Here is a 54,266-nt window from a genome sequence, read left to right on the forward strand (position 1 = left end):
TGTTGTGCGGCATCTTGCTGTCGGGCATGTTGCGCAGGTGGAACTCCACCGTGTCGCCTTGGCGCACGCGGATGAAGCTGCCGGGCACGGTGCCGCCGAAGGTCCAGAAGGTGTAGGTCACGCCTTCGGAAATCTCCATCTCCTTCTCGATCACGTCCAGCTCGACGATCACCTTGGCCGGCGCGGTACGGCCGGTGGCCGGTGGCACTTCGGGCGGGCTGGTGAGGATGGCCTTGACCGGCTCGCCTTGCGGAGGGCCGAAGTCGCCACTGGCCGAGCCGCTCTTGCCGGCATTGCCGCTGGTGGCGGGGTCATTGCCCTTGCAGGCGGTGAGCGCAAGGGCTGCGGCAATCAGGAGACACAGGGTCTGGCGTTTCATGGCTGGATCCCGGAAGAAGAAGGTGTGGGCATACAGCATGCGCGCGCCGTGGCTCCAGTGTCGCTGACGCAGGTCAAGGAGGCGTGACGCCTGTCCGTCGCGCAGGCGATGCACTTCACGCCTGCACCTCGGTCGCGGCGGGTGCAGGCTGAACGGGTTGTGCGCCGTACCGCAGCGCATGGCGAAGCGAGCGCCTACACTGGACAACGCTTTGTCCGCCGGAACCCCATCCCGATGACCCGACTCCATGCCTTCGACCGTGAAGCGCTGCTGGCCTGCGCGCGTGGCGAAATGTTCGGCCCCGGCAATGCGCGCCTGCCGGCGCCGCCGATGCTGATGTTCGACCGCATCACCGATATCCGCGAAGACGGCGGAGCGCACGGCAAGGGACTGATCCATGCCGAGCTCGATGTGCGCCCCGATCTGTGGTTCTTCGACTGCCACTTCATCGGCGATCCGGTGATGCCTGGTTGCCTCGGCGTGGACGCGATGTGGCAACTGGCCGGCTTCTATCTGCCGTGGCTGGGTGAAACCGGTCGCGGGCGCGCACTGGGCGCGGGCGAGATCAAGTTCACCGGCCAGATCCTGCCCGATTCCACGCTGGTGCGTTACGAGATCGACATCCGCCGCGTGCTGCGCGGCAAGCTGCGCATGGTGATCGCCGATGGCCGCACGCTGGTCGATGGCCGCGAGATCTACACCGCGAAGGACATGCGCGTGGCGTTGTTCCAGTCCACGGAGGCGTTCTGATGGCGGCTTCCGCGCTGCGCCGGGTGGTGGTGACCGGCATCGGCATCGTCTCGCCGCTGGGCAATGACCTGGCCAGCGTCGGCACGGCGCTGCGCGAGGGCCGCAGCGGCATCCGTTTCATTCCCGAATACGCGCAGATGGGCATGCGCTCGCAGGTCGCGGGGGTGTGCGACATCGACCTGGATGCACGCATCGATCGCAAGCAGAAGCGCTTCATGGGCGATGCCGCGGCCTTTGCCGCGGTGGCGATGGAGGATGCGATCGCCGATGCCGGCCTCGATCGCGAGGCGATCAGCGATCCGCGCATCGGCCTGATCGCCGGCTCCGGCGGTGCCTCGGCGCAGTGGCAGATCGCCACCGGCGACCTGATGCGCGAGCGTGGCGTGCGCAAGGTCGGCCCGTACATGGTGCCGCGCACGATGTGCTCCACGGTGTCCGCCACGCTGGCCACCGCGTTCGCGATCAAGGGCGTGAGTTATTCCCTGTCGGCGGCCTGCGCCACCTCGGCGCATTGCATCGGTGCCGCCGCCGATCTGATCCGGCATGGCGCGCAGGACGTGGTGTTCGCCGGCGGCGGCGAGGAACTGCACTGGGGCATGACCTGCATGTTCGATGCGATGGGTGCGCTCTCGACCCGTTTCAATGACCGCGCCGAAGTCGCGTCACGGCCCTATGACGCGGCACGCGACGGCTTCGTGATCGGCTCCGGCGGCGGCATGCTGGTGCTGGAAGAGCGCGAGCACGCGCTGCGTCGCGGTGCGCGCATCCATGCCGAACTGCTTGGCTACGGCGTCACCAGCGACGGCGCGGACATGGTCGCGCCCAGCGGCGAAGGCGCGGTGCGCTGCATGCAGATGGCGATGGCGGGCGTGGATCGACCGATCGATTACCTCAACACGCACGGCACCTCGACGCCGCTCGGCGATGTCACCGAACTGGAAGCGCTGCGCGCCACCTTCGGTGACGACGTGCCGCCGCTGTCCTCGACCAAGGCGCTGTCCGGACATGCGCTGGGCGCGGCCAGCGTGCACGAGGCGATTTACTGCCTGGTGATGATGCAGCAAGGCTTCATCGCCGCCTCGCACCATATCGAGGAGCTCGATCCACGCTGCGCGGATTACCCGATCGTGCGCGAGACCCGTGAGATGCAGGTGGATACGGTGATGTCCAACAGCTTCGGTTTCGGCGGCACCAATGCCGCGCTGGTGTTCGGTCGCGGCTGAAGCCTGTCGCCGCTGGCAAGCGAGCATGCGATGCAATGAAAAAGCGCCCCGCGGGGCGCTTGTTCGTTTCGCAGCGCGCGTGCTGTTCAGCCGCGTTGGTCGCGCTTGCCTTGCGAGCGCCGTGCATGCGAGCTGATATGGCTCTGGATCGGGGTCAGTCGCGCTTCGGCGAAATGCAGTGATTGCGCCTTGCCCGCGGCGCCGGGTTGGTAGCCCTTGCCGACATTGCCGCGACCGGCCGCATCCAGCTCGCGCCAGTTGGCGGTGCGCTTGCCGGCGGTATCGCCGCCGACCTTGCGCGTCGCCTTCTTTGCCGGAGACTTCTTCGCACCCGTCTTGCTTGCCGGGATCTTGCGTGCGCCGGTCGCGGTTTTCTTCGCCGCGGCCTTCTTTGCCGCGGTCTTGCGCGCCGGGGCTGCTGCGGCTTTTTTCACCGCCGCGGATTTGCTGGCCGCCGCTTTCCCTGCAGTGGTCTTGCCTGCGGTCTTTTTCGAAGCAGCCTTCTTCGCCAACTTCTTGCCGGCAGCGACCTTCTTCACCGCGGCCTTCTTCGTCGCCGTCTTCGGGGTCGCGGTTTTCTTGGTGGCCGCCTTCTTCGCGGTGCTGCGCGCGCTCATCACCTCGCCGGCTTCGTCCGCCGCGCGCTGGCGGTTGCGCATGCGCGAGGCGGTGAAGTCCTTGTTCGGTGCACGCTGGCGTGACACCGCGGCCTGCGGCGTCACCCGGCGCTTGGGTGCGGCCTTGGGCACCAGGCCGGCTTTTTCATTGCGCCGCGCCACTTTCAACTGACCCTCGAAGCGCTTGAGGATGTCGGCCAGCAGATCCGCCTTGTCCTTGCTGCGCTGCTGGTCGGCATCGCCGCTGCTGCCGCGCTTGCTGCCGCTGCGCGCGCGTTGCGCCAGGCGCTGCCGCTGCAACTGGTCGCGCGCCTTGTCGCGCCGCGCACGCGTGCGTTCGACACGGCGATCAAGCTGGCTGGCGGAAAACTTGCGCAGTGCATTGATGCGGCTTTCTTCGTACAGCTTCATCTCGGCCACGGTCAGCAGTTTGCTGGCCTGGGTCTTGGTGAAGGTCTTGGGCATGACGTTTCCTTGCGTATGGAAAGCGGGGTTCAACCCCACTTTATCGCGCTTTGCATGGCGTGCGTGTCACGATAGCGCGCGGAAACAAGCCGAATGGGGATGCGATGTCATTCGATCTGCTGGTCACATTGCTGGTGTTGGCGGCGGCCGCGGTGCTGTTTGTCACCGAGAAGCTGCCGGTGGACGTGGTCGCGCTGGGTGTGCTGTGTGCACTGCTGGCGACCGGCGTGGTCACGCCGGGCGAAGCGCTGTCGGGTTTCGCCAGCCAGGCCACGATCACCGTGGCCGCGATGTTCGTGCTCAGCGCCGCGTTGCAGAAGAGTGGCGTGGTGGATGCGTTCGGCCGCCTCATCGGCGGCATCCGCTGGCCCTGGTTGTTGATGTTGGCGACGATGCTGGTCAGCGCCGGGCTGTCGGCGTTCGTCAACAACACGGCCATCGTGGCGATCCTGCTGCCGGTGATCGCCGCCGCCGCGGTACGCAACAAGCAGCGGCCGTCGAAGTACCTGATCCCGCTGTCGTTTGCCGCGCAGATGGGCGGGGTGTGCACCCTGATCGGCACATCGACCAACCTGCTGGTGGATTCGCTGGCACGCGATGCCGGCCACGCGGGCTTCTCGATCTTCGAGTTCGCACCGCTCGGCATCTGGTTCGTGGTCGCCGGCGTGATCTACATGATGCTGGTTGGCCGCTTCCTGCTGCCCAACCGTACCCATGCCGCCGAGGACGAAGCCGGGCCACGCGGCCGCTACGGCGCGGAGTTGCAGGTCAATGCGCACAGCAAGGGGATCGGCGAGCCCGGCGCGCAGTTCATTGCGCCCGATTACGGCGATGTGGTGCTGCGCGAAATCCGTCGCGAAGGCCGCTTGTTGCCCAACCCGCGGCAGAGCGAGGTCAAGGTCGGTGACCGCGTGCTGGTGTACGGCGACTGGAGCGAGATCAGCAAGCTGGTGGAGGAATACCAGCTCGGCTTCGATGATGTCGCGCCTGACCTCGCCGGTGACGCCACCGCCAAGCGCGAGCTGGCCGAGGTGATGATTTCGCCGCGCTCGAGCCTGATCGGCAAGACCCTGAAGCAGACACGTTTCGGCCATGCGTTCCGCGTGCGCGTGCTCGGCCTGCACAAGGCCGATGGCTACCTGCGGCAACCGCCACAGCATGCGGTGCTCGGCGTCGGCGACATCCTGATGGTGGACGGCAGCCAGAGCGCGATCAGCCTGCTCGACAGTGATCCGGGCATGGTCGTGCTTTCACGTCGCGAGCGTCCACGCCTGGACCTGCAGCGCACGGCGATCGCGGTCGCGGTGATGATCGCGGTGATCGGCGTGGCGGCATTGGGCTGGCTGCCGATCGTGGCCACCGCGCTGATCGGCTGCGGCGCGCTGGTGATCCTGGGTTGCCTGTCGCCGGAGGAGGCCTATGCCGCGGTCGACTGGCGCGTGGTGGTGCTGCTGGCCGGGGTGCTGCCGCTGGGCATCGCGTTGCAGAAGACCGGCAGTGCCGACTGGCTGACGCAGAACACGTTGGGACGCATGGGCGACTTCGGGCCGCTGGTGATCCTGACGCTGGTCTATCTCATCACCGGCGTGCTGACCGAACTGATGAGCAACAACGCTGCCGCGGTACTGGTGGTGCCGATCGCGCTGGCGACCGCCGAGAGCATGGGCATCAATGCCAAGCCGCTGCTGGTGGCGGTGGCGTTCGCCGCCTCCACCGCCTTCATTACCCCGGTCGGCTACCAGACCAACACCATGGCCTATACCGCCGGCGGCTATCGCTTCAGCGATTTCCCCAAGGTCGGATTGCCATTGAACGTGGTATTCGCGGTGATGGCGATCTGGCTGATACCGCGCTATTTCCCGTTCTGATCCGGTGCCTCAGTGTGGCGCGGCCAGCGTGCCGTCGTTCAAGGTCGCGCGCAGCGCTTCCATCCACGGCACCGGGTCGACGCCCTTGTCGGCGCGCCACTGCGGGTCGTACAGGGTTTCCCGGTAGCGCGCGCCACGGTCGCACAGCAGGGTGACGATGCTGCCTTCCTTGCCCGCTTCGCGCATGCGCTGTGCCAGTTGCAGGCAGGCGACGAAGTTGGTGCCGGAGGAGCCGCCGTAGCGGAAGCCGACCAGTTCCTCGATCAGCAGCATCGCCGCGATCGAAGCCACATCGGACACTTCGATCACTTCGTCGACCACGCCGAACTGGAAGCTCGGCTCCACGTTCTGCCGACCGATGCCCTCGATCAGGCTGAGGCACTCGACCTGCGCGCTGCGGTCATGTTTCGGCCATGCCTTGGCATAGACCATGCCTTCGGGCTCGGCCACCGCCAGCCGTGTGGCCATGCCGCGGTAGCGCAGGAAGCGGCCGATGGTGGCGGAGGTGCCGCCGGTGCCGACGCCGCACACCACCCATTCCGGCTCCGCATGCGGTTCCATGCACATCTGGCCGATGATCGATTCGGCGATGTTGTTGTTGCCGCGCCAGTCGGTGGCGCGCTCGGCGAGGCCGAACTGGTCGAGGAAGCAGGCGCCATCGGCGGCGATCTCGCGTGCGCGCTCCTGGGTGCACTTGCCCGGCGGGGTGAGGTCGCAATGCCCGCCCAGTGCGCGCACCGCCTCGATCTTGCCCGGCGCGGTGGTATCGGGCATCACCGCGGTGAAGTGCAGGCCGAGCAGGCGCGCGAACCAGGCTTCGGAAATCGCGGTGCTGCCGGAGGAGGCATCGACCACCGCCTGCCCGGATTTGAGGCGGCCGTTGCACAGCGCATACAGGAACAGTGAACGCGCCAGACGGTGCTTGAGGCTGCCGGTCGGGTGCGCGGCCTCGTCCTTGAAGTAGAAGTCGATGCCGGGAAACCCCGGGAAGGTCATGTGCAGCAGATGGGTATCCGCCGAGCGCGCCGCCTCGCGTTGCAGGCAGTCGATGGCGGAGGAAACCCATTGGCGTTCGACGATGGCGGACATGGCGCACTCCACGAAGGCGGTTGCCGCATTATCGCCCGTGCGTGGAGGCGCTTCAGGCCAGCCAGCGCGCCAGCCAGCCCCACGGATGGTGCATGCGTGCGATGCCGAACATGGCGAAGAACGCCAGCAGCGCCAAGGCGAAGAACACCGCGCGCCGCGAGCGCGGGAAACGCACACGCATCGCCAGCACGCCAAGCACGATGTAGGCCACCAGCAGCAGCATCTTGGCAGTGAGCCAGCCGTTGGCGAACATCGCCCCGGGCAGGATCGTCAGCAGCATCGCGGCGCTGGTCAGCAGGCAGGTGTCGATGGTGTAGCTGGCATAGCGCGCCACGGCATGCCGCGGCCACTTCGCACCGATGAGTGAAAACCCGCCGCGCAGGGCGAACAGGCCGACCGACAGCAACACCAGATGGATGTGCGCGGCCTTGATCTGCGGATAGAACTCGATCATCGCGGGTGTCCGTCAGCTTCGCTCAGTCATTGGCGACATCACCCCGGCTTGCCGTCGACGCGCGGGCGCAGCCAGATCGCGCCGTTGCGCAGCACCCAGGGCAGGAACGCCAGCAGCCAGCCCAGCGCGGCGATGGCTTGCCACAAGCCGGGATCGGGCAGCACGTCGGCCAGCACGCGCAGCAACGCCACCAGTTGCAGCAGGGCGAAGGCGAACCAGCCCACGCGTGGCATGTGCAGCAGGCGCCCGGAATGGCCCTGGGTCACCCGCGTCACCATCGCCACCAGCAGCGAGCCGAACAGGCCGATGTAAAGCGCATGCGCGGGGCCGCGCCCGAGCATGTCCACGCCGTTGCTCGCCAGCAGCAGGCTCTGCAACGCGTACAGGGCGAAGGTCAACGGCAACCAGGCCAGGCCAATGAACAGCACCCACAGCAGGCCCGGCGCCTTGGCACGCGGCCACCAGCGCCACAGCACCCAGGCCGAGCCGGCGGCCAGCGGCAGGTCGACCAGCCACAGCCAGTCGCGTGCCCCGATCAGCTCCAGCACCAGGTGGCCGAGCAGCAGCAGCCACATCACCGCCAGCAGCCACAGCGGTCGCCATGCGCGATACCCGGCCACCACGTTGCCGGCGAAGAACGGGAACATGCGATGTGCCACGCTGAGGTAAACCGGCAGCAGCAGGCCGAAGCTGCCGAGCTTGATCACCAGCGGCATCCACTGCGGCGCACCATGCAGCACGCCGACCATGGCGAGGTTGCCGATCAGGCCCGCACTCATGCCGGCAAAGCACGACCAGGCATGCCAGGTCGGCCCACGCCGCGCGGAGCGCTCCTGCAGCAACAGGCGCAGCAGCCACCACAGGCCGCAGGCCCAGCCCAGGGTGGTCAGCACCACGCCCAGGTGCAGCAACGGCGCAAGCCCGCTGCACAGGCCGGCGAGCAACAGCAGTTGGCCGCCGAGCAGTCCCAACCCGACCGGCAGGTAATGCCGGCGTGTCAGTTCGGGCAGGCCCATCCAGCGCGGGAACACGGTCAGCAGGAAGCCGAACATGAAGGCCGGCAACATCTGGTACTGCATCATCCAGGCATGCGCCCAGCCGGGGAACAGTGCCGAGGCCGGCAACCAGCCCAGCCGCCAGCGCGCATCGATCAGCCACAGTGCCCACCAGGCCATCGCCAGCAACACGTTGAGCGCACCGACGAAGAACAGCAGCCGGTGCGGGGCGTGGGCAAGCAGGCGCGGCGAAAGCGATGCGGAGGCGGGCATGGCGACAGTATCCCCGCCGCCATGCCCGTGCCGCATTGATGCAGGTCACTCAGTAGCTGAACTTGACCGCCGCGTAGTAGCTGCGGCCCGCTCCCGGTACCGCGATGCCCCACGGGATCGCATTGATGCCCATGGTGCGGCCCTGTGCGAGGTAGGTGCCGCCGGTGGGCAGCGCGTACAGGCGGTCGAACAGGTTGTCGATGCCGGCATCGATGCGCCAGGGACCGTGGCCGTAGCCGGCGCGCAGGTTGAGCAGGCCGTAGCCATGCGTGGGGATTTCGTTGCGCACCGGCGAGACGCGCTCCTTGGCCGCGACCAGCACCCATTCGATCGCGTTGTCCCAGCCACCGTGTTGATGGCCCAGGCTCAGGCGCGCATTCGGCGGCATGGTGTTGTACAGCGGCTGCCCGGTGTCGCGGTTCTCGCCACGCTGCCAGTTGGCCACCGCCTTCAGCCCGAAGTCGCCGACCGCGGTTTTCGCCAGCGGCACTTCGGCGAGCAGGTCGATGCCGTACAGGCGCGCGGACTGGTTGGCATGGCGCAGCACATTGAAGGCTTCGGGCGTGTGCGTGCCCAGCGGCACGGCATCGATGTAGTCGTGCACGCGGGTATGCCACGGGGTCAGCCGCAGGCGCCAGTCGGGCTGGCTGCCGCTGGCATGCCAATCCAGGGTCAGCGCCACGGTATGCGCGGTTTCCGGACGCAGATCCGGATCGCCGACGTAGCCGTTGCCGTCGCCGGCGGTGTTGTTCATGATCGCCGCCATCGCCCAGCTGGACCAGGCGTAGCGCTCGTACAGGTTGGGCGAGCGCGTTTTCAGCGCGTAGCCCAGCTCCACGTCCAGTTGCCGGCTGGGCGAATAGCGCAGCAGCGCCACCGCGTCGAGATGGGTGTTGCGGCGCTGGCGCGCGCGCGCGTTGAACGCGGCGGCATCGGCCTGGGTCATGCCCCAGGAGCCAGGCGGCGCGGGATCGACGTCATAGCCGCGCACTTCGCCGGCATTGGTCGAGACGCGGTCGTGGCGCAGGCCGAACAGCGCCATCCACTGCGTGGACAGCCGGCCCTCCCATTCGGCGAACAGCGAAGCACGCTTGCGCTGGCCGTGGTTGATGTTCCAGAACTCGCCCGGCGCCATGCCGCCGCCGGACGGCGGCCACCAGTCGTCCAGGCGGTAGTCATGCCATTCTGCGCCCACGCGCAGCTGGTCACCCGGGCGCAGGTCGAGGCTGAGCATGGCCGAGGCCGACTGCGTGCGGCTGGCGCTTTCCATCGGCATGTCGGCGGCGCAGGTCGGCCCGATCGGCGCGCAGGGCACGCTGTATCCGCCGCCGCCAGGCGGCATCGATGCCATTCCGTACCAGTATTGGCGGTCGGGGCCGAAGCCCATGCTGTGGCGCAGCTGCTCGCGCCAGGCGCGGGCCTCGAACGCACCCCATTCGTGGCGGCCCTGATAGGACAGTTGCCAGCGGTTCTGGGTATTGGCGGTCATGTCCATGCGCTGATTCGGATACAGCTGCAGGGGGATTTCCTGACGTCCGTAACTGGCCTGCCACAGGTGGTCGCCGTGGCGCAGTGCAGCACCGAGTGCATGGTTGCGCACCAGGTAGGCGCTGGAGGCGACTTCATCGCGCGCGATGTCATGGCCCTCGCGGCCGCTGGCGGTGAAATCGCGGAACTCGCCGCCGGCGCGGTAATTGTCGGCACGCGACAGCGAGCCGTCATAGCCGAGGCTGAAGACCTCGTTGGCCAGGGTGGCCGAGACATTGGCGGCGCGGGCATTGCCGTTGCTGCGCCAGCGCGCGCCCAGCTCGCCGGACATGTCCCAGCCGGCGCCGGGTTCGGCGAAGCGCGGCGGTGCCGACTGCACCTGGATGCTGCCGCCGATGCTGTCGCCGCCGGCACTGACCGGGCTGATCCCGGCATACACCTTGATCGTGCCGACCCGCGACGGGTCGATGTAGGACAGCGGCGGGTTCATGTGGTTGGGGCAGGAGGCGACGATGTCCATGCCGTCCACCTGCACCCGGTTGCGGTCGCCGCCGAGGCCGTGGATCGCCGGCATGCCGGACACGCCGCCGGCGCCCTGCACGTTGAGGCCGGGCACCGCACGCAGCAGTTGCGCGGTATCCGAGGTGTTGGGACGCAACGGCTCGAGATCCTCGTCACGCGCTTCGCCGCTGTTGGCGGGCATCGGGGTCTGCGGCACGCCGATCACCACCACGTTGTCGAGGCGGCGTGGTGCGTCCTGTTCGGGCGGTTCAGGGGTCTGGGCACCGGCGTCGGGTGCCAGTGCAAGGGCGGTCGCAATCGCGGCCGCCATGAGGGAGATGTTCATGGAAACTCCGGGAACGGATGGAGGTACGGCACAAGGCCGCGTGGGTCAGTTCCGGGAGAGGCGAGGCGGCCCGCGTGAACCCAGGCCGGAGGGGTGGCGCATGCCGACGCGCGGTGCATCGCGCAATGGCAGCAAACCGGTGAATGCGCTCGGCAGCCATGCCGCCGGATCGAGCGGCTGCACGCCGAGCAGGCCGGCCAGCAGCGGGCAGTAATCGCAATCGTGCGCGCTGCGCGGGACATCGGGCGTGTCCGCCTCCGCCGCCGGGTCGGCCACCGCCCATGCCGGCAGCGCAACCTCGCGCATGCCGTCCATGGTGCACATGGCCATGGTCGGCATGGCCGCATCCGCGGTGGCGAATGCCTGGTGCAGACGGCCGATGCTGGGCACCAGCGCCAGCAGCAGGGCTGCCAGCAGGGCCGGTGCGTGCATCCAGTGGTGGCGGAAAATCGATCGCATGTGCAGGCGGGGCCGGGACGCAATGTCCCGGCCCCGATTATCCACCAGGCGTGATCATCCGGACGACATCGGCAGGATGGATCACGGCCACGGCGTGCTCAGGAGGTTTCCCGTGCCGCCACCGGGGTGCTCGCGAACGCCGGGTCGGCCTTGGGGAATACCCAGTGGCGCAGCACGAACCAGGCCAGCAGGGCCGCACCGACACTGAACACCACATCGCCCGGCATGCGCATCCATACCAGCACGTCGATGATCGGCTTGCCCATGAACTCGGCCGAACGCGCATACCAGTAGCCGTTCTCCAGTGCCGCCTGCAACTGCAGCGTGCCCATCGGCAACAGGGTGATCAGCGCCATCAGCGTCAGCCCGATGTTGAGGCTCCAGAAGCTGCCGCGCAGCAGGCCCGGGTGCCACAGTGCCTCCGGCTTGAGGCCACGCAGGCAGAACAGCATCAGGCCGATGCCGAGCATGCCGTACACCCCGAACAGCGCGGTGTGCCCATGCAGCGGCGTGAGGTTCAGGCCCTGCATGTAGTACAGCGCGATCGGCGTGTTGATCAGGAAGCCGAACAGGCCGGCGCCGATCAGGTTCCAGAAACTCACCGCGAGGAAGAACATGATCGGCCAGCGGTAACGCTCCATCCACGGCGTGGCGCGGCTGTGGCTCCAGGTTTCGTAGGCTTCCAGCCCGATCAGCGCCAGCGGCACCACTTCCAGCGCCGAGAAGCTGGCGCCCAGCGCGACACCGGCGGTGGTGGTGCCGGCGAAGTACAGGTGGTGGAACATGCCGAGCACGCCACCGGCCAGATACACGATGGTGGCGAACAGCACGTTGATGGTGGCCGACTTGCCGCGCAACAGGCCCAGCTTGACGAACAGGAAGCTGATCACCGCGACCGCGAACACCTCGAAGAAGCCTTCCACCCACAGGTGCACCACCCACCAGCGCCAGTATTCGACCATCGACAGGTGGGTGTGTTCGCCCCACATCAGGCCGGCGCCATAGAACAGGCCGATGGCGATGGTGGACAGGAACAGCAGGCCGACGATGGAGGACATTTCGTCGCGCCGCTTGAGCGCCGGCCACAGTGCGCGACCGACCAGCGTCAGCCACAGCAGCAGGCCGATGAACAGGAATGCCTGCCAGAAACGCCCGATGTCGACGTATTCCCAGCCCTGGTGACCGAACCAGAAGTTCTTCGACAGGTCCATCTTCTGCATCACCGCGAACCACTGCCCGGCGAATGCGCCGATCACGATCACCAGCAGACAGACGAACAGGAAGTTGACGCCGAAGCGCTGGTACTTCGGCTCATGCCCGGAAATCGCCGGGGCGATGTACAGGCCGGTGCCAAGCCAAGCGGTGGCGATCCACAGCACCGCCAGCTGGGTATGCCAGCTGCGGGTCAGCGAGTAGGGCAGGATCTCGGCGATGGCGAAGCCGTAGGCTTCCTGGCCTTCCACCTGGTAGTGAGCGGTGGTCGCGCCGAGCAGGATCTGCACCAGGAACAGCGCGATCACCACCCAGAAATACTTGGCGGTGGCCTTCATCGAGGGTGTCGGCACCAGACCCTTCAGCGGATCCTCGGCCGGCGGCGCGGGCAGCGGCTCCTTGCCGTGCCAGGCGGCGTAGTGCCAGGCCAGCAGCGCGATGCCGCCGATCATGAACAGGATCGAGAACATCGACCACATGAAGATGCCGCTGGTCGGCGTGTTGCCCACCATCGGCTCGTACGGCCAGTTGTTGGTATAGCTGCGCGACTCGCCGGGGCGCTCGGTGACCGCCGCCCACGAGGTCCAGAAGAAGAACGCGGTCAGCGCGCGGCGCGGTCTTCGTCCGGCACCGTGTCGTTCTTCATCGCATAGGTTTCGCGCAACTCGGCGGTGGCCGGATCGTTCGAGAACAGGCTCATGTAATGCGCCGCGACCTGCGAGATCGCCTGCGCGCGCTGATTGCTGATGACCAGGTCGCCCGTGGCCGGGTCGTGGGTATTGCGCCGCATCTTCGGCTTGAGCAGGGCCTGGATGCGGGCCTGCTCGGCTTCGTCCAGCTGTCCCCAGGGCAGGCCGCTCAGGGAGCGGGTTTCCAGCTCGGCCATCGCCAGCGCTTCGCGGTGCAGCCAGTCGGCCGACCAGTCCGGTGCGATCAGCGCGCCATGGCCCCAGATCGAGCCCAATTGCTGGCCGCCGATGCTTTGCCACACCTGGCGGCCACGCTCGATGTCGGCGCGGGTGAAGACGGTGTCGCCGGTATCGGTGACCACCCGTTCGGGCATCGGGGGTGCGGTCTGGTGCAAGTCGGCACCGAGCCACAGCATGACGGCGAAGCTGGCGGCCAACAGCGCGGCCAGGCCAGTCCAGAGTTTCCGGGTCGTGGACATCTCGAGTCTCCTTTGCGTCCGACCATGGTCGGCGTCAGCTCGCGTTCATGTCCCTGACCCAGGTCAAGTGGAGGCCAGCCTGCGCAGCGGGCGTGGCGCGGCTTATTCGCGCAGGGCGTCGCGCGCCAGCTCGCTCAGCCGTTCGAGATCGAGGATTTCCAGGTCGCGGCGCTCGACCACCAGCAGCCCGTCGGCCTGGAAGCGCTTGAGCACCCGGCTCACGGTTTCCGCCGCCAGGCCGAGGTAATTGGCCATGTCCACGCGCGACATGGTGAGCTGGAAGCGCTGCGGCGAATAGCCGCGCTGGGCATAGCGCCGCGACAGGGTGACGAGGAACGCGGCCATGCGCTCGTCGGCGCTGAAATCGCCCGCCATCTGCTCGGCCTTGCCGATGTCGGCCGAGAGCAGGCGGAACAACTGCTGCTGCAATCCCGGCATGCGCGTGGCCAGCAGGGCCATCTGCGGGAACGAGAAGCGGCACAGCATGACCGTGTCCAGTGCCACCGCGTTGCACGGATAGCGCTCGCCATGGATGGCATTGAGGCCGATCACCTCGCCCGGCAAGTGGAAACCCAGCACCTGCTCGCGGCCGTGGCTGTCGATGACGAAGGTCTTGACCATGCCCGCGCGCACCGCGGCGATCGCATTGAACGGCTCGCCTTCGCGGAACAGCAGCTCGCCCTCGGCGAACGGGCCGACATGCTCCACCAGCACATGCAGTTCCCTGAGATCGGCCTTGCTGTAGCCCTGCGACAGGCAGGCGCCGGAAAACGCGCAGGTGGTGCAGAAGTTCAGCGGATCGCCGTCGTCGGCCAGCTGGGGGCCGGTGCGTGGCGCGCGCAGCGCATGGTTCATCCTCGCCACCTGCGGTCGGGCGCTGTCAGATGGCCTTGGAGTAGCGGGGCCGTTCCTGGCTGGTGGGGTTGAGATGAGCGTCGAAGCACATGGCGATGATACGCAGCAGCCAGCGTCCGTGCGAGGTGACCCGGATCGCCTGCGGCGAGAGCGTGACCAGACCATCGGCGGCGAGCACCTCCAGCCCTTGCAGTGCGTCGGCGAAATAGGTGTCGAAGTCGATGCCGTGGCGGTGCTCGAAGCGCGCCTTCACGATCTCGCCCTGGCACATCAACTGCTGGATCGCGTCCTCGCGCAGCACGTCGTCCTCGCTCATCGCCAGGCCGCGCCAGATCGGCAGGCGGCCGGCATCGATCGCGGCCTCCCATTCCGGCAGGGTGCGCGGGTTCTGGCTGAAGCTGGTGCCGATGTGGCTGATCGAGGACACGCCCAGGCCGAGCAGGTCGCTCTGCGCGTGCGTGGTATAGCCCATGAAATTGCGGTGCAGGCCGCCCGTGCGCTGCGCCTGCGCCAGCTCGTCATCGGGCAGCGCGAAATGGTCCATGCCGATGTAGACGTAGCCGGCGGCGGTCAGGCGCTCGATCGCCAGCCGCAACAGGGCCAGCTTGCCCTCGGCGTCAGGCAATTCCTCGGCGTTGAGCTGGCGCTGCGGCCGGAACAGTTCGGGCAAGTGGGCATAGCTGTATACCGCCAGGCGGTCGGGGCGGATGTCGATCACCGTGTCCAGCGTGCGCGCGAAGCCCTCCACGGTTTGCCGCGGCAGGCCGTAGATCAGATCGATGTTGACCGAGCGGAAGCCATGTTCGCGGCAGGCGTCGACCACCGCGCGGGTGTCTTCCACGCTTTGCACCCGGTTGACCGCGGCCTGCACGTCCGGATCGAAATCCTGAACCCCGAGGCTGGCGCGGTTGAAGCCGATCGCCGCCAGTTCGCCGATGTCCTGCGGGCTGACGAAGCGCGGATCGAGCTCGATCGAGATGTCGCGATCCTCGGCTTCGGAAAAACGGAAGCGCCGTCGCAGGCTGTCCAGCACTTCGCGCAGCTGCGCGGGGGTGAAGAAGTTGGGCGTGCCGCCGCCGAAGTGCAGCTGGATCACCTCGCGGTCGCGGTCGAACAGCGGTGCGAGCATGTCGATCTCGCGCTTGAGCCGGTCGATGTAGGGCCGGCTGCGGGTGCGGTCGCGGGTGATGATGCGGTTGCAGCCACAGTAGAAGCAGGGGCTGACGCAGTACGGCACGTGCACGTACAGCGACAGCCGGCGCGGGATCGGGTCGCCATTGCTCTCGGCAATGACCTGGCGCAACGCCGACTCGTCGAACGCGGTGGAGAACAGCGGTGCGGTCGGGTACGAGGTATAGCGTGGACCGGGACGGTCATAGCGGCGCAGCAAGGCGGCGGAGATCGGCGCAGGGGTACTCATGGTTGCGCAGATTGCACCAGCCGCCCGTGCGCCACCTTGACGCGGGTCAATCCGTTCGCAGTCCGCGACGGCGCATCAGCCGCAGGTGACCTTGATCGCCACGCGCTCCGGGTTGACGTAGATGTTGAGTCGATCCATGCGGTAGTCCATGGTCATGGCATCGTCCGGGCCGAGCACGCGCAGCCGTACCGCGCCGGCGGCGATGCGCGCCTGCTCGCCGACTTCGGGCGTGATGGTCTTGCCGAGGAAGCTGCGCACGGCTTCGCTGTTGCATTGGCCGACCGGTTCGGGCGCAGGTTCCGTGGCGGTGGGCGGGGTCGCATTGCAGGCCGAAAGGGTGGCCGCAGCAAGCGCGGCGGAAAGGACATGCAGTTTGTTCATCGGGACCTCGGAGGATGTTTGGTGAAGCGCAAGTGTGGCGCGTGGGGTGTTGCCTTGGCATCAATATGCCGAACAGGACCGAATGCGCAGGTGGTCCCATTCATGCAAATCAAGAACTTGTGCAGGCATCATGGCGCCATGAACCGTCTTCACGCCGCCTTCATCGTGCTGGTTGCGTCCAGTCTGCTGAGCTGCACCACCACGCCGACCCGGCCGGAAATGGCCATCACACACGAGCTTCCACCCCCCGCGCCCGCCATGCCGCTGCCGAGCGAGCCGGTGGCGCCGCCGCTGCTCGAGCGGCTCAAGGCGCTGGCGCCGGATGCCGACCCCGGCGTGCTGGCCCTGGCGCTGGCCGCACGCGAATGCGCGATCGATGCCGGGCACAGCAGCGAGGCCAGCCGTCTGGCGGTGATCGATTATTCGCTGCCGTCCACGTCCAGGCGCCTGTGGCTGTTCGACCTGGCCGAAGAGCGCCTGCTGCAGCACGAGCATGTCACCCATGGCCAGGGCAGTGGCGGCAACTTCGCCAGCCGCTTCTCCAATGTGGAAGGCAGCCACCAGACCAGCCTCGGCCTGTACCGCACCGCGGAAACCTATATCGGGGCGAACGGCTATTCGCTGCGCATGGACGGCCTGGATCCGGGCTTCAACGACAATGCGCGCATGCGTGCCATCGTCATCCACGGGGCCTGGTATGCCGAGCCCTCGATGATCGACAGGCAAGGCCGCCTGGGCCGCAGCCAGGGCTGTCCGGCGCTGCGCCAGGGCATCGCGCGGCAGGTGATCGACGAGCTCAAGGGCGACCAGCTGCTGTTCGCCTATGCCGACGATGCGCGCTGGCTGCAGGGTTCGCGGCAGTTCGCCTGTGGCGGGCGTGATGCGCGCCGCATCATTGCCGATGCGCGCAATGCCGTGCAGGGCGGCATGAGCCCGGTGGTCACCGCCGCACCCTGAGTCACGCCACTGCGCCACGACCATGAACAACGACGCCCCGCTGTGCGGGGCGTCGTCGCATGGGCCCGCGGTTCGGACTCAGGCCGCCTGCACCACCACCCGCAACGGGTTGGCCCACTCCGCGAGCAGTTCGGCTTCGCGCGCCTTGGCCTTGGCCAGGTGCGCCTCCTTGACGTGGCCGAAGCCGCGGATGTGCTCCGGGATCGAGGCGATTTCCGCGGCCAGCGCGACGTTGCCGGCATCCAGCGCAGGCAGCAGGCTGTCCACGGTGGTTTCGTAGTCGCGGATCAGCTGGCGCTCCATGCGCCGCTCGGCGGTGCGGCCGAACGGGTCGAAGGCGGTACCGCGCAGGCGCTTCATCTTCGCCAGCAGCGCGAATGCCTTGAGCATCCACGGGCCGTATTCCTTCTTCACCAGTTCACCCTTGGCGTTGCGCTTGGCGAACAGCGGCGGCGCGAGGTGGAAGCGCAGGCGGTAATCGCCTTCGAACTGCTGTTCCAGCCGGCGGCGGAACTCCGGTGCGGTGTACAGGCGCGCGACCTCGTACTCGTCCTTGTACGCCATCAGCTTGAACAGGTAACGCGCGACGGCTTCGGACAGGTCGGTCGAGCCCGGTGCGCGCGTGCTCTCGGCCTCGCGCACGCGGGCGACGAAGTCGGCATAGCGGCGCGCGTAGGCAGCGTCCTGGTAGTCGCCGAGGAAGGCGATGCGGCGTTCGATCAGTTCATCCAGCGAGCGCGACAGACGCGCATCGTCCAGCGGCAGCGAAACCACGCCATCGCCATGCGCCGGCACGTGGCGCAGTTCGCGTTCCTCGCGCGTCGCGCCCTGCGGCGAGAGGCCGGATTCATGGCCCTCGTTGGCGGTGGCGGCCAGCAGCGGCAGTTCGTGCGCCTGCTGTTCGGCGGCGGTCGGCGCGTTGTGCACCACGCCGGCGGCCTTGATCACCGCGGGCAGGTCGATCGCGGCCAGTCGGCCCCAGGCGAACGCGGTCTTGTTCATCTCCACCGCCGCGCCGTTGAGTTCGATCGCGCGCATCAGCGCATCGAAGGACAGCGGCACCAGGCCCTGCTGCCAGGCGTAGCCGAGCATGAACAGGTTGCTGGCGATGGCATCGCCGAGCAGTGCGGTGGCCAGGCGCGTGGCATCGACCTGCATCGGCGCCTCGCCCTCCAGTGCCTTGCGCACCGCGGCGACGATGTCGGCGGCGGGGAACTGCATGTCGGGGCGGGTGGTGAAGCTGCCCGGCATCGCTTCCCAGGTATTGAGCACCACCTTGCTGCGCCCGGCGCGCAGCTTGGACAGCGCCCAGTAGTCGTTGACCACCACCATGTCGCAGCCCAGCACCAGATCGGCTTCGCCGGCGGCGATGCGCACCGCGTGGATGTCGTCGGGTGTGCGCGCGATGCGGATGTGGGTGGTGACCGCACCGCCCTTCTGCGCCAGTCCGGTCTGGTCGAGCACGGTGGAGCCCTTGCCCTCGAGATGCCCGGCCATGCCCAGCAACGCACCGATGGTGACCACGCCGGTGCCGCCGACGCCGGTGATCAGGATGTTCCACGGTTGCGTCAGGTCGCTGGCGATGACCGGCTCGGGCAGGTGATCGAGCCTTGCCGCGGCATCGCCGCCGCGGCGCGAGGTGGTGCCGCGGCGCAGCTGGCCGCCATGCACGGTGACGAAGCTCGGGCAGAAGCCCTCGACGCAGGAATAATCCTTGTTGCAGTTGGACTGGTCGATCTCGCGCTTGCGCCCGAACTCGGTGTCCTTGGGCAGCACCGAGACGCAGAACGACTTCTTGCCGCAGTCGCCGCAGCCCTCGCAGACCAGCGAGTTGATCAGCACCCGCTTGGCCGGATCCGGCAGCTTGCCGCGCTTGCGCCGACGCCGCTTCTCGGTGGCGCAGGTCTGGTCGTAGATCAGCACCGACACGCCCTTGACCTTGCGCAGGCGCTGCTGCACCTCGTCCAGCTCGCGGCGGTCGTGGAATTCGACTTCCTTTGGGAACAGGTAGCGCTGCCGGGTCCACTTGCCGATGTCGTCGGACAGCAGCACGATGGTGTGCACGCCTTCGCTCAGCACCTGGTGCGCGATCTGCGGCACGCTCAGCACGCCGTCCACCGGCTGGCCGCCGGTCATCGCCACCGCGTCGTTGTACAGGATCTTGTAGGTGATGTTGACCCCGGCCGCGACCGATTGCCGGATCGCCAGCGAGCCGCTGTGGAAATAGGTGCCGTCGCCGAGGTTCTGGAACACGTGTTCGGTTTCGGTGAACGCCGCCTGCCCGGCCCAGGTCACGCCTTCGCCGCCCATGTGGGTGAAGGTGTCGGTGTCGCGGTTCATCCACGTCACCATGTAGTGGCAGCCGATGCCGGCCATCGCACGGCTGCCTTCCGGTACCGTGGTCGAGGTGTTGTGCGGGCAGCCGGAGCAGTAATGCGGCACGCGCGGGAAGTTGGCGCGCGGCAGCGCCAGCTCGCCCTCCTTGCGATCCATCCACGCCAGCACCTGGCGGATCTGCTCGCCGGGTTCGGCGTGCTCGGGCAGGAAGCGCTGCAGGCGGCGGGCGATGACGCCGGCGATGGTGGCCGGGGTCAGTTCGTTGGTCGAAGGCAGGATCCATTCGCCGGACTCGTCGTGCTTGCCGACGATCGACGGGCGCTGGCCGTCGAAGTTGTAGAACAGCTCCTTCATCTGGCTCTCGATGAAGCTGTGCTTTTCCTCGACCACCACGATGTCCTGCAGCCCCTGTGCGAAGCGGCGGATGCCGCGCGGCTCCAGCGGCCAGGTCATGCCCACCTTGTACACGCGGATGCCCAGCTCGGCGCAGGCGCGCGCATCCAGGCCGAGGTATTCCAGCGCCTGCAGCACGTCGAGGTAGCTCTTGCCGGTGGTGACGATGCCCAGCCGCGCGTTGGGCGAATCGATCACCACGCGGTCGATGCGATTGGCGCGGGCGAATGCCTGCGCGGCCTTGACCGCGTAGCGGTGCAGGCGCATTTCCTGATCCAGCGGCGGATCCGGCCAGCGGATGTTGAGCCCGCCCGCGGGCATCTCGAACTCGTCGTCGCCGGGCAGGATGATGTCCTGCGCCAGCGGATTGACGTCCACCGAGGCCGAGGACTCGACCGTCTCGGCGATGGTCTTGAAGCCGACCCAGCGCCCGGTGAAGCGGCTCATGGCGAAGCCGAGCAGGCCCATCTCGAGAATGTCCTGCACCCCGGCGGGGTTGAGGATCGGCATCATCGCGCTGACGAATTCGTGCTCGCTGCCATGCGGCAGGGTGGACGAGCGGCAGGCATGGTCGTCCGCGGCCAGCGCCAGCACGCCGCCATGCGGCGAAGTGCCGGCGGCATTGGCATGCTTGAACACGTCGCCGCAGCGGTCCACGCCGGGGCCCTTGCCGTACCACATGCCGAACACGCCATCGACCTTGGCGCCGGGGAACAGGTTGGTCTGCTGCGTGCCCCACACCATGGTCGCACCGAGGTCCTCGTTGAGGCCGGGGGTGAACTTGATGCGCTGTTCCTCGAGGAAGCGCCGCGCGCGCCACAGCTCGAGGTCGAAGCCGCCCAGCGGCGAGCCGCGATAGCCGGAAATGAAGCCCGCGGTATCCAGCCCGGTGGCGACGTCGCGCAGGCGCTGCATCATCGGCAGCCGTACCAGCGCCTGCACCCCGGACAGGTAGATGCGGCCCTCGCGGCGCCGGTACTTGTCATCGAGGCTGTAATCGGGATCCTGAATGCCGCGGGTCAGGCCCTCGCGCGCGGATGCCGGGGAGGAAAGTTCGGCGGTACTGGTCATCTGGCAAACGCCCGGAGCTGCGGGCCGCGCATTATATAAGGCCGGCCCGATCGCAGCCGGCCGCGGCGGTGTTGCGCCGCAGCATGCATGGGTTTGGCATGGTGTGCGCCACGGCACGCTTGCAGTGTGCCGAGCATCAACGGATGCCATGTTGCGATGCCGCAGCGGAGCCGATTTGCGGTAGCGTACGCGTGCTCCTGATTCCGCTTGGGTTGTCGATGTCCGTCTTGCGTATGCCGTCCCGGGTGCTGGTTCTCATGCTCGGCCTGCTTCCCGTTTTCGCCGCCGCGCAGAGCCTGCCGCGCCCGGCCGAGTTCTACTTCGACGAGGACCGCGGGGTGACGCGTGCGATCCAGGCCGAGCGCGGCGAGGGCGATGCGCTGGTCAATCGCCTGCTGCGCCGCGTCGAGCGCGATCCGCGCGCATGGGACGCAATGGCCCAGCTGGGCTCGCTGGCATTGGCCGGCGGGCGCCCCGAGGTCGGCAAGTCGCTGTACCAGCGCGCCATCACCGGCATGGGCGAGCGCCATTCGCTGAGCCGCGCGGTGCGCTGGAACTACGGTTGGGACCTGTATCGCAGCGGTGAGCCCGAGGCGGCGCTGGCGCAATGGGCGAGCCTGGTCGAAACCGGCTCGGTGCGTGGCGAATGGATGCCGCCGACGCTGGCGCTGGTGCTGTGGCGACTGCAGCGTCATGACGAGGCGCGGCAGTGGTATGCGGCGGCCGTGCGCACCCACCCCGAACGCTGGAGTTCGCCGACCGACCTGTCCGCCTTGCTGCCAGAGTGGACCACGGCCGAGCGCGAGGCTCTGCTCGAGGTGCAGCGCGCCTGGGCCGAGAACCCGCCGGACTGGCCGTGAGTCCGGCGTGCGGCATGGCCGTGTTGGCACGCTGCGCTGCCACTCACATACTGAACTTGCCGGTACACTGACGCGTCTCCCCCTTCCGGCCGACCGATGACCGTGCCTGCACCCCATCTCCTGCGCCTGCTCGTGCTGGGTGCATGTCTGGCGTGGCTGCCCACTGCCTGCGACAAGAAGCCCACCGATGCCGAGGCCGCGGCGCAGGCGCAGGCCGCCTCGGCGCAGACGGTGAGCACGGTGCCGGTGCGGCGTGGCGAGATTGCGCGCAGCCTGAATGTTTCCGGGCCGGCCTCGCCGGTGGAGGAAATGCAGCTCGGGGTGGAGGTGTCCGGCCTGCGCGTGACCGCGCTGGAAGTCGATGTCGGCCAGCATGTGCGTCGCGGCCAGGTATTGCTGCGGCTTGACGCGCGCATGCTCGATGCCGACCTCGCCCAGGCCCGCGCCGCGTTGCGCGAGGCCGAAGCCGGGGCGCAACTGGCACGCGCCAACCTCGCACGCGGCGAGAACCTGGCGCGCGACCAGTACATCAGCGCGATGCAGCTGGACGAACTGCGCGCCGCACGCACCCAGGGCGAGGCGCGCCTGGGCACCGCACGCGCGGCGCACGATACCGCCGCCCTGCGGCGCAGCTTCGCCGACTTGCGCGCGCCGGCCGACGGCATCATCTCGCGGCGCCTGGTGCAGCCGGGGCAGGTGGTATCGGCGGGCATGGAGCTGCTGCGCCTGATCAAGGGTGGACGGCTGGAATGGCGTGCGGAATTGCCGGCGCAGCAGCTGGCCGGGGTCAAGCCCGGGGATCTGATCCAGCTGCGCACGCGCGAGGGGCAGCTGATCGAAGGCCGCGTGCGTGCGGTCAGTCCCGGCGTGGATGCGCAGACCCGCACCGGCACCGTGTATGCCGACCTGCCACCCGGCCTGCTCGAGGCCGGCACGTTGCAGGCCGGCGCGTATCTGGAAGGGCGCATCGACAGCGGTGTGCATGCCGCGCTGCTGCTGCCGCTGGACGCGGTGGTGCTGCGCGATGGCTTCCCCACCGTGTTCGTGGTCGGCGACGATTCGCGGGTCGCGGCGCAGCGCATCCGCACCGGTGGGCGCGACGAGGGCCGCATCGAAGTGCTGGAGGGGCTCGCCGGTGGCGAGCAGGTGGTGGTCGAGGGTGCCGGCTTCCTCGCCGATGGCGACCTGGTACGGGTGGTGCCGGCCACGGCCCCCGCGTCTCCGCCTGCCGGCCAGGATGAGCCGGCCGCCCCACGCGACGCGGACGAGCGCCGATGAGTCCCTCCCCGCCGCCCGCCAGCGGGCAGGATCCGGCCAGCGCGCCACCCAAGCAACGCGGCGGGCGCCTGTCGCTGTGGGGCATCCGCAACCCGGTGCCTTCGGTGATGCTGTTCTTCGTGCTGTGCGTGGCCGGGCTGTGGGGTTTCCACAAGCTGCCGGTGGCGATGTTCCCCGACATCGCGCTGCCGATGACCATCGTCAGCGTGAGCCAGCCCGGCGCCTCGCCCTCGCAACTGGAAACCGAAGTCACGCGCCGGGTCGAGGACGCGGTGGCCACGCTCAACGGGGTCAAGCGGGTCAGCTCGACCGTGGTCGAGGGGATGAGCACCACCGCGATCGAGTTCCAGCTCGAAAGCGACGTGATGGAGGCGCTCAACGACACCAAGGACGCGATCACCCGCATCCGCATGGACCTGCCGCAGGACATCCAGGAGCCGATCATCAGCAAGGTCGAGATCGGCGGTGACCTGCTGACCTATGCGCTGGAGGCGCCGCGCATGGACGCCGAGGAAATGTCCTGGTTCGTGGATCGCGAGGTCAGCCGCGCGTTGTACGGCGTGCCCGGGGTGGCCGAGGTGCGCCGCATCGGCGGCATCGAGCGCCAGGTGCGCGTCGACCTTGACCCGCAGGCGCTGGAAGCCTGGGGCGTGACCGCCGGCGAGGTCTCGCAGCAACTGGCGCAAACCCAGGTCGAGCGCCCCGGCGGGCGCGCCGAGATCGGCGGTCAGCGGCAGACCATCCGCACCATCGGCACGGTGGAGGATGCCGCCGCGCTGCGCGAATACAGCATCACCCTGGCCGATGGCCGCGCGCTGCGCCTGGGCGACATCGCCCGCGTGCATGACGCCGCCGCCGACCCCGATCAGTACGCGCTGCTCGATGGCCGCGAGGTGGTCGGCTTCTCGATGTCGCGCAGTCGCGGTGCGGACGAACTGAAGGTGCGCAAGGCGGTGCAGCAGGCACTGGCCGAGTTGCAGGCGGCCCATCCCGGCGTGTCCTTCCGTCTGGTCAACGACATGACCAGCGAGGCCGAGACTTCGTACAAATCGTCGATGACCATGCTCGTCGAGGGCGGCTTGCTGGCATTGGTGGTGGTGTTCTTCTTCCTGCGCAACTGGCGCGCGACCTGGATCGCGGCGCTGGCCCTGCCGCTGTCGATCATCCCCACTTTCGCGGTGATCTGGTGGCTCGGCTTCTCGCTCAATCTGATCACCTTGCTGGCGCTGTCGGTGGTGATCGGCATCCTCGTCGACGATGCAATCGTCGAGATCGAAAACATCGTGCGCCACCTCGGCATGGGCAAGAAGCCGGTGCAGGCGGCCGGTGATGCCGCGGTCGAGATCGGCATTGCGGTGGTCGCCACTTCGATGACGCTGGCTGCGGTGTTCGTGCCGGTCGCCTTCATGCCTGGCATCGCCGGCAAGTTCTTCAAGGAGTTCGGCTGGACCGCGGCCACCGCGGTGCTGTTTTCGCTGCTGGTGGCGCGCTTGTTGACGCCGATGATGGCGGCCTACCTGCTGCATCCCGAGCCCGAACCGAAAGGCGAGAGCCGCTTGATGACGCGCTACCTGCGCTGGGTGGATGCCGCCTTGCGCCACCGCTGGCGCACCCTGGCGATCGCGTTCGGCCTGTTCCTGGCTTCGCTGGCGCTGATCCCACTGATTCCGGCGACCTTCATCCCGGTGTCCGACCCCGGGCGCAGCATGCTGTCGCTGGAACTGGCGCCGGGAGCACGCATCGAACAGACCCGCGCCATGGCCGAGCGCGCACGCGGCATCCTCGGCGAGATTCCGGAACTGAAACAGGTGTTCACCCAGATCGGCAGCGTGCCGGACCTCGGTGACCCGGCGCGCGCCGGCGGCGCCGACGTGCGCAAGGCGGTGCTGACCCTCGACTGGGGCCGGCATGAGGACCGCAAGCGCCACCAGAAGGATCTGGAAGCCGAGGTGCGCGAGCGCATGCGCCAGCTGCCCGGGGTGCGCGCGGGCTTCATGAGCAGCGAGCCGGGCGAAATGCTGATGCTGGTGCTGTCAGGGGACGACCCGCAGGCGCTGGACATGGCGGCCAGTGCCGTCGAGCGCGACATGCGCACGCTGCAGGGCCTGGGCAGCATCGCCTCCTCGGCCTCGCTGCTGCGCCCGGAAATCCGCATCCTGCCGGATTCGGCGCGCGCCGCCGACCTCGGCGTGGCCACCGCGGCGATTGCCGAGGCCGCGCGCATCGCCACCGCCGGCGACTACGTGCAGCGCATGGCCAAGCTCAACCTGCCCGATCGTCAGGTGCCGATCCGGGTCGGCTTTGCGCGCGAGGCGCTGGCCGATGCGGCCACCATCGCGCAGCTGCGCGTGCGCGGCAAGCATGGGCCGGTGCCATTGGACGCGGTCGCCGACATCGGCGAAGGCAGCGGGCCCTCGGTGATCAGCCGCTACGAGCGCAAGCGCAACATCACCCTGACCGCCGAGCTCAATGGCCGACCGCTGGGCGAGGTGATGCAGGAAGTGCAGAACCTGCCCTCGGTGCGCCAGCTGCCGCCGGGGGTGAGCTTCGGCAATACCGGCGACAGCGAAATATTCGTCGAACTGTTCACCGGCTTCGCCGTGGCAATGGTGGCCGGCATTGCCTGCATCTACATGGTGCTGCTGTTGCTGCTCAAGCATCCGTTGATGCCGGTGACCATCCTCGCCGCGGTGCCGCTCTCGGCCGGCGGCGCGTTCGGTGCCCTGCTGCTGACGCAGAACATGCTTTCGCTGCCGGCCTTGATCGGCCTGCTGCTGCTGATCGGCATCGCCACCAAGAACTCGATCCTGCTGGTGGATTACGCGGTGATCGCCGAGGACCACCACGGCCTCAGCCAGCACGATGCACTGGTCGATGCCTGCCGCAAGCGCGCGCGCCCGGTGATCATGACCACGATCGCGATGGGTGCGGGCATGCTGCCGCTGGCGCTGGGGTTCGCCGGTGATTCCAGCTTCCGCGCGCCGATGGCCTGGGCGGTGATCGGCGGCCTGATCACCTCGACCCTGCTCAGCCTGATCGTGATCCCGGCCACCTACACGGTGATGGACGACCTCGGCCACTGGTTCGCCCGCCGCTGGCGTCGCGACCGGCGTGCCGGCAGCGCAGCGGCCTGAAGCGACCAGCACCACGCGGCACACGCGGCCTGCGTGCTAGAGATGGCGGGAGTCCCCAGGGAGCCCGCCGATGTCCGACCTCCTGCACTTGTCCGCGCCGTGGTGGCATTTTCCGCTGCGTGCGCTCGCGGTCTATCTGCTGGTGATGCTGCTGCTGCGTGTGTCCGGCAAGCGCGCCATCGGCCAGTTCACGCCGTTCGATCTGGTGTTGCTGATCCTGATCGGCAATGCGGTGCAGAACGGGCTCAACGGAGGCGACAACTCGCTCACCGGAGCCTTGATCCTGGCCAGCACGCTGGTCTTGCTGAACTATCTGGTGGCCGTGGTCACCACGCGCTGGCGGCGTGCCGAATACGTCATCGAGGGTGTGCCGGTGGTGCTGGCGCGCGACGGCCATGTGTTCGAAGAGGTGCTGCGGCGGCAACTGGTCAGTCGCGACGATTTCCAGCAGGCGCTGCGCATGAACAACATTGCCGGGATGGATGACGTCGCGCTGGCATTGCTGGAAACCAATGGCAGCATCAGCGTGGTCTCGCGCCAGAACAATGGCGCGCAGCGTGCCGAGCACTACCTGCACGCCTTGCCCGAGCGCTCGCACCGGTACCGCCGGCGGCGCACGCCCGGCCATACACAGGGCGATTGAGCGCCGCGCTCAGCCCGCTTCGGCCAGCCAGTCGCGCGGCACCAGGTACTCGGCCAGGTGGGCTTCGGCGCTGCCGGGTTCAGGCTGGTAGCCGTATTCCCAGCGCACGCGCGGCGGCAGGCTCATCAGGATCGATTCGGCGCGGCCACCCGATTGCAGGCCGAAGTGGGTGCCGCGGTCGTGGACCAGGTTGAACTCGACGTAGCGGCCGCGGCGGTACAGCTGGAATTCGCGCTCGCGCTCACCGAAGGGCGTGTCGCGGCGGCGCTCGACGATCGGCAGCCAGGCATCGAGGAAGCCATCGCCGACCGCGCGCAGATAGGCGAAGTCGTGTTCGAAATCGTCCTGCAGGTCGTCGAAGAACAGGCCGCCGACGCCGCGCGTCTCGCCACGGTGCTTGAGGAAGAAATACTCGTCACACCAGCGCTTGTGCGCGTCGTAGCGCTCCTGCCCGCCGAACGGCTCGCACAGCGCGCGCGCGACCCGGTGCCAATGGCGCACGTCCTCGTCGACCGGGTAGTACGGCGTCAGATCGAAGCCGCCGCCGAACCACCAGGCCACCGTGCGTCCGTCCTTCTCGGCGCGGAAATGGCGCACGTTGGCATGCGTGGTCGGGATGTGCGGATTGAGCGGATGGAACACCAGCGAGACACCGACCGCGCGCCACGCGGCACCGACCAGCTCCGGGCGCGCGGCGGTGGCCGAGGGCGGCAGGCGGGTGCCGCGCACGTCGGAAAAGCCGATCCCGGCCTGCTCGAACACCGCACCATCGCGCAGGATGCGGGTGCGCCCGCCGCCACGCAGCGGGGCCGGGTCGTCCGGTGCGCGCTGCCAGGCATCCTCGATGAAGCGCGCACGGCCGTCGGCGGCCTCCATCGCCGCGCAGATGCGGTCCTGCAGGTCGAGCAGGTAGGTGCGGACGCGATCGAACCCGGTTTCCATGTTCATGGCCTCGCGGCAGGGGATGGGGATGCTCGCAGGCTCACAGCGGCTGCTTGAGCACCTTCTCGAACAGTTCATGGATGCGACGGTATTCGTCGTACCAGCTCGAGGCGTGCTTGAAGCCGTGGCGCTCCAGCGGGTAGCTGGCCAGCTCCCACTTGTCCTTGCGCAACTCGATCAGACGCTGCGCGAGCATCACCGAGTCCTTGTAGAACACGTTGTCGTCGATCATGCCGTGGGCGATCAGCAGGTGATCCTGCAGGCCTTCGGCCAGCTCCAGCGGCGAGGAGCGCAGGTAGGCCTCGGGGTCGAGTTCCGGGGTGTTGAGGATGTTGCTGGTATAGCCGTGGTTGTATTGCGACCAGTCGGTCACCGGGCGCAGCGCGGCGCCGGCCTTGAACACGCCGGGTTTCTTGAACAGTGCCATGAACGCCATGAAGCCGCCATAGCTGCCGCCGTAGATGCCGACCCGCTCGCGCTCGCCCTGGCGGTTCGCCACCAGCCAGTCGATGCCGTCGAGGTAATCCTGCAACTCGGGCTCGCCCATGTGGCGGTAGATCGCTGTGCGCCAGTCGCGGCCATAGCCGGCGGAAGCGCGGAAATCCAGATCCAGCACGATGTAGCCCTGCTGCACCAGCAGGTTGTGGAACATCTGCTCGCGGAAATAATTGGGATAGCCGGCGTGCACGTTCTGCAGGTAGCCGGCGCCGTGCACGAACAGCACGATCGGGTAGCGCTTGCCCGGCTCGAGCTGGCGCGGGCCGTAGTACTTGCCCCAGATGCTGCCGGCGCCATGGCGCGAGGGCACCTGCACGTACTCGGGCTGCAGCCACTCGTAGGCGCGGAATTCGGCGCTGCGGGTGTCGGTCAGCTTGCGCAGGCCGTGGCCATCGGTGTCGATCACCGCGAGTTGGGTCGGCGTGTAGCTGTCGGACCAGCGCAGCAGCAGGCGGCGGCCATCGGGCGAGAGGACGAAGCCCTCGACCGCATCCAGCGCGGTGACTTCACGCACCTGGCCGCCAGCGGCGGGCACGCTGCAGACTTCGTACTTGCCCGGCCAGGCGCGATTGCAGCGGAAGTAGAACGCCTGGCCATCGGCGGCCAGCGCCACGTCGGAGGCTTCCCACTGGCCGCGGGTCAGCGCGCGCGGCGCCTGCCCGGGGGCCAGCGTGTAGAGGTGGGAGTAGCCGCTTTCCTCGGACAGGAACCACAGCCGGCGCCCGTCGGGCATCCAGTCGAACTGGTTGAACGCCCAGTTGATCCAGGCCGGGTCATGCAGCCGGTGCAGCGGGCGCAGGGCGGCCGCGCCAAGGTCGATCTCCGCCAGCCAGCGGTCCTTGTTGTCGATTGCGCGCAGCAGCAGCGCAACGCGCGCGGAATCCGCGCTCCAGCGGATCGCCGGATCGCTGCCGCGGTCGTCACTGGCGACCTGCAGCGGACGGTTGCCCTTGAGCGCGTCCTTGCCCGCGGCGCGGCGCAGTGCGGCCAGCGGGTCGTCCTTGATCCCCGGCAACGGGTCGAAGCTGATCTCGCGCACTTTGCCGCTGGCGACTTCGGCCAGCCACAGGCGGTGCGGCAACGGCTCGCCGCGACCGACGCGGGTGCGCACCTCCTCGAACTCCTCGTAACCCGATTCGGTGACGTAACGCGGCATCTGCCCGCGCTGGCCGCGCTCGGCGCCCTTGGCGGTGGTGATCACCAGCAGCCAGCGGCCATCGGGCGAGAGCGCACTGTCGGCGATCTCGACGTCCTTGCCGAGGTGGATCGGTGCCGGTGCACGGCTCGGGTCGCTGGCGCGCCAGGCGTCGTCCTGCGCCTGCACCGCCTCGCGCCGTTCGCGCTCCTGCTTCAACGTTTCGATCAGGCGCAGCTGGCGCTCGCGCAGGTCGTCGGGCTTGGGCGGCGCGTCGGGGCGGTCGCTGGCCTGCGGCGAGGCGGCCTGGCTGGTGACGCGGCCGTCCCAGCGGTACCAGTCGTTGCCCTGGCGCCAGACCAGCGCGCCGTCGCGCGCCCATTGCGGGCGCGATTCGCGTGCATTGCTGCGCGTGAGCTGGGTCAGCGCGCCGCTGGCGAGGTCACGCACGAACACGTCGCCGTTGCGGATGAAGGCGCTGCGCCGGCGATCCGCGCTGTACACCGGGTTCGGCGCATCCAGCGTGGCGCGTGCGGCGTCGTCGAGGCGGCTCATCGCAGCGCCGTCGATGCCGACGCGGTAGCTGTCGCGGATGTCGCTGTCGCTGCGCTTGAGGTTGAAGTCGATGGCCTGGCCATCCCAGCGCCACCACGCGGCCTCGACCCCCGGGCCGATCCAGTCCGGGTCGGCCATGATGCGGTCCATGGTCAGCGGCTGCGCGGGCTGCGCCTGCGCGGCGCAGGCAAGGACGGCGAGGGCGAACGGCAACAGGCGACGCATGGGCGGATCCCGACGGGCGATGGAAACCGCCTAGCCTAGACCATCATGCGCATGTGCGCCGCTGTCGGGCGGCGCATGGCCGGAACGCGTGATCGCCCCCGCTTCGCGCACCCGCGCACCCCGCGCGGGCCGCGTGGCTCACTCCTGGAACGTCACCGGCAGGCCGATTTCCACGGCGCTCGCCACCGCCACCGCGGCCCAGTTTGTCAGGCGCACGCAGCCCGAGGACTGGGTGCGGCTGATCTGGCCCGGCTCCGGGGTGCCGTGGATGCCGTAATGCTCCTTGTTGATGCCCATCCACACGATGCCCACCGGGCCGTTGGGGCCGGGCGGCAGGGTCGCCGGCTTGGCGTCCTTGGGCTGGCCGACGAGGATGTCCGGGTCGTAGCGATAGTCCGGGTTGTGTACCAGCGAGGTGATCTTCCATTCGCCGATAGGCAGCGGGAACTTGGTCGAGCCGGTGGAGGCGGGGAACTGTGCGAACACCTTGCCCTCGGCGTCCTGCAGTTGCAGCGCGGCCTCGGATTTGTCGACCACGATGCGCGCGGCGCGTGGCAGCTCCTGTGCCGGGCGCACCCAAGGCACCAGCAGGGTGGTGCCGGCGCGGCTGAAGTCCGCCTGCGGGTTCAGCTGCTTGAGGAAATCCGGCTTGATGTTGAACTTCTCGCCCAGCGCCTCGTGGATGTCCTGGTACACGATGCGCTCCATCTTCGCCTTGTCCTCGGCGCGCTCGGGCGTGGGCGCGTAGGGGCCGTCGATGTCGGCCTGGGTCAGGGTGTAACTGACCAGCACCGGTGCCTGATCCTTGTTCAGTTCGGCCCAGGTAGCGTCATCCAGCTCGCCGGTTTCGGGCAGGTCGCGGCTGGCCTGGAAGGCGCGCACCGCCTTGGCCACGTTCATGCCTTCCTTGCCGTCGATCTCGCCGGTGGAGAAATGCGCGCGCAGCAGCAGCACCTGCGCGCGCAGCACGCCGTCGGGGCCGGTGCGCGTGGCCGGATCGTTCGCCGCCTGCGCCTCGGCGGGGGCTGGCGTGTCCTGGCTGGCGTTGAAGGGGGAAAGTTCGCGGCCATCCGGGCCGTAGATCGCCGGCACCATGCCCGGCGGCGGCGCGCTGCCGGTTTCGGCAGCTGCATCCGCGCCCGGCATCGGCGTCGTTTCGGCCGCGACAGCCGGTTCGTCATTCGTGCTGGTGGACGGCGGCGGCGCATTGCAGGCGGCAAGGCCCGCCACGCACAGGGCCAGGAACAGCGGATGCAGTCGATTCATGCGAAGTCTCGTGGTTGCAAGGCGAATGCGCGTGATCCTGCCGCGCCCGCCGCCGGCATGCCGTGAAGGCCGCGCGGGCGCGTTCAGGTTCATTCGCGATGCGCGCGCCCGCACAGGCGGCAGACGCACGCGCTTCGCGCTATGGTGGAGCTTCCCCATCAGGAGCGAGCATATGAAACGGATCGGCATGACCGTGGTTCCCCTGTTTGGCGTACTGGCGCTGGCCGCCTGCAATGCGCCCCCGCCACCGCAGCCAATGGCCTCGCCGCACGACACGCCGGAGGCCAAGGCCGAGCCCGATGCCCAGCGCGCGCGTGCGGTGCTGGAAGCGCGCTCGGGCAGCCAGGCCGGCGGCGCGCTGGATTTCGTCGCCACCGCGGACGGAGTCCGTGTCAGCGGCGAAATCAGCGGCCTGACCGCGGACAGCGTGCACGCCTTCCATATCCATGAGACTGGCGACTGCAGCGCCGAGGACGCGAGCAGCGCGGGCGGCCATTTCAACCCGACCGCGCAGCCGCATGGCCGCGCCGGACAGGGTGAGCATCACTTGGGCGACCAAGACAATCTGCAGGCCGATGCCGCAGGCGTGGCGCATGTGGATGCCGAGTTCGCCGGCGTCACTCTGGGTGATGGCGGCGCCAATGACGTGATGGGCAAGTCGGTGGTGGTGCATGCCGACCCCGACGACTACACCTCGCAGCCGGCCGGCAATGCCGGTGCCCGCATCGCCTGTGGCGTGATCCGCTGAGCCCACGGTGCCGCCTGACCAGGGCGGCGCCGCAAGGCAGCACCGCCGGTGCGAGCGCTGGTGCGCTCAGGCCAACGCTTCGCGTGCGCGGGCCGCATCCGGGCAATCGACATGCACCACGTCGATGCCGTGTGCGGCCAGTACCGCGGTGAACTGGCGCTGGCGCGCCTCGAACTGCGCGCGCAGGCGGCTCAGCCGCTGCTGGTCGCGCTCGTGTGGCGCATAGCGCTCGCGCCAGGCGTGGTCGGAGAACAGCGCCATGCGCGCTTCGCCGCCGGCCAAGCGCAGCAGCGGCTCGGGCGGTGCGTCGAGCCAGGCCTCGTCCTGCGGCGCGAGCAAGGCGGTTTCCAGCAACGGCCACAGTGGCTCCAGGCCCATGTGGCGGTATTGCAGCGCGGTCATCGCGGCCAGGTCGTGCACGGTCAGATAGCGCGCGTGCTCGATGCGGCTGGCGAAGGCGTCCTGCGCCAGCAGCGCGGTTTCGGCCCGCGCCATGCCCTGGTCGAGCAGGATGCGCTCGAGCTCGGCGCCGACCGTGGCCGCGGCATCGCCGGCGAGCAGGATCGGCAGCAGGCGCAGCGCGCCGCCACGCAGCACCGGGTCGCAGTGCAGCGGCGCCGGCACCTGGCCCGCGGCATCGCTGCCGAGCGCGATGATGCGCGGCCCGCGTCCGCGCCCGGGTGCACGTTCGCGCAATTCGTGCAGACGGCGGTGCACCGGCCAGCCCGGGCGCAGGATTTCCGCCGGATCGAAATGCGCGCCCATCAGCATCAGGTCGAGTTCGGTCACCTGCGGCACCCACAGCGCGAGGTCGTGGCCGATGCGTTCGGCCAGTGCGCCGGCCTCGGCCTGGCCGAGGGCCGCGCGCGGCGGCGCGGCATCGGGCATCCATTCCAGTGCCAGCACGGCAAGCACGGACAGGTCGGTGGCGGCTTCGGTCATCGCGTGGCGACACATTCAAACGGGCGTTAGACTGGATTATGCCGTGCGCCACCGTACGCGGAGGAATCGTCCATGTCGCAAGCCCGTCCCGTCGCCGTCCTCGGCGGCATCCGCATCCCCTTCTGTCGCCAGAACACCGCCTATGCCGATGTCGGCAATCTCGGTCTGTCAGTGCGCACCCTGGGCGCGCTGGTGGAGAAGTTCGGCCTGCAGGGCATGGAGCTGGGCGAAGTGGCGATGGGTGCGGTGATCAAGCATTCCAGCGACTGGAACCTGGCGCGTGAAGCGACCCTGTCCTCGGGGCTGTCGCCGCTCACCCCCGGCATCACCATGCAGCGTGCCTGTGGCACCTCGCTGGACACCATTGCGCTGATCGGCAACAAGATCGCGCTGGGCCAGATCGAAGCCGGTATCGGCGGCGGCTCGGACACCACCTCCGATGTGCCGATCGTGTACGGCCAGGGGCTGCGCCGGGTATTGCTGGATGCCAATGCGCGCAAGGGTCTGGGGCAGAAGCTGGCGGCGTTCACGCGGCTGCGCCCGGGCATGCTCAAGCCGGAGTTTCCCGGCGTCGCCGAGCCGCGCACCGGCAAGTCGATGGGCCAGCATTGCGAAGCGATGGCGCGGCAGTGGCAGATCAGCCGCGAGGCACAGGACGCGCTGGCGGTCGCCTCCCACCACAAGCTGGCGGCGGCCTACGAGCGAGGTTTCTTCGACGATCTGGTCAGCGAGTTCCGTGGCGTCAGCCGCGACAACATCCTGCGCCCGGACACCAGCATGGAGAAGCTGGCCACGCTCAAGCCGGCCTTCGACCGCAGCTCCGGCCACGGCACCCTGACCGCCGGCAATTCGACGCCGCTGACCGACGGCGCCGCCGCCTGCCTGCTTTCAAGCGAAGACTGGGCGCGCGCGCATGGGCATGAGGTGCTGGCCTGGCTGCGCGACGTGGAGGTCGCCGCGGTGGACTTCGTCGCCGGCGAAGGGCTGCTGATGGCGCCGACGGTGGCGGTGCCGCGCCTGCTCGCGCGTCATGGGTTGCGCCTGCAGGATTTCGATTTCTACGAGATCCATGAAGCCTTCGCCGCGCAGGTGCTGTGCACGCTGGCGGCGTGGGAAAGCGCCGACTATTGCCGCGAGCGCCTCGGCCTGGCCGAGCCGCTGGGCGCGATCGATCCGCAGCGCATCAATCCGAACGGTTCCTCGCTGGCCACCGGGCATCCGTTCGCCGCCACCGGCGCGCGCATCGTCGCCACCGCGGCGAAGGAGCTGGCGGCCCGCGGCGGCGGACGCTGCCTGATTTCGATCTGCACCGCAGGCGGCATGGGCGTGGCGGCGATCCTCGAGCGCTGAGCGCGGCGCGGCCTCAACGCAGCAGGGCACGCAGCCGGGCTTCGGCGGCGGCGCGGATTGCCGGCCAGTTGCGCTGGCCGCGCGCGTTGCGCACCGCCTCGGCCGGCATCCGCGCAAAGAACAGCCAGGCATGTGCGAACGAGCGCGCCGGCGAGGGCACGAACAGGCCGGCGATCTCGCCGTTGAAGCCGGCACTGCGATCCACCCGGCCGGCTTCGTCCAGACGTCCGTACAGCGGCTTGGCGGTGTAGTACCCAAGCAGGCGCGCCTGCTCGCGCAGGGCATGGAAATCGCCGGCGTGCAGCGGGTAGCGGAAGTAATGCGCGAAGCGCGGCACCTGGCGCGCGATGTCGGCGGGGTCGAGGCTGGCCGGCAGGCTCATCGCGAGGCCTGCACGATCGCGGCGACCAGATCCGCCGGCAGTGCGCTGGCGGCCAGCCGCCGACGGGGAAAGCCGTGGCTGCGGGCGAGCTCGGCCAGCCGCGGGCTGGCGGCGATGACGGTGACCGCCTGTTGCAGGCGCGGCAGCGCACTTGCCGGCCATTGCGCCAGCAGCTGCGCGAAGGCTTCGCCGCTGGACAATGCGAGGAACACCGGAACGCGGGCGGTTTCCAGCAGTGCCTGCAGCCGTGCGATGCGCGCCGCCGGCAACGCCAGCGGCACCCGTTCGTACACGTCCGCACGCACGATGCGCACGCCGCGTGCACGCAGCCGGCGCGCGATCTCGCCACGGCCGCCCGGCGCGGTGACCAAGCCCAGCGCATCACCCGTGCCGAGCGCGGCGAACGCCGGCAGCGCCAGCAGGCCTTCGCTGTCCATGCGTGCCGGTGCCTGCGCGCCGGCGACCCCGGCACGACGCAATGCACGGCGGCCCCCCGCGCCGACCGCGAACACGGCCTGGCCCGCATGCGCGCGCAAGGGCTGCAGCGCTGCCGCGGCGTGTACCGCGGCCGGGCTGGAGAAGAACACCTGTGGCTGCGCCAATGCCTGTGCCAGCGCGGCGCGGGTCGCGGCATCACCGCGCATCACGATGCGCCACGGGGAAAGCGCGAACAGGCTGCCCCCATGCCGCGCGGCGGCGCGGCGCAAGCCCGCGTGCGCACCGGCAGGGCGCAGGGAAACCAGCAGGAACTCGGGCACGGCCATGCCACCAGTGTCGCACCGCCATGGCCTGCGGGTACCATCCGCGGCCCAGCCAGCGGAGTCGTCATGTCCCTGCGTCAGTCCCTGCAACAGCGTTTCGATGCCATCCCCATGGCGCGGGTGATGGGGCTCGAAGTGCACGAGGTCGAACCCGACCGGGTGCGCCTGCACGCACCGCTCGGCCCCAACATCAATGACAAGGGCTGCGCCTTCGGCGGTTCGCTGGCATCGCTGATGACGCTGGCCGGCTGGGCACTGGTCAGCACGCGGCTGGAGGCGGCCGGGTTCGCACGCAACGAAGTGTTCGTCGCCGACAGCCAGATCCGCTATCGCGCACCGCTGTGGGGGGATTTGAACGCAGCCGCGGTGATCGCGCCCGAAGACCGCTGGGAGGAGGTCATCGCCGCTATCGCCGGGCGTGGCCGCGCGCGTATCGGCATCCACGCCATGATCGAGTTGGCGGACGGCGGCACCGCCTGCAGCATGCAGGCGCGTTACGCCGCCTTTGCCGCGGGTTAGCATGGGCCCACGTCACCGGGGATTCGCCATGCGCCTGCCACGTCTTGCCCTGTTGCTGCTGGTTCTGTTGCTGTCCGCAGCCTGCGCCACGGGCGGCAAGCAGGTCGATGCCCTGCAACGGGCGCAATATGCCTATTCGGCGGCGATCCGCTGGGGCGACATCGAAGGCGCGTGGGCCTTGCTGGATCCGGCCTGGCGCCAGGCACATCCGCTGACCGCGATCGAGCGCGAGCGTTACAACCAGGTGCAGGTGTCCGCCTATCGTCCGGTCAGCAGTGAGGCGATCGGCGAAGGCCAGTCGTTGCGCGTGATCGAGATCGGCGTGGTCAACCGCAACACCATGACCGAGCGTCAGGTGCGCTATGCCGAGCGCTGGCGCTACGACGTCGAAACCCGATCCTGGTACGTGACTTCGGGCCTGCCGGACTTCTGGTCCGGCCACTGAAACGGCAGCGCCGCGCGCGCTGTGTCAGAATCCCCGGCCTTCCACCGAGCCATCCGCCGTGACGTTTCAGGAACTCATCGCCTTTCTCGGCCGCCATCCGTTGCTCTCGCTGGGCCTTGCCGCGGTCACCGCGGCCCTGGTGTTCAGCGAGCTTTCGCGCCTGTGGCAGGGCTTCAAACGGCTGAAGCCGGCGGAACTGACCGCGCTGATGAACCGTGAAAACGCGCTGGTGATCGACATCCGCGCGATGAACGAATTCCAGCAGGGCCATATTTCCGGCTCGAAGAACGTGCTGATGAGCCAGTTCGACCCGGAAAGCAAGCTGCTGGCCAAGGCCAAGGCGTTGCCGGTGGCGGTGGTGTGCAAAACCGGGATGAGCGCGACCGGCGTCGCCAAGCGCCTGGTCAAGGCCGGCTTCGAGAAGGTGTTCGTGCTCGATGGCGGCATCGCCGCCTGGCAGCAGGCCGACCTGCCGCTGGTCAAGGGCCGCGGCTGAGCCGCGCGGCGGCCCCTTGCGGGCCCGTGCGATAATCCCCACATCCTTCATTCAACCCGAATTCATGGAGTCCCCGATGAGCGACGAGACCAACAGCGCTGCCAATCCCGCCGGCGCCGAGCAGAACCAGCAGCAGGGCGCGAGCTTCTCGGTCGAGAAGATCTACACCCGCGACGTCTCGTTCGAATCGCCCAATGCGCCGGCCATGTTCAACGAGCAGGGCCAGCCCGAACTGTCGATGAACCTCAACCAGCGCGTGCAGCAACTCAACGACAACGCCTACGAAGTCGTGCTGGGCGTGACCCTGACCTGCAAGGTCGGCGAAAAGACCGCCTACCTCGCCGAAGTGCAGCAGGCCGGCGTGTTCGGTCTCGCCGGCTTCGACCCGGCCGGCCTGGACGCGATGCTCGGCGCGCATTGCCCGGCGGTGCTGTACCCGTACGCGCGTGCCGCGATCAGCGACCTGGTGTCCAATGGCGGCTATCCGCCGTTCCAGCTGCAGCCGATCAACTTCGACGCGCTGTATGCCGAAGGCCTGCGCCAGCGTGCCGAGCAGCAACAGCAGCAGGGCGGCGACGCGCTGCAAGCGGGCACCGAAACCGCCGGCAACGCCTGACCCGCGTCGCTGCTCATGAAGCCTGACAACGGGCCCGTCGCCGTCCTGGGCGCGGGCTCATGGGGCACCGCACTGGCCGCCCTGCTGGCGCGCCAGGGGCACGCGGTCAACCTGTGGGGCCGCGATGCCGAGGTCGCCACGGCGATCGACCGCCGCCACGAGAACCCGCGCTACCTGCCGGGCATCGCGCTGCCGCCGAACCTGCGCGCCGGCACCGATCTTGCCGCCGCGCTCGAGGGCGCGGCCTGGGTGCTGGTGGTGACGCCCTCGCACGCGTTTTCCGAAACCGTGGCCAAGCTCGCGCCGTTGCGCCCGCACGATGCGGGTGTGGCGTGGGCGACCAAGGGCTTCGAGCCCGGCTCCGGGCGCTTCCTGCATGAAGTGGCGGCCGAACTGCTCGGCCCCGCGGTGCCGTTGGCGGTGGTCACCGGACCGTCTTTCGCCAAGGAAGTGGCCGAGGGTCTGCCGACCGCGCTTACCGTGCACTCGGACGCTGCCGAGTTTGCCCAGCGCGTGGCCGAGGCGATGCACGGGCCGACCTTCCGCGCCTACACCGGCGACGACATGAAGGGGGCCGAACTCGGTGGCGCGATGAAGAACGTGCTCGCCGTCGCCACCGGCGTGGCCGATGGCATGCAGTTGGGCCTGAACGCGCGCGCCGGCCTGATCACCCGCGGCCTCAACGAGATGCTGCGCCTGGCCGCGGCGATCGGCGCCAAGCCGGAAACCCTGATGGGCCTGGCCGGCCTCGGCGACCTGGTGCTGACCTGCACCGGCGATCTCTCGCGCAACCGGCGTCTGGGCCTTGCGCTTGGCCGCGGCCAGTCGATCGAGGACGCGGTGCGCGAGATCGGGCAGGTGGTGGAATCGATCCAGACCGCCGATGAAGTGATGCGCCAGGCGGCGATGCATGGCGTCGAACTGCCGATCTCGAGCGCCGTGCAGCGCGTGCTGCATGGCGAAATGACCCCGGAAGCGGGCCTGCGCGAATTGCTGGCGCGCGAACGCAAGGCCGAATACCCGCGCACCCTGTTCTCCGCCTGAGCCACACGGCGGCGCGACCACCGCATCCCGAACGCAACACGGCCTGGCGTCAGGCCGGGCCGTGTTGAAGCGTGCGAAAAACCCCGGGCTTACCAGGTGATGCGCGGGCCGATGCTCCACGTCGAGTCGCCATCGGCGAACTTCACTTCGCCGAACGCGCCCCAGTTCGGGCTGAACTTGAACTGGCCACCCAGGCGGCCGTAGGCGCCCTTGGGACCGGCATAGCCGCGGTCGTCGTCGAACTTCTCGTAGCCGGCCATGGCCCAGCCCTCGAACTGCGGGGTCAGCGCGCTGCGCACGCCGGCCTCGATGCCGACGCCGTCATGCTTGGCACCCGGCACGTGGACGCCGGCACCGAGCCACAGGTCGTCGGTGGACAGACGCTGGTAGGCGACGCGGGCGACGAAGTCGGTGTTCGCCGCGATCGGGGTGTTGTAGCCGGCGCCGATGCGCCATTCGTCCACGCCGATGTCGAAATCCTTCTCCTCCAGCTGCTGGGTGCCGGCGAACAGGTGCACGTTCGGCGCCACCGCGATCGAGCCTTCCAGACCAAAGCCCTTGGCGCGCAGGTCATCCTTGCCGTTGAGGTGGACGTAACCGCCCTGGGCGTAGTTGTAGCTGATGCCATCGGCGGCCGATGCGGCAAACGGCACGGCGGCGAGGGCGAGTACGAGCAGCGACTTCTTCATGGGAACCTCGAAATCTGATGGGTGAAAGGTCGGATGGCATCCATCGCGCCTCCGATTGCGGCTCAGTATGCAGATTGTTAAAAAACCGTTGCTGAATATCGTACCGGGCGGTTCAATAATGTTGCCCCCTGTTCAGCTTGGCTGCGAGCGGCGCCCGCCGGCCGGGCGTTTGCACCGTTGCCGGGCCCGCGCATGACGCGCGATGACGGGATCCTGACTGCACGACAAAGCCGGCAAACAAATGCTTGACAGGGTGAGAATGATCGTTCATTCTCCGCCGCCTTCGATATTTCTTCCCTTCCGGCCCCTGCCATCGTGTGCAGCGGGCGGTCCTGTCGCGAGTCCATCCATGAGCACGCATTCCCGCCCCCTTTCCGCCACCACCCTCGTACTCGCCGCAAGCCTGTTGCTGACCGCCTGCGGCAAGGGCGACGCGCCGGCCGATGGTGCGCCGCCGCCGACGCCGGTCACCGTGGTCACCCTCAAGCCGGAGACGGTGCTGTTGACGCGCGAACTGTCCGGGCGCGCGCTGGCCTCGCAGGAAGCCGAAGTGCGGCCGCAGGTCAGCGGCATCGTGCAGCGCATGCTGTTCACCGAAGGCGGCAGCGTGCGCGCCGGCCAGCCGCTGTACCAGCTTGACCAGACCGCGTTCCGCGCCGATGCGCAGAGTGCGCAGGCGGCGCTGGCACGCGCGCAGGCGGCATTGGGTACCGCGCGGCTGAATGCCACCCGTTCCGCGGAGCTGGTCAAGATCGACGCGGTCAGCCGCCAGGACGACGAGAACGCGCAGGCCGCGCTGCGTCAGGCACAGGCCGATCTGCGCGCGGCGCAGGCCGCGGTGCAGGGCGCCAACGTGCCGCTCGGCTTTTCCCGCGTCAGCGCACCGATCAGTGGCCGCATCGGCCGCTCCAGCGTGACCCCCGGCGCGCTGGTGACCAGTGCGCAGCCGACCCCGCTGGCGATCATCCAGCGGCTGGATCCGATGCATGTCGAGGTCAACCAGTCCAGCGCCGAACTGCTGCAGTTGCGCCGCGAAATCGAGGCCGGGCAGTTGCAGGGCACCGATTCGGTGCCGGTCGAGATCGTGCTCGAAGACGGCAGCGTGTTCCCGCAGCAGGGGCGTCTGAGGTTCGCCGAGACCATGGTCGATCCGGCCACCGGCGCGGTCGCGCTGCGCGTGGTGGTGGCCAATCCCGACGAGATGCTGCTGCCGGGCATGTTCGTGCGTGCGCGCATCGCCAATGGCGAGCGCCGCGACGCGATCCTGGTGCCGCAGCAGGGCATCGCGCGCGATCCCAAGGGCGCGGCCAGTGCGATGGTGGTCGATGCCGAAGGCAAGGTCGAAGTGCGGCCGGTGGTGGTGAGCCGCACCATCGGCGACAAGTGGCTGGTCGAGTCCGGCCTCCAGGCCGGCGACAAGGTGATCGTCGAAGGCTTGCAGAAGGTGGGTCCCGGGGCGCCGGTGCAGGCCACCGAAGCCGGCGCCGACGGCAGCACCCCGGCGCAGCCCGCCGCCAGTGCGGCACCGGCAGCCGCCCCCGCCACCGGAGCTGCCGACGCCAGCGATGACGCCGCCACGCCCGCCGCAGGCAACGACGCAGCGCAGCGCTGAGCCGCACAGGAGCTTTTCCCATGGCACGTTTCTTCATTGATCGCCCGATCTTCGCCTGGGTGATCGCGATCATCCTGATGCTGGCCGGTGCGCTGTCGATCACCCAGCTGCCGGTCGAGCGCTATCCGGACATCGCCCCGCCCACGGTGACGATCAACGCCTCCTACCCCGGCGCTTCGGCGCAGGTGGTGGAAGACTCGGTGACCCAGGTCATCGAGCAGAGCCTGCAGGGTCTGGACGGGCTGATGTACATGTCCGCCAACAGCCAGTCCAACGGCACTGCCGGCATCAGCCTGAGTTTCGAAAGCGGCACCAACCCGGATACCGCGCAGGTGCAGGTGCAGAACAAGCTGCAATCGGTGATGCCGCTGCTGCCGCAGGAAGTGCAGCGCCAGGGCGTGACCGTGAGCAAGAGCGGCAGCGGCTTTCTGATGGTGCTGGGCTTCGTCTCTCGCGATGGCGGCATGGATGCGCGCGACATCGGCGACTACGTGTCCAGCTCGGTGGTTGACCGCATCGCCCGCGTGCCGGGCGTCGGCGGCACCCAGGCCTTCGGCACCAAGTACGCGATGCGCATCTGGCTGGATCCGGACCGCATGGCCGCCTATGGCCTGAGCGTGGCCGACATCACCAGCGCGCTGCAGGCGCAGAACGCGCAGGTTGCGGTCGGCCAGCTCGGCGGCACGCCGGCCATCGATGGCCAGCAGCTCAATGCCACCATCACCGGGCAGGATCGCCTGCAGACCCCCGAGCAGTTCCGCGACATCCTGCTGCGCAGCCAGACCGACGGTGCCGCGCTGCGCCTGGGTGACGTGGCCCGGGTCGAGCTGGGTGCGGAAAGCTATGCCTTCTCCAGCCGCTACAACGGCCAGCCGGCCAGCGGCATGGCGGTGATGCTGGCCAGCGGCGCCAACGCGCTGGATACCGCCGATGCGGTGCGCGCCGAACTGGAGCGGATGAAGCCCTACTTCCCCGCCGGGCTGGACGTGGTGGTGCCGTTCGATACCACCCCGTTCGTGCGGGTCTCGATCAAGGGCGTCATGCAGACCCTGGCCGAAGCCGTGCTGCTGGTGTTCCTGGTGATCTTCCTGTTCCTGGGCAACCTGCGCGCGACCATCATCCCGACCATCGCGGTGCCGGTGGTGCTGCTGGGCACCATGGCGGTGCTGTACGCGCTGGGCTTCTCGATCAACATGCTGACCATGTTCGCGATGGTGCTGGCGATCGGCCTCTTGGTCGACGACGCCATCGTGGTGGTGGAGAACGTCGAACGCGTGATGAGCGAGGAAGGGCTCTCGCCCAAGGAAGCGGCGAAGAAATCCATGGACCAGATCACCGGCGCGCTGATCGGCATCGGCGTGGTGCTGGCCGCGGTATTCGTGCCGATGGGCTTTCTCGGTGGCTCCACCGGCGTGATCTACCGCCAGTTCACCGCCACCATCGTCACCGCGATGGCGTTCTCGGTGCTGGTCGCGATCGTGCTGACCCCGGCGCTGTGCGCGACTCTGCTCAAGCCGATCGACAAGGGCGAAGGCCACCAGCATGGACGTGGCCCGATCGGCCGCTTCCTCGGCTGGTTCAACCGCAAGTTCGATGCCGGCAGCGACCGCTACCAGCGCGGCGTGCGCGGCATCCTTGGCCGCCCGGCGCGGTTCATGCTGATCTATCTGGCGCTGGGCGTGGCTGCCGGCCTGCTGTTCCTGCGCACCCCCAGCGGCTTCCTGCCGGACGAGGATCAGGGCGTGCTGATGACCATCATCCAGGCCCCGGTCGGCGCCACCCAGGAGCGCACGCTGAAGGTGATCGAGCAGGTCGAACAGCAGTTCATGCAGAACGAAGCCGAGCACATCGAATCGGTGTTCACCGTGCAGGGCTTCAGCTTCGGCGGCAGCGGCCAGAACACCGGCATGGGCTTCATCAAGCTCAAGGACTGGGATGAGCGCAAAAGCGCCGATGCCGGTGCCGCGGCCATCGCACAACGCGCGATGGGCGGGCTGATGGGGATCAAGGACGCGCTGGCGTTCGCGATGTCGCCGCCGGCGATCCAGGGCCTGGGCAGCACCAGCGGCTTCTCCTTCAACCTGATGGACAATGGCGGCCTCGGCCATGCCGCGATGATGGCCGCGCGCAACCAGTTCCTCGGCATGGCGCAGCAAAGCGAGCTGATCACCAATGTGCGGCCCAGTGGGCAGGAAGACGAGCCGCAGTTGCGCCTGAACATCGACCATGCCAAGGCCCAGGCGCTGGGGCTGTCGATCGCCGACGTCAACAACACCCTGGCCACCGCCTGGGGCGGGCGCTACATCGACGACTTCATCGACCGCGGCCGGGTCAAGCGCGTGTTCGTGCAGGCCGATGCGCCCTACCGCATGCTGCCCGAAGATCTGCAACGCTGGTCGGTGCGCAACAATCAGGGCCAGATGGTGCCGTTCTCCGCCTTCGGCACGGCGCATTGGGAATACGGCTCGCCCAATCTGGAGCGCTTCAACGGCATCTCCTCGCTGGCGGTGCAGGGCGAAGGCAAGCCCGGGGTCAGCTCCGGCGATGCGATGGCCGAGATCGAGCGTCTGGTGGCGCAGCTGCCCGATGGCGTCGGCCTGGAATGGACCGGCCAGTCCTATCAGGAACGCGCCGCCGGCAGCCAGACCGGCCTGCTGTACGCGCTTTCGATCCTGATCGTGTTCCTCGCCCTGGCCGCGCTGTACGAAAGCTGGAGCGTGCCCACCGCAGTGTTGCTGGTGGCGCCGATCGGCATCCTCGGCGCGGTGCTGTTCACCATGTTCCGCGGGCTGGAGCGTGACATCTACTTCCAGGTGGCGATGCTGACCTCGGTCGGCCTGACCAGCAAGAACGCGGTGCTGATCATCGAATTCGCCAAGCAGTACTACGAACAGGGCGCGCGCCTGATCGATGCGATCCTGCACGCGGTACGCGACCGCCTGCGTCCGGTGGTGATGACCTCGCTGGCGTTCGGCTTCGGCGTGCTGCCGATGGCGATTGCCAGCGGTGCCGGCTCCGGCGCGCAGCGCGCGATCGGCACCGGCGTGCTCGGCGGCATGATCATCGGCACCTCGCTGGGCGTGTTCTTCATTCCCCTGTTCTACATGGTGGTGGTGCGCCTGTTCATCCGGCGCACGCCACGCACCGAGGCGGAACTCGCCGCTGCGGCCGCTGCCGCGGAAGGAGACGAAGCATGACCAGGCAGATGCGACTGGCCGCGGCGCTGGCCGTGGCCCTGGCCGGCGCCGGTTGCGCCACGTTGGAGCCGGCGCTGCCGGCAGCACAGTCCGAAGTTCCGGCGAACTGGCCGATCCCGGCACAGCCCTCAGGGGTGCGCGCCGAAGGCAGCGATGTCGCCGACGTGGGTTGGCGCGAGATGCTGGTCGATGAGCGTCTCGAGCGCAGCGTGGCCAGGGCACTGGACAACAACCGCGACCTGCGCGTGGCGATGCTCAATGTCGAGCGTGCCCGTGCGCAGTACCGCATCGCCCGCGCGCAGCGCCTGCCGGCGGTGGGCGCCAATGCCAGCATGGAGCGTACCGGCGGCGATGCCCCGGTGAGCGAGACGTACACCGCTTCGCTTGGCCTGGCCAGTTTCGAGCTGGACCTGTTCGGGCGCGTGCGCAACCTCAGCGAAGCGGCGCTGCAGCAGTTCTTCGCGCAGGAGGAAAACCGCCGCGCGGCGCAGATCGCGCTGGTCGCCGAAACCGTGCAGGCGTGGCTGACCCTGGCCGCGGACCAGAGCCTGATGCAAGTCGCCGCAGACACCCTGGCCACCTACGAGGAATCGCTGCGCCTGACCGAACGCCGGCATGAGCTGGGCGCGGTCAGCGGGCTGGAACTGGCGCAGGCGCGCACGCAGGTGGAAACCGCGCGCGGCGACCTGGCCCGCTACCGCGGTCAGGTGGAGCTGGATCGCAATGCGCTGCAATTGATCACCGGCGCGCCACTGGTCGAAGCCGACCTGCCGCAGGGCCTGGAAGACGGCTTGGTGGCGATGCCGCCGCTGCCGGCCGGCCTGTCCTCGGAACTGCTGCTCGGTCGCCCCGACATCCAGGCCGCCGAACACCTGCTGCGTTCGGCCAATGCCAACATCGGTGCGGCACGTGCGGCGTTCTTTCCCTCGATCAGCCTGACCGGCGCGGCCGGCAGCATCAGCAACGAGTTCTCCGGCCTGTTCGATGCCGGCACGCGCTTCTGGCGCTTCGTGCCGCAGATCAACATCCCGATCTTCCAGGGCGGTGCATTGCGCGCCGGGCTCGGAGTCGCCACCGCCAATCGCGACATCGCGCTGGCGCAGTACGAAAAGGCGATCCAGGGCGGCTTCCGCGAAGTGGCCGACGGCCTGAGCCAGAGCGAGGTGCTGGCCGAGCGACGCGCTGCCGCCGAGCGCCTGCTGGCTGCCGCCGAGCAGGCCGAGCGCCTGTCGCGCGCGCGTTACGACGCCGGTCGTGACAGCTACCTGACCCTGCTCGACGCACAACGCATGCGCTATGCCGCGACCCAGGCCCTGCTTGGCTTGCGCCTGGCCGAGCAGGCCAACCGCATCGCGCTGTACCGCGCCATGGGCGGCGGCTGGCGCGTCGAGGCGGGTGCACCATGAGCGCCGGATTGGCTGCCGCCACCGGCAAGTCGCGTGATGCACATGCGCAGGCGCAGCGCGACCGCATCCTCAACGCCGCCCAGCGCTGCTTCACCGAGCGCGGTTTCCACGCCGCCTCGATGGCCGCGATCGCGGAAACCGCGGGCATGAGCCCGGGGCTGATCTACCGCTACTTCGCCAGCAAGTCGGAGCTGATCCATGGCATCGTCGGCCGCCAGATGGAGCTGCTGGCCGATGACATCCAGCGCCTGGAATGTGCCGCCAAGGATCCGATATCGAGCTTCCTCGACGCCTTCCGCGAGCGCGATGCGGAGCGTGACGGGCACATGCTGGAACCGGCATTGGTGCTGGAAATCACCGCCGAATCCAGCCGTGACCCGGTCATCGCCGAAGCCATGCAACGTTTCGATGCACGCATCGACGCGGCGCTCGGCCAATTGCTGGCCATGCCGCGCGAGGCGGGCGGCTTCGCCGTGCCGCGCGAGAAACTGGCGAGCCGGGTACTGCTGATGCGCGCGCTGATCGACGGGCTGAAGTCGCGTCAGGTGCGCGAGCCCGAGCTCGCCCTCGACCTGCTGCGCGACGCCCTGACCGATGCCCTGCCGCGGCTGATGGGCGAATAACCGGCGGCCGGCCGCGCCACGCGGCCCGTGCTCATTGCGCGCCGGCAAACCCCTGCTGGCGCCAGGCCTCGAATACCAGCACCGCCACCGCGTTGGACAGGTTGAGGCTGCGCTGGCCCGGGCGCATCGGCAGGCGCACTCGATGCGCGGCCGGTACCGATTGCAACACCGCCTCGGGCAGACCGGCGGTTTCGCTGCCGAACACGAAGGCATCGCCGGGCTGGTATTGCACGGCGTCATGGCGCCGCGTGCCGCGGGTGGACAGCGCGAACACGCGCCCCGGGGCGACTGCCGCCAGGGCCGCGGCAAGATCCGCATGCACGCGCAGCTCAGCGTACTCGTGGTAATCCAGCCCGGCGCGACGCAACAGCTTGTCGTCCAGCGAAAAGCCCAGCGGCTCGACCAGATGCAGCCGCGCGCCGGTATTGGCGCACAGGCGGATCACGTTGCCGGTATTGGGCGGGATTTCCGGCTGGTGCAGGATCACGTGGAACATGGCGGGCAGGCTGGGAGGGAAGGGCGGCCGCGTCATCATGCGCGCCACCTGCAGGGCGCTCAAGGCGGGGCCTGTCCGTGGTGACTTCCGACCCATGCCGCGGCCATGGTCAGCAGTTAGCATCGGGCTTTTCCCGAACCCGGATGGACCCATGAACCGACTCCGTGCACCGCGCGCCGCCGCCCTTGCCCTTGCCCTGTCCACCGCCCTTGGTGGGCTGATCGCCGCCCCCGCGCTCGCCGCCAAGGCCGCCCCTGAAGTGAAGTTGCCGTATGAAACCTTCACCCTGCCCAACGGGCTGCGGGTGGTGGTGCACACCGACCGCAAGGCGCCGATCGTCGCGGTCAACGTCTGGTATCACGTCGGCAGCAAGGACGAGCCCGCGGGCCGCACCGGCTTCGCGCACCTGTTCGAGCACCTGATGTTCAACGGTTCGGAAAACCATCGCGGCGAGTATTTCGCCCCGTTCGAACAGGCCGGTGCCACCAACATGAACGGCACCACCAATACCGACCGCACCAATTACTTCCAGAACGTGCCGACCACCGCGCTGGACATGGCGTTGTGGATGGAGTCCGACCGCATGGGTCACATGCTCGGCGCGATCGACCAGAAGACCCTGGACGAGCAGCGCGGCGTGGTGCAGAACGAAAAGCGCCAGGGCGAGAACCAGCCCTATGGCCAGGTCTGGGAAACCGTCACCCGCACCATGTATCCGAAGGGGCACCCGTATCACCACACCGTGATCGGCTCGATGAACGACTTGAACGCCGCCACGCTGGATGACGTCAAGAACTGGTTCCGCGCCTGGTACGGCCCGAACAACGCGGTGCTGGTGCTGGCCGGCGACATCGACCTCGCCACCGCCCGGGAAAAGGTGGCGCGCTACTTCGGCCACATCCCGGCCGGTCCGAGCATGGCCCAGCCCAAGGTCGATCCGGCGCCGCTCAAGCAGTCCGGGCGCACCGAGATGCAGGACAAGGTGCCGCAGGCGATGGTGCGCCGGGTGTGGAACGTGGCCGCGCGCGGCAATCGCGACGAGGAATTGCTGGATCTGTTCAGTGCGGTGCTCGGCGGCAGCGCCACCTCGCGACTGGATCGCCGGCTGGTGTACCAGGACAAGCTGGTGGATGGCGTGGCGACCGGCAATTACAGCTCGCAGCTGGGTGGCAGCTTCCTGATCAATGCCATGGTCAAGCAGGGCGTGGACCCGGCCAAGGTCGAAGCGGTGATCGACGAGGAGCTGCAGAGGCTGCTCAAGGACGGCCCCACCAGCGAGGAGCTGGAACAGGCGCGCACCGCCTACAACGCGCGCGTGGTGCGCGGCATGGAGCGCATCGGCGGTTTCGGCGGCAAGGCCGACATCCTCGCCGCCTGCACCGTGTTCGAGAACAATCCGGGTTGCATGGAGGAGGCGCTGGCCGCGATCAATGCCGCCACCCCGGGCAGCGTGCGCCAGGCCGCGCAGCGCTGGCTCGGCGCGCCCAGCCACACCTTCGTGGTGCTGCCGGGCGAGCGCACGCCGCTGCAGGAGGAGCCGAGTGCCGAACCGGCGCCGTTCGTGCTGCCCAAGGCCGATGCGCGCTACACGACCACCGCCAGCACCATCGACCGCAGCACAGGCGTGCCCAGCGTGGACGAGTTCCCCGACCTGGTGTTCCCGGCGCTGCAGCGCGGCAAGCTGGCCAACGGCAGCACCGTGGTGCTGGCGCAGCGGCATGACATCCCGGTGGTGCAGATGAGCTACCAGTTCGATGGCGGCTATGCCTCGGACGCCGGCGGCAAGCTCGGCCGTGCCAGCTTCGCCATGGGCATGCTCAACGAGGGCGCCGGCGAGCTCGACTCGCTGGCGTTCAAGGCGCGCGCCGAATCGCTGGGCGCCCAGCTTGGCGCGGGTGCGGCGCTGGATGGCGGCAACGCCTTCATGTCTGCACTGAAGTCCAATCTCGACCCGTCGCTGGCGCTGTTCGCCGACATGCTGCGCAAGCCGCGCTTCAACCAGGCCGACATCGACCGCGTGCGTGCGCAGTGGATCGCCAGCATCGCCCAGGAGAAGGCGCAGCCGAGCGCGGTGGCGATGCGCGTGCTGCCGCCGTTGCTGTACGGCGAAGGCCATCCCTACGCGATCCCGTTCACCGGCAGCGGCACCGAGGAGGCGATCAACGCGCTGACCCGTGACGACCTGCTCGCCTTCCAGCGCGAATGGCTGCGTCCGGAGAACGCGACCCTGATCGTGGTCGGCGACACCACCATGGACGAGATCGTGCCGCTGCTGAACAAGCACCTGGGCGACTGGAAGGGCGAAGGCCCGGCGGCCAAGGCCAAGCCGTTGCCGCAGGTGACGCGCCCGGACAAGGCGACGGTGTACCTGATCGACCAGCCCGGCGCGGTGCAGGCCAACATCATGGCCGGCCAGGTGATGCCCTCCACCCGCGACCCGGAAGCGGTCAAGCTCGGCATGTCCAACGACATCCTCGGCGGCAGCTTCACCTCGCGCCTGAACATGAACCTGCGCGAGGACAAGCACTGGTCGTATGGCGCGCGCACCTCGCTGGTCAACGGCCTCGGCCAGCGCCCGTGGATCGCCAGCGCCCCGGTGCAGATCGACAAGACCGCCGAGGCGATGCTGGAGATGCGGCGCGAATTCGCCGAATACGCCACCGGCAAGGCACCGGCCAGTGCCGAAGAAGTGACCAAGGTGGTCAACAACGACGTGCGCAGCCAGCCCGGCGCCTACGAAACCGCGCGTGCGGTGATGGGCACCATCGGCGGCATCGTGCGTTACGGCCGGCCCGACAACTGGGTGCAGCTGCGCAATGCCGAAGTCGAGGCCTTCACCCCGCAGCAGGCCAATGCCGCGGCGCGCGCGTTCGCCCCGGACAAGCTGGTCTGGGTGGTGGTCGGCGACCTCAAGCAGATCGAAGCGCCGGTGCGTGCACTGGACTTTGGCGACGTGGTCATCCTCGATGCCGACGGCAAGCCGGTCGGCAAGTCCTGATCCGGCTCGGGTCGCCCGCAGCGGCGACCTTGACCACGAGGTGCCTGCCGTTCAGGCGGGAGGTTCCCCTCGCACGCGATGCCCGCCACAATGGCGGGCATCGTCGTTTCCCCCTCGCGATGGAGCCCCCATGCGTATTGCCACCACCGCACTGCTTGCCGCCTTCACCCTCGCCGCCTGCACCTGGGTGCCGATCAAGCCCGAGGCGCAGCAGGTGCGCGTGTTGCGCGCGGCGCCGGCGGGCTGCGAGAAGCTGGGCGAGATCGATGTCGAAGTCACCGACAAGGTCGCCCTGTACCGGCGCAACGCGATCAAGGTCAGTGACGAGCTGGAAACCCTGGCGCGCAATCAGGCCGCCGCGATGCCGGCCACCGACATCCATCCGCTCAGCCCGCCCGCGGACGGCAAACAGCGTTTCGCCGCCTGGCGCTGCGCACGCTGAACGAGCCGCTGTTGCGCATCGGCCCGGAGAGCATGAAACCGGCTAAAATGGACGGTCTTTGTCCTGTTCCAGAGTGGCCCCGCCATGCTGTTCGAAAACGTCGCCATCGCCGGCCTCGCCCATGTGGATGCCCCGCATGAGCTGAGCTCGGAGGAAATCAATCGGCGGCTCAAGCCCGCACTCGACCGTTTCGGCATTCGTGTCGACGTGCTGCGCGACATCGCCGGCATCCATGCGCGCCGCCTGTGGGGCGGGGACAAGCTGGCTTCCGATGCCGCCACCGAGGCCGGGCGCAAGGCATTGCGCGATGCCGGCATCGGTGCCGACAAGCTGGGCCTCCTGGTCAGCACCTCGGTCAGTCGCGACTACCTCGAGCCCTCCACCGCCAGCATCGTCGCCGGCAATCTGGAGGCGCCCGACACCTGCCAGAACTACGACGTCGCCAATGCCTGCCTGGCCTTCATCAACGGCATGGACATGGCCGCGCGCATGATCGACCGTGGCGAAATCGACTACGCACTGGTGGTCGATGGTGAAACCGCCGACCTCGCCTACGAGAAGACCATCGAGCGCATGCTGCGCCCGGACGCGACCGAGGACGAGTTCCGCAACGAGTTGGCCACCCTGACCCTGGGTTCGGGTGCCGCCGGCATGGTGCTGGCGCGGGCCGACCTGCATCCGGACGCACCGCGTTACAAGGGCGGCGTGACGCGTTCGGCCACCGAATGGAACACCCTGTGCCGCGGCAACCTCGATCGCATGGTCACCGACACCAAGCAGTTGCTGATCCAGGGCATGCAACTGGCGCAGAAGACCTTCAACGCGGCGCGCCAGGTGATGGGCTGGGCGGTGCATGAGCTGGACCAGTTCGTGATCCACCAGGTCAGCAAGGTGCATACCCAGACCCTGATCAAGACGTTCGGCATCGATCCACAGAAAGTCATGACCATCTTCCGCGAACATGGCAACATCGGGCCGGCATCGGTGCCGATCGTGCTGTCAAAGCTCAAGGAGGCCGGGCGTCTGCGCAAGGGCGACCGGATTGCCCTGCTCGGCATCGGTTCGGGCCTGAACTGCACCATGTCCGAAGTGGTCTGGTAAGCGTCGCGCGGCGCCCCGGCGCATGAAACTGCCCGATTACCCGTTCCAGCCGCAGCGCTTCGAGGTGCGCCCCGGCATCGGCATGAGCTTTCTCGACGAAGGCCCGCGCGATGGCGAGGTTGTGCTCATGCTGCATGGCAATCCGTCATGGAGCTTCTACTGGCGGCACCTGGTGCTGGCGCTGCGTGACCGCTACCGCTGCATCGTGCCCGACCATGTCGGCATGGGCCTGTCCGACCGCCCGGACGACGCGCCGCAAGCATCGCCGCGCTACGACTACACCCTGCAATCGCGCATCGACGACGTGGATGCGCTGCTGCGCCATCTGGGCATCAGCGGCCCGCTGACCCTGGCGGTGCACGACTGGGGCGGCATGATCGGTTTCGGCTGGGCACTGCGCGATCCGGCGCGGGTGGCGCGGCTGGTCATCACCAACACCGCCGCATTCCCGCTGCCCGCAGCCAAGCCGATGCCGTGGCAGATCGCCATGGGCCGCCACTCGCGCCTGGGTGGCTGGCTCATTCGCCGCTTCAACCTGTTTGCGCGCGGTGCGGCCGCGTTCGGCACCGTGCGCATCCTCGAGCCGGCGGTCAAGCGCGGCTACAGCGCCGTCTACGACGGCTGGCGCGAGGCCATCGCCACCCTGCGCTTCATGCAGGACATCCCGCTGGATGCGCGCGATCGCGCCTGGCCGTTGCTCAAGGCCGCCGAAGCCCGTCTGCCCGACTACGCCGACCGTCCGGCGCTGATTGCCTGGGGCTTGCGCGACTTCGTGTTCGACCGCCACTTTCTTGCCGGCTTCACCCGCGTCCTGCCGCAGGCCGAAGTCCATGCCTCCACCGATGCGGGGCACTACGTGCTCGAAGATCGGCGCGAAGATCTGCCGCAGGTGATTCGCGAGTTCCTGGATCACCATGCGCCGGGGTACGCCTCCTGAGGCGTTGAACAACCGTTTTTCTGCCGGAGGCAGCCAAGGCTGCCATGGTGAGGCTTTTTTCACATCCATGAATGTGAACCATGGCACAATTTGCCCGTGAACTGAGAATGAAGGCAATCGTGCGTGCGCGCAACAAGGGCAGTGCCGTCAATGCATGGCGGCCCAAGCCGTACGAGTCGCCGGACTACTGAAATACATGAGGGGGCATGAGTGTCTGGCAAACTGACTGAGACCATCATGGGTCGCGCGCGGCGCATTGTCTGGGCGGGCCTTGCCTTCATCGCACTGGCTCCGCTCGCGGCCCAAGCGCAGGTTTCCTGCCCCAACACCACCAACCCGGATTGGTGTGCGACCAACACCGCGACCGTGGCGCCGCCAGCCGACGTCGTCGACAGCACGCCAGGCAACAACAGCAGTGAGGTCAGCAACCGCGTCCTGCAGCCGGTCACCGTGACCAAGAACGTGACCGGCGCCCCCGCCGGTGGCGTCAGCGGCGATTTCGGCTTCACCTTCACCTGCGGCACGGCTACCTATCCGGGCACGATCAGCCTGACGAATGCCACCACCGGCACCGCCATGGTCAACATCCCGCGCGGCAGCAGCTGCACCCTGGCCGAAACCAGCAAGGCCGCCGCTCCGACCGGATACGCATGGGGCACTGAAACCTACACGCAACTCGGCGGCCCGGTGAGTTCGGCCAACAACGCCGCGACGATCATCAACCCGTTGAGTCCGATTCACGCCGATCTGGTCACGACCAAGACGGTGGACAACGCGACCCCGGCGGTGGGATCGAACGTGGTGTTCACGCTTGCGGTGACCAACAACGGGCCGTCGGATGCGACGGGCGTGTCGCTGACCGACCAGCTGCCGTCGGGCTACGCCTACGTGTCGCACAACGCGAGCGTGGGCACGTATGACAGCGGTACGGGCGTGTGGACGATCGGCGGCCTGACCAACGGTGCGTCGGCGACGCTTGCGATCACCGCGACGGTGAATGCCAGCGGCGAGTACACGAACACGACGACGGCGGCGTCGGGCAACGAAACCGACCCGACGACGACCGGCGATGATCTGACCGAGACGACGACGCCGACGGCGGTGGCGGACGTGTCGGTGACCAAGGTGCTGGACACGGCCGGCCCGTACGTGGTGGGGCAGACGGTCAGCTACACGATCACGGTGAGCAATGCGGGTCCGTCGCCGGCGACGAATGTTGAGGTGACGGATACGCCGACGAACCTGTCGAACCTGGTGTTCACAGGCGCCTGCACGGCGATGCCGTGCACGATCGCCTCGATCGCGTCGGGTGCGACCGAGACGATCGCGGTGACGGGCACGATCACCGCGGACGGTGCGTTCAGCAACAGCGCGACGGCGACGCCGAGCGAGACCGACCCGGACCCGGGCAACAACACCGGTACGGATGGTGGGAACGCGATCAATGTGATCGACGCGGTGGACGACGTGTTCGGTCCGGTGAACGGTGGCAGCGGTGGCAGCGCGGGCAACGCGTATGCCAACGACACGCTGAACGGTGCGCCGGTGGATCCGGCGCAGGTGACCGGCACGGTGCTGACGCCGGCGACGCCGATCGGTGGTGGCCCGGTGCCGGTGCTGGATCCGGCGACGGGCGAGGTGACGGTGCCGCCGGGCACGCCGGCGGGCAGCTACACGATCGAGTACCAGATCTGTGAAGTGCTGAACCCGACGAACTGCGACACGGCCAGCATCACGGTGACGGTGAGCGCGCCGGTGATCGACGCGGTGGACGATGACTTCTCGGGTGCGCCGATCAATGGCGGCTCGGGCGGCACGACGACGTCGGTGCTGGTGAACGACACCTTGAACGGCTCGCCGGTGGTGCCGGCCCAGGTGACGCTGACGCCGGGGACCAGCCCGCACACGGGCCTGGTGATGAACCCGGACGGCACGATCACGGTGTCGGCGGGCACGCCGGCGGGGACGTATACGTACCCGTACACGATCTGCGAGGTGCTGAACCCGAGCAACTGCGACACGGCGACTGCCGCGGTGGTGGTGGCTGCGGCGCCGATCGTTGCGACGGACGACGTGTTCGGTCCGGTGAACGGTGCGAGCGGTGGCAGCGCGGGCAATGCGTACAGCAACGACACGCTGAACGGTGCGCCGGTGACTCCGGGCCAGGTGACCGGCACGGTGCTGACGCCGGCCACGCCGATCGGTGGTGGTCCGGTGCCGGTGCT

The 54,266-nt window shown here is 68.5% G+C and carries 43 protein-coding genes and 1 pseudogene (1 of these 44 only partly in view); 24 read left to right on the forward strand and 20 right to left on the reverse strand.

Annotated elements, in window-relative coordinates:
- Positions 1-379 carry the beginning of a copper-containing nitrite reductase gene (gene nirK / locus ACW11F_RS11405; RefSeq protein ID WP_456997038.1) on the reverse strand. It extends 1,121 nt beyond the left edge of the window, so 379 of the gene's 1,500 nt are visible here — the first part of the coding sequence; its start codon is at positions 377-379; its stop codon lies beyond the left edge, outside the window.
- Between the two features lie 234 nt (positions 380-613).
- Here nirK and fabA point away from each other — a divergent pair, with 234 nt between their 5' ends.
- The gene (gene fabA, locus ACW11F_RS11410) at positions 614-1,129 is read left to right on the forward strand and encodes a 3-hydroxyacyl-[acyl-carrier-protein] dehydratase FabA (protein WP_456997039.1); all 516 of its coding nucleotides are present in this window, start codon (positions 614-616) and stop codon (positions 1,127-1,129) included.
- A gap of 14 nt (positions 1,130-1,143) precedes the next feature.
- Entirely contained in the window at positions 1,144-2,352 is a 1,209-nt protein-coding gene (gene fabB / locus ACW11F_RS11415) for a beta-ketoacyl-ACP synthase I (protein WP_456997104.1), read from the forward strand.
- 86 nt (positions 2,353-2,438) lie between these two features.
- Here fabB and ACW11F_RS11420 read toward each other — a convergent pair whose 3' ends face one another.
- Positions 2,439-3,434: a hypothetical protein gene (locus ACW11F_RS11420; RefSeq protein WP_456997041.1), complete on the reverse strand. Its 996-nt coding sequence runs from the start codon at positions 3,432-3,434 to the stop codon at positions 2,439-2,441.
- A gap of 104 nt (positions 3,435-3,538) precedes the next feature.
- On the opposite strand from ACW11F_RS11420, the gene ACW11F_RS11425 reads away from it, so the two are divergent.
- Positions 3,539-5,302, forward strand: coding sequence for an SLC13 family permease (locus ACW11F_RS11425; protein ID WP_456997042.1), 1,764 nt, complete (start codon positions 3,539-3,541; stop codon positions 5,300-5,302).
- A gap of 9 nt (positions 5,303-5,311) precedes the next feature.
- Here the strand turns inward: ACW11F_RS11425 and ACW11F_RS11430 are convergent, their stop codons facing one another.
- The 9 genes and pseudogenes from ACW11F_RS11430 to ACW11F_RS11470 all read right to left on the reverse strand — a co-directional run bounded on the left by ACW11F_RS11430 (position 5,312) and on the right by ACW11F_RS11470 (position 15,943).
- Complete coding sequence (locus ACW11F_RS11430) at positions 5,312-6,382, reverse strand: PLP-dependent cysteine synthase family protein (RefSeq protein WP_456997105.1); 1,071 nt, start codon at positions 6,380-6,382, stop codon at positions 5,312-5,314.
- Between the two features lie 61 nt (positions 6,383-6,443).
- Entirely contained in the window at positions 6,444-6,845 is a 402-nt protein-coding gene (locus ACW11F_RS11435) for a SirB2 family protein (RefSeq protein ID WP_456997043.1), read from the reverse strand.
- Positions 6,846-6,883: 38 nt separating this feature from the next.
- Positions 6,884-8,113 carry an NnrS family protein gene (locus ACW11F_RS11440; protein WP_456997044.1) on the reverse strand — a complete coding sequence of 410 codons (1,230 nt, stop codon included), beginning with the start codon at positions 8,111-8,113 and terminating at the stop codon, positions 6,884-6,886.
- A 49-nt stretch (positions 8,114-8,162) separates the two neighbouring features.
- Positions 8,163-10,448, reverse strand: a complete 2,286-nt coding sequence (locus ACW11F_RS11445) for a TonB-dependent receptor (RefSeq protein WP_456997045.1) — start codon at positions 10,446-10,448, stop codon at positions 8,163-8,165.
- 45 nt (positions 10,449-10,493) lie between these two features.
- On the reverse strand, positions 10,494-10,907 hold the full coding sequence (locus ACW11F_RS11450) for a DUF2946 family protein (protein WP_456997046.1): 414 nt from the start codon (positions 10,905-10,907) through the stop codon (positions 10,494-10,496).
- Positions 10,908-11,005: 98 nt separating this feature from the next.
- Positions 11,006-13,287 (reverse strand): annotated as a pseudogene (locus ACW11F_RS11455) (nitric-oxide reductase large subunit).
- A 102-nt stretch (positions 13,288-13,389) separates the two neighbouring features.
- Complete coding sequence (locus tag ACW11F_RS11460; protein WP_456997047.1) at positions 13,390-14,142, reverse strand: helix-turn-helix domain-containing protein; 753 nt, start codon at positions 14,140-14,142, stop codon at positions 13,390-13,392.
- A 25-nt stretch (positions 14,143-14,167) separates the two neighbouring features.
- Entirely contained in the window at positions 14,168-15,562 is a 1,395-nt protein-coding gene (hemN, locus tag ACW11F_RS11465; RefSeq protein WP_456997049.1) for an oxygen-independent coproporphyrinogen III oxidase, read from the reverse strand.
- A gap of 75 nt (positions 15,563-15,637) precedes the next feature.
- Positions 15,638-15,943 carry an I78 family peptidase inhibitor gene (locus ACW11F_RS11470; protein ID WP_456997050.1) on the reverse strand — a complete coding sequence of 102 codons (306 nt, stop codon included), beginning with the start codon at positions 15,941-15,943 and terminating at the stop codon, positions 15,638-15,640.
- Positions 15,944-16,081: 138 nt separating this feature from the next.
- On the opposite strand from ACW11F_RS11470, the gene ACW11F_RS11475 reads away from it, so the two are divergent.
- A complete protein-coding gene (locus ACW11F_RS11475) occupies positions 16,082-16,900 on the forward strand; it encodes a murein L,D-transpeptidase catalytic domain family protein (protein WP_456997051.1) in 819 nt (272 codons plus the stop codon).
- Positions 16,901-16,978: 78 nt separating this feature from the next.
- On the opposite strand, the gene ACW11F_RS11480 is transcribed toward ACW11F_RS11475, so the two are convergent.
- Positions 16,979-20,701 (reverse strand): indolepyruvate ferredoxin oxidoreductase family protein, encoded by a 3,723-nt coding sequence (locus ACW11F_RS11480; RefSeq protein WP_456997052.1) that lies wholly within the window; start codon positions 20,699-20,701, stop codon positions 16,979-16,981.
- A 218-nt stretch (positions 20,702-20,919) separates the two neighbouring features.
- Here ACW11F_RS11480 and ACW11F_RS11485 point away from each other — a divergent pair, with 218 nt between their 5' ends.
- The 4 genes from ACW11F_RS11485 (at position 20,920) to ACW11F_RS11500 (ending at position 26,616) form a co-directional block, all read left to right on the forward strand.
- Positions 20,920-21,561, forward strand: a complete 642-nt coding sequence (locus ACW11F_RS11485; RefSeq protein ID WP_456997053.1) for a tetratricopeptide repeat protein — start codon at positions 20,920-20,922, stop codon at positions 21,559-21,561.
- Between the two features lie 102 nt (positions 21,562-21,663).
- Entirely contained in the window at positions 21,664-22,839 is a 1,176-nt protein-coding gene (locus ACW11F_RS11490; RefSeq protein WP_456997054.1) for an efflux RND transporter periplasmic adaptor subunit, read from the forward strand.
- Positions 22,836-25,973, forward strand: a complete 3,138-nt coding sequence (locus tag ACW11F_RS11495) for an efflux RND transporter permease subunit (RefSeq protein WP_456997055.1) — start codon at positions 22,836-22,838, stop codon at positions 25,971-25,973. The genes ACW11F_RS11490 and ACW11F_RS11495 overlap by 4 nt, the downstream gene beginning before the upstream one ends.
- A 70-nt stretch (positions 25,974-26,043) precedes the next feature.
- Positions 26,044-26,616, forward strand: coding sequence for a DUF421 domain-containing protein (locus tag ACW11F_RS11500; protein WP_456997056.1), 573 nt, complete (start codon positions 26,044-26,046; stop codon positions 26,614-26,616).
- Between the two features lie 9 nt (positions 26,617-26,625).
- Here ACW11F_RS11500 and hemF read toward each other — a convergent pair whose 3' ends face one another.
- From hemF to ACW11F_RS11515, 3 genes are all read right to left on the reverse strand, one after another.
- Entirely contained in the window at positions 26,626-27,558 is a 933-nt protein-coding gene (gene hemF, locus ACW11F_RS11505; RefSeq protein WP_456997106.1) for an oxygen-dependent coproporphyrinogen oxidase, read from the reverse strand.
- Between the two features lie 40 nt (positions 27,559-27,598).
- Positions 27,599-29,971 carry a prolyl oligopeptidase family serine peptidase gene (locus ACW11F_RS11510; RefSeq protein WP_456997057.1) on the reverse strand — a complete coding sequence of 791 codons (2,373 nt, stop codon included), beginning with the start codon at positions 29,969-29,971 and terminating at the stop codon, positions 27,599-27,601.
- Positions 29,972-30,109: 138 nt separating this feature from the next.
- The gene (locus ACW11F_RS11515; RefSeq protein WP_456997058.1) at positions 30,110-31,237 is read right to left on the reverse strand and encodes a L,D-transpeptidase family protein; all 1,128 of its coding nucleotides are present in this window, start codon (positions 31,235-31,237) and stop codon (positions 30,110-30,112) included.
- 172 nt (positions 31,238-31,409) lie between these two features.
- Between ACW11F_RS11515 and ACW11F_RS11520 the strand changes: the two genes are divergently transcribed.
- Positions 31,410-31,985, forward strand: coding sequence for a superoxide dismutase family protein (locus tag ACW11F_RS11520; protein ID WP_456997059.1), 576 nt, complete (start codon positions 31,410-31,412; stop codon positions 31,983-31,985).
- 66 nt (positions 31,986-32,051) lie between these two features.
- Here the strand turns inward: ACW11F_RS11520 and ACW11F_RS11525 are convergent, their stop codons facing one another.
- Positions 32,052-32,927 carry a hypothetical protein gene (locus ACW11F_RS11525; protein WP_456997060.1) on the reverse strand — a complete coding sequence of 292 codons (876 nt, stop codon included), beginning with the start codon at positions 32,925-32,927 and terminating at the stop codon, positions 32,052-32,054.
- 72 nt (positions 32,928-32,999) lie between these two features.
- Here ACW11F_RS11525 and ACW11F_RS11530 point away from each other — a divergent pair, with 72 nt between their 5' ends.
- The gene (locus ACW11F_RS11530; RefSeq protein WP_456997061.1) at positions 33,000-34,277 is read left to right on the forward strand and encodes an acetyl-CoA C-acetyltransferase; all 1,278 of its coding nucleotides are present in this window, start codon (positions 33,000-33,002) and stop codon (positions 34,275-34,277) included.
- Positions 34,278-34,290: 13 nt separating this feature from the next.
- Here the strand turns inward: ACW11F_RS11530 and ACW11F_RS11535 are convergent, their stop codons facing one another.
- Both ACW11F_RS11535 and ACW11F_RS11540 read right to left on the reverse strand, forming a co-directional pair.
- Entirely contained in the window at positions 34,291-34,659 is a 369-nt protein-coding gene (locus tag ACW11F_RS11535; protein WP_456997062.1) for a hypothetical protein, read from the reverse strand.
- Complete coding sequence (locus ACW11F_RS11540; RefSeq protein ID WP_456997063.1) at positions 34,656-35,423, reverse strand: uroporphyrinogen-III synthase; 768 nt, start codon at positions 35,421-35,423, stop codon at positions 34,656-34,658. The genes ACW11F_RS11535 and ACW11F_RS11540 overlap by 4 nt, the downstream gene beginning before the upstream one ends.
- A 63-nt stretch (positions 35,424-35,486) precedes the next feature.
- Between ACW11F_RS11540 and ACW11F_RS11545 the strand changes: the two genes are divergently transcribed.
- From ACW11F_RS11545 to ACW11F_RS11565, 5 genes are all read left to right on the forward strand, one after another.
- Positions 35,487-35,939, forward strand: coding sequence for a YiiD C-terminal domain-containing protein (locus tag ACW11F_RS11545; RefSeq protein WP_456997065.1), 453 nt, complete (start codon positions 35,487-35,489; stop codon positions 35,937-35,939).
- Between the two features lie 28 nt (positions 35,940-35,967).
- Positions 35,968-36,384, forward strand: a complete 417-nt coding sequence (locus ACW11F_RS11550) for a hypothetical protein (RefSeq protein WP_456997066.1) — start codon at positions 35,968-35,970, stop codon at positions 36,382-36,384.
- A gap of 58 nt (positions 36,385-36,442) precedes the next feature.
- Positions 36,443-36,880 (forward strand): rhodanese-like domain-containing protein, encoded by a 438-nt coding sequence (locus ACW11F_RS11555; protein WP_456997067.1) that lies wholly within the window; start codon positions 36,443-36,445, stop codon positions 36,878-36,880.
- A gap of 76 nt (positions 36,881-36,956) precedes the next feature.
- Entirely contained in the window at positions 36,957-37,496 is a 540-nt protein-coding gene (secB, locus tag ACW11F_RS11560; RefSeq protein WP_456997068.1) for a protein-export chaperone SecB, read from the forward strand.
- Positions 37,497-37,511: 15 nt separating this feature from the next.
- A complete protein-coding gene (locus ACW11F_RS11565; protein ID WP_456997069.1) occupies positions 37,512-38,540 on the forward strand; it encodes an NAD(P)H-dependent glycerol-3-phosphate dehydrogenase in 1,029 nt (342 codons plus the stop codon).
- 89 nt (positions 38,541-38,629) lie between these two features.
- On the opposite strand, the gene ACW11F_RS11570 is transcribed toward ACW11F_RS11565, so the two are convergent.
- The gene (locus ACW11F_RS11570) at positions 38,630-39,229 is read right to left on the reverse strand and encodes an Ax21 family protein (RefSeq protein WP_456997070.1); all 600 of its coding nucleotides are present in this window, start codon (positions 39,227-39,229) and stop codon (positions 38,630-38,632) included.
- Positions 39,230-39,578: 349 nt separating this feature from the next.
- Between ACW11F_RS11570 and ACW11F_RS11575 the strand changes: the two genes are divergently transcribed.
- From ACW11F_RS11575 to ACW11F_RS11590, 4 genes are read left to right on the forward strand one after another with little or no spacing between them, the layout of a single operon-like run.
- Entirely contained in the window at positions 39,579-40,841 is a 1,263-nt protein-coding gene (locus tag ACW11F_RS11575; RefSeq protein ID WP_456997071.1) for an efflux RND transporter periplasmic adaptor subunit, read from the forward strand.
- Positions 40,842-40,861: 20 nt separating this feature from the next.
- Positions 40,862-44,038: an efflux RND transporter permease subunit gene (locus tag ACW11F_RS11580; protein WP_456997072.1), complete on the forward strand. Its 3,177-nt coding sequence runs from the start codon at positions 40,862-40,864 to the stop codon at positions 44,036-44,038.
- Positions 44,035-45,444 carry an efflux transporter outer membrane subunit gene (locus ACW11F_RS11585; protein WP_456997073.1) on the forward strand — a complete coding sequence of 470 codons (1,410 nt, stop codon included), beginning with the start codon at positions 44,035-44,037 and terminating at the stop codon, positions 45,442-45,444. The genes ACW11F_RS11580 and ACW11F_RS11585 overlap by 4 nt, the downstream gene beginning before the upstream one ends.
- Positions 45,441-46,067 (forward strand): TetR/AcrR family transcriptional regulator, encoded by a 627-nt coding sequence (locus ACW11F_RS11590; protein WP_456997074.1) that lies wholly within the window; start codon positions 45,441-45,443, stop codon positions 46,065-46,067. Before ACW11F_RS11585 ends, ACW11F_RS11590 begins: the two co-directional genes overlap by 4 nt.
- 31 nt (positions 46,068-46,098) lie before the next feature.
- Here the strand turns inward: ACW11F_RS11590 and trmL are convergent, their stop codons facing one another.
- Positions 46,099-46,563 (reverse strand): tRNA (uridine(34)/cytosine(34)/5-carboxymethylaminomethyluridine(34)-2'-O)-methyltransferase TrmL, encoded by a 465-nt coding sequence (gene trmL, locus ACW11F_RS11595; RefSeq protein WP_456997075.1) that lies wholly within the window; start codon positions 46,561-46,563, stop codon positions 46,099-46,101.
- A 151-nt stretch (positions 46,564-46,714) separates the two neighbouring features.
- Here trmL and ACW11F_RS11600 point away from each other — a divergent pair, with 151 nt between their 5' ends.
- The 5 genes from ACW11F_RS11600 to ACW11F_RS11620 form a co-directional block, all read left to right on the forward strand.
- A complete protein-coding gene (locus ACW11F_RS11600) occupies positions 46,715-49,561 on the forward strand; it encodes a M16 family metallopeptidase (RefSeq protein WP_456997076.1) in 2,847 nt (948 codons plus the stop codon).
- A gap of 130 nt (positions 49,562-49,691) precedes the next feature.
- A complete protein-coding gene (locus tag ACW11F_RS11605; protein WP_456997077.1) occupies positions 49,692-50,003 on the forward strand; it encodes a DUF4156 domain-containing protein in 312 nt (103 codons plus the stop codon).
- Between the two features lie 84 nt (positions 50,004-50,087).
- A complete protein-coding gene (locus ACW11F_RS11610) occupies positions 50,088-51,104 on the forward strand; it encodes a 3-oxoacyl-ACP synthase III (protein WP_456997078.1) in 1,017 nt (338 codons plus the stop codon).
- A gap of 22 nt (positions 51,105-51,126) precedes the next feature.
- On the forward strand, positions 51,127-52,041 hold the full coding sequence (locus tag ACW11F_RS11615; protein ID WP_456997079.1) for an alpha/beta fold hydrolase: 915 nt from the start codon (positions 51,127-51,129) through the stop codon (positions 52,039-52,041).
- Positions 52,042-52,251: 210 nt separating this feature from the next.
- The coding region (locus tag ACW11F_RS11620; protein WP_456997081.1) for a DUF5979 domain-containing protein at positions 52,252-54,266 on the forward strand (2,015 nt) is incomplete at its 3' end.

This window comes from Luteimonas sp. e5, from assembly GCF_054031035.1.

Coding starts and splice junctions, on each gene's coding strand:
- fabA (WP_456997039.1), top strand. CDS start 614: ATGACCCGACTCCATGCCTTCGACCGTGAAGCGCTGCTGGCCTGCGCG.
- ACW11F_RS11420 (WP_456997041.1), bottom strand. CDS start 3,434: ATGCCCAAGACCTTCACCAAGACCCAGGCCAGCAAACTGCTGACCGTG.
- ACW11F_RS11425 (WP_456997042.1), top strand. CDS start 3,539: ATGTCATTCGATCTGCTGGTCACATTGCTGGTGTTGGCGGCGGCCGCG.
- ACW11F_RS11435 (WP_456997043.1), bottom strand. CDS start 6,845: ATGATCGAGTTCTATCCGCAGATCAAGGCCGCGCACATCCATCTGGTG.
- ACW11F_RS11440 (WP_456997044.1), bottom strand. CDS start 8,113: ATGCCCGCCTCCGCATCGCTTTCGCCGCGCCTGCTTGCCCACGCCCCG.
- ACW11F_RS11445 (WP_456997045.1), bottom strand. CDS start 10,448: ATGAACATCTCCCTCATGGCGGCCGCGATTGCGACCGCCCTTGCACTG.
- ACW11F_RS11450 (WP_456997046.1), bottom strand. CDS start 10,907: ATGCGATCGATTTTCCGCCACCACTGGATGCACGCACCGGCCCTGCTG.
- ACW11F_RS11460 (WP_456997047.1), bottom strand. CDS start 14,142: ATGAACCATGCGCTGCGCGCGCCACGCACCGGCCCCCAGCTGGCCGAC.
- hemN (WP_456997049.1), bottom strand. CDS start 15,562: ATGAGTACCCCTGCGCCGATCTCCGCCGCCTTGCTGCGCCGCTATGAC.
- ACW11F_RS11470 (WP_456997050.1), bottom strand. CDS start 15,943: ATGAACAAACTGCATGTCCTTTCCGCCGCGCTTGCTGCGGCCACCCTT.
- ACW11F_RS11475 (WP_456997051.1), top strand. CDS start 16,082: ATGAACCGTCTTCACGCCGCCTTCATCGTGCTGGTTGCGTCCAGTCTG.
- ACW11F_RS11480 (WP_456997052.1), bottom strand. CDS start 20,701: ATGACCAGTACCGCCGAACTTTCCTCCCCGGCATCCGCGCGCGAGGGC.
- ACW11F_RS11485 (WP_456997053.1), top strand. CDS start 20,920: ATGTCCGTCTTGCGTATGCCGTCCCGGGTGCTGGTTCTCATGCTCGGC.
- ACW11F_RS11495 (WP_456997055.1), top strand. CDS start 22,836: ATGAGTCCCTCCCCGCCGCCCGCCAGCGGGCAGGATCCGGCCAGCGCG.
- ACW11F_RS11500 (WP_456997056.1), top strand. CDS start 26,044: ATGTCCGACCTCCTGCACTTGTCCGCGCCGTGGTGGCATTTTCCGCTG.
- hemF (WP_456997106.1), bottom strand. CDS start 27,558: ATGGAAACCGGGTTCGATCGCGTCCGCACCTACCTGCTCGACCTGCAG.
- ACW11F_RS11510 (WP_456997057.1), bottom strand. CDS start 29,971: ATGCGTCGCCTGTTGCCGTTCGCCCTCGCCGTCCTTGCCTGCGCCGCG.
- ACW11F_RS11515 (WP_456997058.1), bottom strand. CDS start 31,237: ATGAATCGACTGCATCCGCTGTTCCTGGCCCTGTGCGTGGCGGGCCTT.
- ACW11F_RS11520 (WP_456997059.1), top strand. CDS start 31,410: ATGAAACGGATCGGCATGACCGTGGTTCCCCTGTTTGGCGTACTGGCG.
- ACW11F_RS11525 (WP_456997060.1), bottom strand. CDS start 32,927: ATGACCGAAGCCGCCACCGACCTGTCCGTGCTTGCCGTGCTGGCACTG.
- ACW11F_RS11530 (WP_456997061.1), top strand. CDS start 33,000: ATGTCGCAAGCCCGTCCCGTCGCCGTCCTCGGCGGCATCCGCATCCCC.
- ACW11F_RS11535 (WP_456997062.1), bottom strand. CDS start 34,659: ATGAGCCTGCCGGCCAGCCTCGACCCCGCCGACATCGCGCGCCAGGTG.
- ACW11F_RS11540 (WP_456997063.1), bottom strand. CDS start 35,423: ATGGCCGTGCCCGAGTTCCTGCTGGTTTCCCTGCGCCCTGCCGGTGCG.
- ACW11F_RS11545 (WP_456997065.1), top strand. CDS start 35,487: ATGTCCCTGCGTCAGTCCCTGCAACAGCGTTTCGATGCCATCCCCATG.
- ACW11F_RS11550 (WP_456997066.1), top strand. CDS start 35,968: ATGCGCCTGCCACGTCTTGCCCTGTTGCTGCTGGTTCTGTTGCTGTCC.
- secB (WP_456997068.1), top strand. CDS start 36,957: ATGAGCGACGAGACCAACAGCGCTGCCAATCCCGCCGGCGCCGAGCAG.
- ACW11F_RS11565 (WP_456997069.1), top strand. CDS start 37,512: ATGAAGCCTGACAACGGGCCCGTCGCCGTCCTGGGCGCGGGCTCATGG.
- ACW11F_RS11570 (WP_456997070.1), bottom strand. CDS start 39,229: ATGAAGAAGTCGCTGCTCGTACTCGCCCTCGCCGCCGTGCCGTTTGCC.
- ACW11F_RS11575 (WP_456997071.1), top strand. CDS start 39,579: ATGAGCACGCATTCCCGCCCCCTTTCCGCCACCACCCTCGTACTCGCC.
- ACW11F_RS11580 (WP_456997072.1), top strand. CDS start 40,862: ATGGCACGTTTCTTCATTGATCGCCCGATCTTCGCCTGGGTGATCGCG.
- ACW11F_RS11585 (WP_456997073.1), top strand. CDS start 44,035: ATGACCAGGCAGATGCGACTGGCCGCGGCGCTGGCCGTGGCCCTGGCC.
- ACW11F_RS11590 (WP_456997074.1), top strand. CDS start 45,441: ATGAGCGCCGGATTGGCTGCCGCCACCGGCAAGTCGCGTGATGCACAT.
- trmL (WP_456997075.1), bottom strand. CDS start 46,563: ATGTTCCACGTGATCCTGCACCAGCCGGAAATCCCGCCCAATACCGGC.
- ACW11F_RS11600 (WP_456997076.1), top strand. CDS start 46,715: ATGAACCGACTCCGTGCACCGCGCGCCGCCGCCCTTGCCCTTGCCCTG.
- ACW11F_RS11605 (WP_456997077.1), top strand. CDS start 49,692: ATGCGTATTGCCACCACCGCACTGCTTGCCGCCTTCACCCTCGCCGCC.
- ACW11F_RS11610 (WP_456997078.1), top strand. CDS start 50,088: ATGCTGTTCGAAAACGTCGCCATCGCCGGCCTCGCCCATGTGGATGCC.
- ACW11F_RS11615 (WP_456997079.1), top strand. CDS start 51,127: ATGAAACTGCCCGATTACCCGTTCCAGCCGCAGCGCTTCGAGGTGCGC.